49 protein-coding genes and 1 CRISPR repeat array are annotated in these 44,081 nt (G+C 55.4%); of the genes, 26 read left to right on the plus strand and 23 right to left on the minus strand.

The features are described 5' to 3' along the window. Positions 1–504: 504 nt before the first annotated feature. The 9 genes from AC07UY_RS17945 to AC07UY_RS17985 all read left to right on the plus strand — a co-directional run bounded on the left by AC07UY_RS17945 (position 505) and on the right by AC07UY_RS17985 (position 7,645). Positions 505–1,341 carry a flagellin N-terminal helical domain-containing protein gene (locus AC07UY_RS17945; protein WP_203358760.1) on the plus strand — a complete coding sequence of 279 codons (837 nt, stop codon included), beginning with the start codon at positions 505–507 and terminating at the stop codon, positions 1,339–1,341. A gap of 154 nt (positions 1,342–1,495) precedes the next feature. Further along, positions 1,496–2,758 (plus strand): flagellar filament capping protein FliD, encoded by a 1,263-nt coding sequence (fliD, locus tag AC07UY_RS17950; protein ID WP_203358761.1) that lies wholly within the window; start codon positions 1,496–1,498, stop codon positions 2,756–2,758. Between the two features lie 16 nt (positions 2,759–2,774). Further along, positions 2,775–3,155 carry a flagellar export chaperone FliS gene (fliS, locus tag AC07UY_RS17955; RefSeq protein ID WP_192611251.1) on the plus strand — a complete coding sequence of 127 codons (381 nt, stop codon included), beginning with the start codon at positions 2,775–2,777 and terminating at the stop codon, positions 3,153–3,155. Beyond that, positions 3,152–3,463 carry a hypothetical protein gene (locus tag AC07UY_RS17960; RefSeq protein ID WP_494701714.1) on the plus strand — a complete coding sequence of 104 codons (312 nt, stop codon included), beginning with the start codon at positions 3,152–3,154 and terminating at the stop codon, positions 3,461–3,463. Before fliS ends, AC07UY_RS17960 begins: the two co-directional genes overlap by 4 nt. Next, on the plus strand, positions 3,460–4,611 hold the full coding sequence (locus AC07UY_RS17965; RefSeq protein WP_494701713.1) for a flagellar hook-length control protein FliK: 1,152 nt from the start codon (positions 3,460–3,462) through the stop codon (positions 4,609–4,611). Before AC07UY_RS17960 ends, AC07UY_RS17965 begins: the two co-directional genes overlap by 4 nt. A gap of 36 nt (positions 4,612–4,647) precedes the next feature. Further along, positions 4,648–5,103, plus strand: a complete 456-nt coding sequence (locus AC07UY_RS17970; protein ID WP_494661055.1) for a flagellar basal body-associated FliL family protein — start codon at positions 4,648–4,650, stop codon at positions 5,101–5,103. 12 nt (positions 5,104–5,115) lie between these two features. Further along, complete coding sequence (locus tag AC07UY_RS17975) at positions 5,116–5,847, plus strand: FliA/WhiG family RNA polymerase sigma factor (protein ID WP_494701712.1); 732 nt, start codon at positions 5,116–5,118, stop codon at positions 5,845–5,847. After that, positions 5,847–6,704 carry a flagellar motor stator protein MotA gene (gene motA, locus AC07UY_RS17980; RefSeq protein ID WP_494661056.1) on the plus strand — a complete coding sequence of 286 codons (858 nt, stop codon included), beginning with the start codon at positions 5,847–5,849 and terminating at the stop codon, positions 6,702–6,704. Before AC07UY_RS17975 ends, motA begins: the two co-directional genes overlap by 1 nt. Continuing rightward, positions 6,701–7,645, plus strand: coding sequence for a flagellar motor protein MotB (locus tag AC07UY_RS17985; RefSeq protein WP_494701711.1), 945 nt, complete (start codon positions 6,701–6,703; stop codon positions 7,643–7,645). Before motA ends, AC07UY_RS17985 begins: the two co-directional genes overlap by 4 nt. Before the next feature lie 156 nt (positions 7,646–7,801). Here the strand turns inward: AC07UY_RS17985 and AC07UY_RS17990 are convergent, their stop codons facing one another. Genes AC07UY_RS17990 through flgB form a run of 12 tightly spaced genes read right to left on the minus strand, consistent with a single transcriptional unit; the run spans position 7,802 to position 18,004 of the window. Next, a complete protein-coding gene (locus AC07UY_RS17990) occupies positions 7,802–8,881 on the minus strand; it encodes a hypothetical protein (protein ID WP_494701710.1) in 1,080 nt (359 codons plus the stop codon). A 3-nt stretch (positions 8,882–8,884) separates the two neighbouring features. Then, the gene (flgL, locus tag AC07UY_RS17995; RefSeq protein WP_203358769.1) at positions 8,885–9,808 is read right to left on the minus strand and encodes a flagellar hook-associated protein FlgL; all 924 of its coding nucleotides are present in this window, start codon (positions 9,806–9,808) and stop codon (positions 8,885–8,887) included. Positions 9,809–9,867: 59 nt separating this feature from the next. Beyond that, positions 9,868–11,229 (minus strand): flagellar hook-associated protein FlgK, encoded by a 1,362-nt coding sequence (gene flgK / locus AC07UY_RS18000; protein WP_203358770.1) that lies wholly within the window; start codon positions 11,227–11,229, stop codon positions 9,868–9,870. Continuing rightward, positions 11,226–11,717 carry a rod-binding protein gene (locus AC07UY_RS18005; protein WP_494661058.1) on the minus strand — a complete coding sequence of 164 codons (492 nt, stop codon included), beginning with the start codon at positions 11,715–11,717 and terminating at the stop codon, positions 11,226–11,228. Before AC07UY_RS18005 ends, flgK begins: the two co-directional genes overlap by 4 nt. Before the next feature lie 13 nt (positions 11,718–11,730). Beyond that, positions 11,731–12,834 carry a flagellar basal body P-ring protein FlgI gene (locus AC07UY_RS18010; protein WP_494701709.1) on the minus strand — a complete coding sequence of 368 codons (1,104 nt, stop codon included), beginning with the start codon at positions 12,832–12,834 and terminating at the stop codon, positions 11,731–11,733. Positions 12,835–12,836: 2 nt separating this feature from the next. After that, on the minus strand, positions 12,837–13,520 hold the full coding sequence (flgH, locus tag AC07UY_RS18015; protein WP_238929162.1) for a flagellar basal body L-ring protein FlgH: 684 nt from the start codon (positions 13,518–13,520) through the stop codon (positions 12,837–12,839). Between the two features lie 8 nt (positions 13,521–13,528). Then, a complete protein-coding gene (flgG, locus tag AC07UY_RS18020; RefSeq protein ID WP_203358773.1) occupies positions 13,529–14,314 on the minus strand; it encodes a flagellar basal-body rod protein FlgG in 786 nt (261 codons plus the stop codon). Positions 14,315–14,336: 22 nt separating this feature from the next. Continuing rightward, a complete protein-coding gene (locus tag AC07UY_RS18025) occupies positions 14,337–15,074 on the minus strand; it encodes a flagellar basal body rod protein FlgF (protein ID WP_494661059.1) in 738 nt (245 codons plus the stop codon). After that, the gene (gene flgE / locus AC07UY_RS18030) at positions 15,074–16,297 is read right to left on the minus strand and encodes a flagellar hook protein FlgE (RefSeq protein WP_494661060.1); all 1,224 of its coding nucleotides are present in this window, start codon (positions 16,295–16,297) and stop codon (positions 15,074–15,076) included. The genes AC07UY_RS18025 and flgE overlap by 1 nt, the downstream gene beginning before the upstream one ends. Further along, a complete protein-coding gene (locus tag AC07UY_RS18035; protein WP_203358776.1) occupies positions 16,294–17,121 on the minus strand; it encodes a flagellar hook assembly protein FlgD in 828 nt (275 codons plus the stop codon). The genes flgE and AC07UY_RS18035 overlap by 4 nt, the downstream gene beginning before the upstream one ends. Before the next feature lie 23 nt (positions 17,122–17,144). Continuing rightward, the gene (gene flgC / locus AC07UY_RS18040) at positions 17,145–17,576 is read right to left on the minus strand and encodes a flagellar basal body rod protein FlgC (RefSeq protein ID WP_203358777.1); all 432 of its coding nucleotides are present in this window, start codon (positions 17,574–17,576) and stop codon (positions 17,145–17,147) included. A gap of 41 nt (positions 17,577–17,617) precedes the next feature. After that, positions 17,618–18,004 (minus strand): flagellar basal body rod protein FlgB, encoded by a 387-nt coding sequence (gene flgB / locus AC07UY_RS18045; protein ID WP_494701708.1) that lies wholly within the window; start codon positions 18,002–18,004, stop codon positions 17,618–17,620. A gap of 145 nt (positions 18,005–18,149) precedes the next feature. Here flgB and flgA point away from each other — a divergent pair, with 145 nt between their 5' ends. From flgA to AC07UY_RS18120, 15 genes are all read left to right on the plus strand, one after another. Then, the gene (gene flgA, locus AC07UY_RS18050) at positions 18,150–18,920 is read left to right on the plus strand and encodes a flagellar basal body P-ring formation chaperone FlgA (RefSeq protein ID WP_494701707.1); all 771 of its coding nucleotides are present in this window, start codon (positions 18,150–18,152) and stop codon (positions 18,918–18,920) included. A gap of 84 nt (positions 18,921–19,004) precedes the next feature. Then, positions 19,005–20,285, plus strand: a complete 1,281-nt coding sequence (locus AC07UY_RS18055) for a motility associated factor glycosyltransferase family protein (protein WP_494701706.1) — start codon at positions 19,005–19,007, stop codon at positions 20,283–20,285. Further along, a complete protein-coding gene (locus AC07UY_RS18060) occupies positions 20,282–20,548 on the plus strand; it encodes a hypothetical protein (protein WP_494701705.1) in 267 nt (88 codons plus the stop codon). The genes AC07UY_RS18055 and AC07UY_RS18060 overlap by 4 nt, the downstream gene beginning before the upstream one ends. A gap of 148 nt (positions 20,549–20,696) precedes the next feature. Continuing rightward, complete coding sequence (locus AC07UY_RS18065) at positions 20,697–21,098, plus strand: flagellar biosynthesis anti-sigma factor FlgM (protein ID WP_494701704.1); 402 nt, start codon at positions 20,697–20,699, stop codon at positions 21,096–21,098. 6 nt (positions 21,099–21,104) lie between these two features. Next, positions 21,105–21,536, plus strand: a complete 432-nt coding sequence (gene flgN, locus AC07UY_RS18070; RefSeq protein ID WP_494701703.1) for a flagellar export chaperone FlgN — start codon at positions 21,105–21,107, stop codon at positions 21,534–21,536. Positions 21,537–21,841: 305 nt separating this feature from the next. Next, on the plus strand, positions 21,842–23,176 hold the full coding sequence (locus AC07UY_RS18075; RefSeq protein WP_494661065.1) for a sigma 54-interacting transcriptional regulator: 1,335 nt from the start codon (positions 21,842–21,844) through the stop codon (positions 23,174–23,176). 26 nt (positions 23,177–23,202) lie between these two features. Beyond that, on the plus strand, positions 23,203–23,532 hold the full coding sequence (gene fliE / locus AC07UY_RS18080) for a flagellar hook-basal body complex protein FliE (protein ID WP_494661066.1): 330 nt from the start codon (positions 23,203–23,205) through the stop codon (positions 23,530–23,532). A 24-nt stretch (positions 23,533–23,556) separates the two neighbouring features. Continuing rightward, entirely contained in the window at positions 23,557–25,230 is a 1,674-nt protein-coding gene (fliF, locus tag AC07UY_RS18085; protein ID WP_494701702.1) for a flagellar basal-body MS-ring/collar protein FliF, read from the plus strand. A 9-nt stretch (positions 25,231–25,239) separates the two neighbouring features. Beyond that, entirely contained in the window at positions 25,240–26,274 is a 1,035-nt protein-coding gene (locus tag AC07UY_RS18090; RefSeq protein WP_494701701.1) for a FliG C-terminal domain-containing protein, read from the plus strand. 3 nt (positions 26,275–26,277) lie between these two features. Next, complete coding sequence (locus tag AC07UY_RS18095; protein WP_494701700.1) at positions 26,278–27,144, plus strand: FliH/SctL family protein; 867 nt, start codon at positions 26,278–26,280, stop codon at positions 27,142–27,144. A gap of 4 nt (positions 27,145–27,148) precedes the next feature. Further along, complete coding sequence (locus tag AC07UY_RS18100) at positions 27,149–28,480, plus strand: FliI/YscN family ATPase (RefSeq protein ID WP_494661069.1); 1,332 nt, start codon at positions 27,149–27,151, stop codon at positions 28,478–28,480. After that, positions 28,477–28,905 carry a flagellar FliJ family protein gene (locus AC07UY_RS18105; RefSeq protein WP_203358788.1) on the plus strand — a complete coding sequence of 143 codons (429 nt, stop codon included), beginning with the start codon at positions 28,477–28,479 and terminating at the stop codon, positions 28,903–28,905. The genes AC07UY_RS18100 and AC07UY_RS18105 overlap by 4 nt, the downstream gene beginning before the upstream one ends. Before the next feature lie 49 nt (positions 28,906–28,954). After that, positions 28,955–29,998 (plus strand): plasmid segregation protein ParM domain-containing protein, encoded by a 1,044-nt coding sequence (gene parM, locus AC07UY_RS18110; RefSeq protein ID WP_494661070.1) that lies wholly within the window; start codon positions 28,955–28,957, stop codon positions 29,996–29,998. Then, a complete protein-coding gene (locus AC07UY_RS18115) occupies positions 29,991–30,650 on the plus strand; it encodes a hypothetical protein (RefSeq protein ID WP_276292718.1) in 660 nt (219 codons plus the stop codon). Before parM ends, AC07UY_RS18115 begins: the two co-directional genes overlap by 8 nt. Positions 30,651–30,735: 85 nt before the next feature. Continuing rightward, on the plus strand, positions 30,736–31,116 hold the full coding sequence (locus AC07UY_RS18120; protein WP_494701699.1) for a FliO/MopB family protein: 381 nt from the start codon (positions 30,736–30,738) through the stop codon (positions 31,114–31,116). A gap of 11 nt (positions 31,117–31,127) precedes the next feature. Here AC07UY_RS18120 and AC07UY_RS18125 read toward each other — a convergent pair whose 3' ends face one another. The 8 genes from AC07UY_RS18125 to AC07UY_RS18160 form a co-directional block, all read right to left on the minus strand. Further along, on the minus strand, positions 31,128–32,312 hold the full coding sequence (locus AC07UY_RS18125) for a transglycosylase SLT domain-containing protein (RefSeq protein ID WP_494701698.1): 1,185 nt from the start codon (positions 32,310–32,312) through the stop codon (positions 31,128–31,130). Further along, the gene (locus AC07UY_RS18130; RefSeq protein WP_494701717.1) at positions 32,275–34,284 is read right to left on the minus strand and encodes a flagellar biosynthesis protein FlhA; all 2,010 of its coding nucleotides are present in this window, start codon (positions 34,282–34,284) and stop codon (positions 32,275–32,277) included. Before AC07UY_RS18130 ends, AC07UY_RS18125 begins: the two co-directional genes overlap by 38 nt. A gap of 91 nt (positions 34,285–34,375) precedes the next feature. After that, positions 34,376–35,491 (minus strand): flagellar biosynthesis protein FlhB, encoded by a 1,116-nt coding sequence (gene flhB, locus AC07UY_RS18135; protein WP_494661074.1) that lies wholly within the window; start codon positions 35,489–35,491, stop codon positions 34,376–34,378. Next, entirely contained in the window at positions 35,488–36,267 is a 780-nt protein-coding gene (gene fliR, locus AC07UY_RS18140) for a flagellar biosynthetic protein FliR (protein ID WP_494661075.1), read from the minus strand. Before fliR ends, flhB begins: the two co-directional genes overlap by 4 nt. A gap of 2 nt (positions 36,268–36,269) precedes the next feature. Beyond that, positions 36,270–36,539 carry a flagellar biosynthetic protein FliQ gene (locus AC07UY_RS18145; protein ID WP_494661076.1) on the minus strand — a complete coding sequence of 90 codons (270 nt, stop codon included), beginning with the start codon at positions 36,537–36,539 and terminating at the stop codon, positions 36,270–36,272. Further along, the gene (gene fliP / locus AC07UY_RS18150) at positions 36,536–37,270 is read right to left on the minus strand and encodes a flagellar type III secretion system pore protein FliP (protein WP_494701697.1); all 735 of its coding nucleotides are present in this window, start codon (positions 37,268–37,270) and stop codon (positions 36,536–36,538) included. Before fliP ends, AC07UY_RS18145 begins: the two co-directional genes overlap by 4 nt. Positions 37,271–37,274: 4 nt before the next feature. Beyond that, a complete protein-coding gene (locus AC07UY_RS18155; protein ID WP_494661078.1) occupies positions 37,275–37,655 on the minus strand; it encodes a FliM/FliN family flagellar motor switch protein in 381 nt (126 codons plus the stop codon). Positions 37,656–37,675: 20 nt separating this feature from the next. Then, positions 37,676–38,560 (minus strand): FliM/FliN family flagellar motor switch protein, encoded by an 885-nt coding sequence (locus tag AC07UY_RS18160; RefSeq protein WP_494701696.1) that lies wholly within the window; start codon positions 38,558–38,560, stop codon positions 37,676–37,678. Positions 38,561–39,292: 732 nt separating this feature from the next. Here AC07UY_RS18160 and pspE point away from each other — a divergent pair. After that, positions 39,293–39,616 carry a thiosulfate sulfurtransferase PspE gene (pspE, locus tag AC07UY_RS18165; protein WP_494661125.1) on the plus strand — a complete coding sequence of 108 codons (324 nt, stop codon included), beginning with the start codon at positions 39,293–39,295 and terminating at the stop codon, positions 39,614–39,616. 349 nt (positions 39,617–39,965) lie between these two features. Further along, positions 39,966–41,498: an EAL domain-containing protein gene (locus tag AC07UY_RS18170; RefSeq protein ID WP_494661080.1), complete on the plus strand. Its 1,533-nt coding sequence runs from the start codon at positions 39,966–39,968 to the stop codon at positions 41,496–41,498. Positions 41,499–41,557: 59 nt separating this feature from the next. Here AC07UY_RS18170 and AC07UY_RS18175 read toward each other — a convergent pair whose 3' ends face one another. Genes AC07UY_RS18175 through AC07UY_RS18185 form a run of 3 tightly spaced genes read right to left on the minus strand, consistent with a single transcriptional unit; the run spans position 41,558 to position 43,376 of the window. Next, positions 41,558–42,337: an anti-sigma factor family protein gene (locus AC07UY_RS18175; protein ID WP_494701695.1), complete on the minus strand. Its 780-nt coding sequence runs from the start codon at positions 42,335–42,337 to the stop codon at positions 41,558–41,560. Beyond that, positions 42,334–42,864 carry a sigma-70 family RNA polymerase sigma factor gene (locus AC07UY_RS18180; RefSeq protein ID WP_494701716.1) on the minus strand — a complete coding sequence of 177 codons (531 nt, stop codon included), beginning with the start codon at positions 42,862–42,864 and terminating at the stop codon, positions 42,334–42,336. Before AC07UY_RS18180 ends, AC07UY_RS18175 begins: the two co-directional genes overlap by 4 nt. Positions 42,865–42,866: 2 nt before the next feature. Then, entirely contained in the window at positions 42,867–43,376 is a 510-nt protein-coding gene (locus AC07UY_RS18185) for a tetratricopeptide repeat protein (protein ID WP_494701715.1), read from the minus strand. A 204-nt stretch (positions 43,377–43,580) separates the two neighbouring features. After that, a CRISPR array of direct repeats spans positions 43,581–44,036; the repeat unit is 29 nt; unit sequence CGGTTTATCCCCGCTGGCGCGGGGAACAC. Positions 44,037–44,081 lie beyond the last annotated feature (45 nt).

Here is a 44,081-nt window from a genome sequence, read left to right on the forward strand (position 1 = left end):
GCGTGAATTCATTTTTCACCTCATCAGTTATGTAATATATAACCTCTGAGCGTGTCTAAAACTATTAAACCACTTCAACCCCGACCCGAAAGGCAGACGGAATAAGGCGAATATATCGCGAAGCGACGATTTTCCCGCCGGGAGCCAGGGTTGCAAGGGAGGCGGCGGCGAGCCTCCCTTGCACGTTCACGGGTAGGGTGGTTTCAGAAAAGCAGTAGACATAAGGTGAACGGAACCCTTCGCAAAATCAGCATGTTGTCCGTTCCGGGTAAATGCCACATGGCTTTTTAGTTTGCCAGTGCTGAACTAATCAGCCTTACTCCATCTCCCCTCTTTTTCGTCGTTATCGACCTACCCAAATAAAAAAATCGATCGTCATTTAAGTTACTGCCCCAACCTGCCGTTTTTTCACTAGATGGACAGGTAGCCCGGCCAGCCGGGACCTTCTTCGATATGCGTAATGTCGTATTACGTTTCAGCTAGCACTTTATAAGGAATATTGTCATGGCTATTTCTATTCAAACTAACTACGCCTCCCTGGTGGCTCAGAACTCCCTGGCCAAGTCCACCGAATCCCTGAACACCTCCATGGAGCGTCTGGGTACGGGTTACCGCATCAACAGCGCCAAGGATGACGCCGCAGGCCTGACCATCGCCAACCGCATGAACACCGATATGGTCGGTATGAACGCCGGTATCGGTAACATTGAAAAGACCCAGGACATGCTGCAAACCGCTGACCAGGCGATGGCCGAACTGACCAGCATCACCGACCGTATGACCGAACTGGCAACCCAGGCATCGAACGGCACGAACTCCACCGCCGACCTCGAAGCTATGGACTCCGAGTTCCAGAAACTGGCTGATGAAGCGAACCGTATCGTTACCGACACCCAGTACGCGGGCAACAACCTGTTCGATAAGCTGGCTGCCGGTTCTATCAACGTACAGATTGGCCGTAACGGCTCTGCAGACTCCATCAGCGTTGATGTTTCCACAGAAATTACCGACATGCGTACTGCAATCGGCAGCATGGGTACCATGACCCTGACCGGCAGCGGTAGCGCCCAGGCGGTACTGAGCGGCCTGAGCTCAACCTCCGACACCATCTCGGCTGCCCGTTCTTCCACCGGTGCTTATATCAACTCCCTGGAACACACCAAGAGCAACCTGATGAACGTGGAGATGAACACGGAGGTGGCGAAAGGGCGAATCATGGATGCCGACTTCGCGGAAGAAGGGGCCAACATGTCCAAGCAGATGATGCTGCAGCAGTCCGGCACCATGGTCATGGCCAACGCCAAATCAATGAGCGGCCTGGCCCTGAACCTGATCGGCTAATTATCCGGCTTACCGTCTCACTAAATGGACTGCCCCGGCAGTCCATTTTTTTGTGATGGTCCTGAATGTGCTACGTCTGCATATCGTTAAATGAAAATCGGCACGATTCTTGCTTTTACGATGTTCAGCGCTCACTGAGAGGCATACACACACTATGATCAACCCCTCCTATCTGGCCAGCTACTTCACCGCCCTTGAGCGGGCGCCTTACGATGAGCGCTATCAGGCCCAGATGGCCGATGTGGACGCACAGATCGCCGCCTGGGGAGAAATTGAAACCGCCATTACCAGCGTACAGACGGCAGCGAAAGCGCTCTATGCGGACAACGACGGTTTCAATACCACCAAAGCGTCAGTATTACCGGAGAACTCCGGTGCGACCGTATCAACCGGTGCGGGCGCCATCCCGGGTCACCATGAACTCTATGTCGAGCAGGTCGCCAAGGCGCAGCAGGAGTCGCTCAACTTCGGTACCAGCGGCAATGTGCCCGCCGGCACCCTGACGATTGATGGCACTGATGCCGATGGCAACCCGATAAGTCTGGTCATTGATACCAGCACTCTCAACCCGCCTACGGTCGAGTCACTCTCTAATGCCATCAATGCCCAGGGCGATGATCTGGGGATCTCAGCCTCGGTACTGAAGGACGATACCGGCAACTACAACCTGGTAGTGACCAGTGACGATACCGGCGTTGATAACGGGTTTACCATCAGCTTCTCCGACCCTTCCGTCACCCAGAAAACACTGAGCCAGGCGCAAAACGCCATCGTCTGGTACGGCGGTCAGAATACCGGTATCCGCTACGAGTCCCAGAGCAATACCATCAGCGACATGATCCCCGGTGTCACTATCAACGTCACCCAACCGGGTCAATTGACGATTGATGTCATACCGGACACCGAAGCGATCACCACGGACGTACAAGCCTTTGTCGACAGCTACAACGCGATGCTCGACGTGTTCACCACCCATGTGAACACCCCGGAAGGCGCGCTGTATGCCAACGGCTCGGCACGCGGCATCCAGAACAGTCTCAAGCAGACGTTCTATACCGTCAGCCCGGACGGCATGATGATGGCCAACTACGGCATCACCTCCGATCCCTACACCGGTAAGCTGACGCTGGATACGGAAGAGCTGCAAACCGCGCTCACCGAGAACCCCGAGGACGTAGCCGCCCTGTTCAAAGACGTCGCCACGCAAATCGACGATCTCGTTTACAACTACACCTCCACCAGCGGCACCATCTACAACGCCCAGCAAAGTCTGGATAAAGAAAAAGCCAGCATCCAGTCCGATATGGACGCGCTCGATCGCCGTATGGATAAGGTCTACCAGCAATACCTGAAAGAATTCAGCGAGATGGCCGAGTACATCAACATCATGAACGCCACCTCGGCCATGTTCCAATAACCCGGCAGGAGTCGCCATGTTTGACAATGACAACCCGCTAATCGCCTATCGGCAGAATGCCGGGGCCGCCCGTATCGCCGCCGCCAGCCCACAGCAACTGGTCGTCATCCTGCTCGATCACCTGCTCGACGAACTGGATTATATCGAAAACTATATCGCCACCATGCAGCTCAACCGCAAGGGCGACAGTATCAGCAAGTGCCTGGAGATCCTGCATGTTCTGGATGCCAGTCTGGATATCCAGAACGGTGGGAAACTGGCTGAAACCCTGCACCAGCTCTACGACTTCTGCAGTCGCCGCCTTCTGACCGTCAACCTGCGCAATCAGCCAGAGCCTCTGCAAGAGGTACGCCGGGTGATTATTCCGCTCAAGGAAGGCTGGGAAGGTACCACGTGATAGACCGTATCAGAGAGCTGGGCGAGCAGTTGCTCGCCGCCATGGAAGCGAGGGCGGCAAAGCGTGAGTGGAAGGCATTAATTCAGCTGGATGGTCAGCTTGCCGATCTGTTACGCCGTCTCGGGCATCAGCCAGCCCTTAAAAACCAATTGCCAATGACCGAATGGCAGGCCCGTCATCGGCAGATAATCACCCAACTGGAAGCCCGCCAGGCATGGCTGGGCGAGCGCCTGCGCGGCGACAGTGAATTGCGGGAAGGCAAACGCACTTATCGTGAAGTTCAGTTGTACGGAGGAGAAAAGCAGTGATTCAATCCACACCAGGTTTGCCCTACGGAAGCCAGGCTTCCCCTGCACCCGGAAGTTTCGTTGCCTTGTCCCAGGCAAAGCCAGGGTCCCCTTTCCGCTTTGAGAACAACATGGGTTCCCCTGCGGTGGACGAGCTGATGGTGGAGATCGAACAACTGCGCAAAATCGCAGCGAATGAACCGGACCTGCTGACCCGTCTGGATGACATGCTGGAAGCACTCCGCGCCCATGATCAGGGGAACAAAGATGCGCCCGCCAGGCTGATGGAGACGGTAAGCCAGATGTGGCAGCGCCCTCTTCAGGATCCCGCTGTCGTGGCGCAGTTACAGCAGGTTGTCTCCACACTGGAAAGGGCGCTGGCGGCAGAACCCAAGAGCGAATCCCTGATTGCGCAGCTACGAGGTATGCAGGCGATGCATCCCGCGCGCCTGAAGCAAGGCACAGAGCTGACCGTGGGCGAGCTCCAGAAACAGGCGCCGCATCAGACTGGCAAGCTCGCCAATGGCGCCCCCCTGGCCCCTCTACAGACGCAGGCGCTTCTGACACAGCCAAAACCAGACTCTCAGTTGCTCTCTTTGCTGAGTACGATGGCGCTGAATAGCGAACAGCTGAGTGAGCTGACAAGCCAGGTCCAGTTGCGCCAGACGCAGCCGTTGCTCCCCGTCGCGGCAAACACGATGAGTCGGCCAATGCCAGGCTCTGTCGGGCATGAGTTTTCTCCGCTGACCCTGGACAGACAACCTTCCCTGTGGGCCGAGCAGATGCTGGCGCCGCTGGTGGACCGCCTGCGGGTACAGAACCACCTGGGGGTAAAACAGGCAACCCTGCGACTCGATCCGCCCGATCTGGGCAAACTCAATCTCCAGGTACGAACCGAGGATGACAGAGTCTTTATCCAGATTTCGGCCACTAACCCGGCGGTCAGGGATCAACTGCTGCAATTAAGCGACAGGCTGCGGCAGGATCTGCTGTCCGGACAGTCGTACAGCCAGGTCGATGTCGAAATCGGCCAGCACGGCGAGCAAACCGACGACCGGCAGACCCGCGACGATGATCAACATATTGCCCTCGCCGCCGAAGGGCACGATGAACCCGAGGCTCGCTCGCTTGCGACGACCTCCGATTATCATCTGGACACCTATGTCTGATTATCCTCTTTTCCTTTTATAACGAGACAGTTATCCATGGCAAAAAATATTATTATCGGCCTTCTTCTGGTGTTGCTGGCTGGCGGTGGTGGTTATTTCTATCTCGGTGGGATGGAAGGAATACAGAAATGGCGGGAGGCGTCTGCCACCAGCCAAAGTGAAGGCCAACCTGAACTGCAGCTCTATACCATCGAAAAGGTACTGCTAACCCTGCCGGAGGCAGGTCAACCCCGGCTGCATCACGCCCAGCTTGATGTTGTGCTGACCAGCTTCGACCCCAAAACCGTCGCGACCCTGAAAAAACTGGATCCTCTGCTGCGCAATATCATCGTCGAGACGTTCTCCGACAAGACATTCGACCAGCTCAGAGAAATGAAAAATTTCAACACGCTGCAAAAGGAACTTCAGAGTGCGTTCGTGGTGGCGCTGGCCAGGTACAAGATCAACCTCGAACTGGTGGATGTGAAACTCAGTAAGATGGTCTTGCAATAACAGGTGGCCGTGATGTCGATGTTTGCCACCCACGATTCCGCGCTCTTCGAACAGTTCCAGGAGCGCAAACATATTGAAAGCGATCTGCTTCGGCAGTATCTCCCGCTCGTCCACAAGCTCGTCAACCAATTGCACAGCCATGCGGGTCCCATTATGGGACGAGAAGACATGATCCAGCTTGGGTTAATGGCGCTGCTGGACGCGCTGCGCCGCTATCCAGGACAACTGGATGCCGGATTTATCAGCTATTGCAAACAGAAAATCAGAGGCTCCATCCTCGATGAGCTAAGAAGACTCGACTGGCGTTCGCGCGGCGCTCGCCAGGAAGCCCATCGTCTCAATGATGCGACCCGCCTGCTGACCCAACAGCTCGGCCGCTCTCCCAAACCGGATGAACTGGCCGCAGAGATGGGTATCACCCTTGACGAATTGCGAACGCTGGAACAGGAGTCCCACGCGAATGTCTTGCAGAGTCTGGAGACGCTGCTTGAACAGGGTGAGCATTGCCATCCCGCTGGCAGTGACACCACAGAACCCATGGAGAGGCAACGTTGGCTGGCACAGGCCCTTGGGCAACTGCCTGAGCCCGATCGACTGGTGCTGAGCCTCTACTATCAGCATGAGCTGAACATGAAAGAAATTGCCGTCGTCATGCAAAGAACCGAGGCCCGCGTGTGCCAGTTGCATAAGCAGGCTATCTCGCGTCTGCAGGCGGTATTACAAAATGAAATGGAGTCGTACTGATGTTAAAAATTGTAGGCATCCTCGTGGTGCTGATCGCCGTCATCGGTGGTTATATCTTTGCGGGTGGCGCGATCCGCATGCTCTGGCAGCCCGCCGAATACATTATCATTCTGGGGGCGGCTGGGGGCGCTATGCTGCTGGCCAACGACAAGGAAGTGCTGAAAAGCATCTGCACCCAATGCAAGCGCGCCTTCGTGAAACATGATGATGGCGACCTGTATCAACAGTTTATCCTGCTGACTATGGAGGTGCTGGAAAACACCAAGCGCCAGGGGCTTAAGTACCTGGACGAACACATTGAGAACCCGCAGGAAAGTACGCTCTTCGCCAAATATCCGCTGATTCTCGATGAGATCCAGTTGGTGACTTTTCTCACCGACAACCTGCGACTGCTCTCAATGGGCAGAATAGAAGGATATGAGCTGGAAGCCATCCTCGACAAAGAGATCGGCGCAATCGCCGAAAAACGGCTCTCCGCCTCTCAGGCCGTCGGCACAATTGCCGAAGCCATGCCGGGCTTTGGTATCCTGGCGGCGGTACTGGGGATTGTGATCACCATGGGCAACATTGATGCCGGTATTGTCATCGTCGGTCTCAAAGTTGCGGGCGCGCTGATCGGCACCTTCTTCGGTATCTTCATGTGCTACGGCGTACTCAGCCCGCTGTCTGAAGCTATGAAAGCGACGGTCGAGCGCGATATGACGCTGCTCTACGCCTGCCGCGAGGTCCTGATCAACTTTGCTGCCGGTAAATCCCCATTGATGTCCATTGACGCCGGTCGCCGCATGATCCCAGAAAAATACAAACCCACCTTCGCCGTCATGGAAAGCTGGATTGAAGAGGCCAAGGCGCAATGACCGAAAAAAGCGATTCCGATAAGAGACGCAAAGGGTCGGTCATCATCAAACGGGTGACCAAAGTGAGCAGTGGTCAGCATACCGGGGCCTGGAAGGTCGCCTTTGCCGACTTCGCCATCTCCATGATGGCGCTGTTCCTGGTGCTCTGGATCATGGGGGCGACGACGGAAAAAGAGCGCAAGCAGATGGCGGAAGCCGTGGCCAGCAACAAGATAGTGGAACTGGACGGCGCCTCTGCGTTTCTGGAGGGGGCTGGCGGTAACTCTGTGCTGGAGGAGACAGTGACCTCATCATTGCCCTCGACGGAAGAGGAAGAAGAGACGCCAGAGAAGGCAAACGAGAACAAGATTAAGGAGGCTCTCGCCAGACAAGCGTCCTGGTACGAATCTCAGGCTCAGCTTGGCCAGTTGGCTGAAGATCTGTCCAGCACGATCCAGGCGATGAAAGTCAGCGACAGCGTCGTTATCGAAGTGGTTGAGCAAGGGGTGAGAGTCCGTTTTCAGGATCAGGCCAAAAAGCCACTGTTCGCCAGCGGAAGCCGGGAACTTAGCGGCTATTTTGTCAAGATATTGCGCTCTCTCGCGCCGGTCTTCGCGAAGATCAACAATCGGGTGATGATCACGGGCCACTCCGATGCCACGCCGCTCAACAATGCCTTTTATTCCAACTGGGAACTGTCCACAGAGCGCGCTATCACGGCACGTCACGTACTGGCACAAAACGGCATGAAACCGGAGCAAGTGATCCAACTGGCGGGCTATGCCGATACCATGCCTATCCAGGACAAAGATCCGTTAGATCCGGTCAACCGCCGCATTGAGATATTGATCCTGACCGAAAAAGGGGAAAAAGAGCTGAAGAAGATGTTCAGAAACAGCGCGGCCCCGATTTCCTCCGGGACTCCCTCTTCTGTGCCAGCCACACCACAGGTTAAACAGTGAAAACCGGGTTATGCGCAGCAAATGAAAATGTACCCTGAACCCGCATCCCAGCGGGTTCTTCCGGTCTTACGGAAACACTTCAGTTGGACTCTTCCCACACCTGGCCTATCGTGCGATTAGTGCCCCTTTAAACAGCCAAACGGAAATCCCTGAAAGTCAGGGTTCTTCTCGCCAGCGCTCGCCGACGGCCAGGATGTTCTGTACGGTTCCTCGCTGGACATTGGCCTGGGTCGTGAACAGCACCAGCGGATGGGATGACTCCTTATCAAAGCAGGACGTCACATGGCTCATCAGGGCATCAAGTTCATCCGTTCCCAAATCGTTGGGCTGTGCCTGCAATTGCCCCATCCATTGACTCTGCATCTGCTGCAACAGGAAGAAGTGCGACTCTATCTCACGGCCCAGACGACCGATTCGCCCCTGGGCCAGGGTGAGATCCTCTTCATTGCCTAACTTCCAGAGGCCGATTTCTCGCCAGGAGATATCGGGTTCCAGTTGCAATTTAATCGGCTCCCCCGTTGGAATACGGACGCCCCCACCCCGGACGTAGAGCTGTCCGTTGACCGCCTTCCACTGCTCGATCGGCACACTAAACACCAGCCCACCCTCTTCACCGGGTCGCGAGCGGATCCCCAGTCGCGCAAATGCGCGGCCAATCTGGCGGATGCGGACATCCAGCAATGAATCTCCCTTAATGCTAAGTCCGGCACGCACCGGACGCCCCCCCAGTAATATCAGCTCAAGGTGCTCATCACGCCCCGCAGGCGTCAGCAGGTTCAGGCCTGGAATGGAAAACTCCCGGATATCCTGATAACCGAGTAGTGCCGGGCGAATCCCCTGCGTCAACAGACGCAGGCCGCGATAGTGAGTCTGGAACGGGATCCGGGCCACTAACCGTTTCTGCTCCTGCAACTGGTTAGTCCAGCCCTTGAAGGAGCCCGCCTCTCTGATGGCAGTAAAGAGCTGCAACATATCGCGCAGCCCCTGTCTGACCAGCAACAGCGCGCGCAGGGTTATCTGCACCGCCGTTGCCTGCTGCTGGAGGGAACCCACCTGTGCCCAAAAGCGGTGTAAATCATAGCGTCCCGGCAGAGGGCGTAATAGCGGAGCAGGCAGTTGCTCCAGCTCCGGGCCTTTTCGTGATTCTGTAACAGGGGAGCCCAGAGGCGTCGTAAAACGGCGCCTCTGAAGCCCGTCAAGCTGACCGGTGCGTGGGGTAGTATTAGCAACCTTCATGCATTACATCATCTGGAATAAATTCATCTGAGACATATCCAGATAGGTTTTCTGTACCGCCTGCAGGGCGACCATCGATTCGGTGAGGTCCATCGCTGCCTTTGCGTAATCCAGGTCGCCAAACTGCCCCTGTAACTGTTGGTTGAACATTAAAACATCGGTGTGAGAGAGCTGCATGTCGTCGACCATGTTCATGCGTCCCCCCAGCTCGGCAAGCTGCATGTTAATCGCATCCTGAAAATCACCGACGGCAGTCAGCAGGTCATCAGACGCCTGGGCAACCTGCTCCGGAGTGGCGTTAGGATCGCGCAGCACCTCTACCGTATCGTCAATGGTGTTGAAGATGTCATTACCGCTGCCGAAAAGCTGATCAAACGGGCTGAAGGCCGCGTCGATACTGGTACCTTCACCCACAGGCACCGGACGCGTGCCGTTATCGCCCTTATAGACCCAGGTGGTTTCACCGGTCACCGGATCGGTCTCTTCAACCAGAGGGGGTTGATCGGTCACATTACCGCCAAACATATAGAAACCGGTCGGCGAGGTGCCATTGAACTGCATCGCCAGCGCCTCGTTGAGCTCTTCCAGTTCGGCAGCATACGCCTCCAGTTCTTCCGGCGAGGCCGTACCAGAACCAATATTGATCGCTATCTCCGTGACCCGATCGCAGATAGAGTTCATCTGGGTCAGATAGCTGTCGGCCGACATGAAAATGGACTCAAGATTATTGAGGTTGTCCATATAGGTGTTGATCTGGTTTTCACTGTGGCGCAGATCCTGAATGGCGCGTGCCGCCAGAGGATCATCAGAAGGGCGCAGCATGCGGTTGCCGGTGGCCATCTTCGCCGCTGTCTCATAGTAACTGACATTTGATTTGACCATCGCACTGTACATGGTCGTGTTCATCATGTTGGTACTGACACGCATAGGAGTTTCTCACAAGAGAGTTCTACGCTTCCCCCGCCGTCAGGCCGGAGAAGACGCCATTAGAACATGTTCAGAATAGTGGAAAATAACTCATCGCTGGTGGCTATCACCTGGGCATTGGCGACATAGTTCTGCTGATACGTCATCAGGTTCATCGCCTCCTCATCCATACTGACCCCGCTGACCGATGACCAGGAATAATAGGCTTGCTCCATGGTGGTCAGCGCCATCTCGTAGGCTTCACGCGCACTGGACGCGGCGCTGGCGACATGACTGTAGACCGCGTTATAGCTGTCGTTGAAGGTGTAAGAACCTCCCCCGAGTGAGTCAAACACAAAGGCCTGACTCTGTACGTTAAGCATGTTTTGCAGGTTGCTGTTGTCACCGGCACCGCTGGTCGGCGAAGAGGCAAAGGCCAGATCCGCATTGGTAAATCCCTCGGCCAGAGCGATGGTGCCTGCCGGATCCGCCGGATCATAAGTGAACATCGGTTTACCCGGATTGCCGTTGAGATCGTAGCCGACCACTTGCCAGCTATTGATGGCGTCCGCAAACTCTTGAGCAAATTCGTCGACATAAGCCTGCGCGGGAATCAACTCTTCCTGATAGTACTCGTAGGTCGCGCCCAGCGCGCCGCCGATGTCCGGATTGAGATAATAGACATCTTCACCAAAACGCAGCTCCAGCTTTCCATCGGAAGGCTGAGTGCCGGAGGTAAAACCGAGGGTCGCGGCCTCTCCCTGACTGACCAGCGGCTGTCCCTGGGGCAATGTGACCTGGATGGTACCGTCACCACAGTCAATCACGCTGATATCGAGCATTTCGGAGAGCTGCAGCACCGCGACATCGCGCTTATCCTGTAAGGCACTGACATCCTGTCCCGATGCCATCCCCTCCTGAATCTGCATGTTTAAATCGGCAATCTGTTGGGTGAGCGAGTTAACTTCCTTCACCATCGACTGCATCGACTTGTTAACCTGTTCGAGCTGGTTTTCCAGGTTGCCGTTAATGTTGTGCATCTGGTTGCACAGCTCGCGGGACGTATTCAGTACATCCTCGCGCAGGGCCGTGTTACCGGGGTCCGCCATACAGGCGCTGAGCGCGGCGAAATAGCCGTCTAATCCCATCCCCAGATTTCCACCGTCGGTCGCGAAGGTGTTCTCCAGGGCCAGCATATAGCCCGCATAAGCGCCGCTGTAACCCACTTCAGTACCGGCATCCCAGGCCTGCGCCACCAGATACTGATCGGAGATCCGCTGTACGCCATCGATACTCACTGTACCGTCGGCATTGGAGGTCAGCGCCAGGGTATGCCGGCTGTAGCCCGGTGTACTGGCATTGGCGATATTACCGGCAGTGACGTTCAGCCAGGCCTGGGATGCCTGCAAGCCGGACATCCCGATCTGCGTCATGTTGCTCATGATGTTTTACTCTCGCTACCCACTCGGTTAATAAAGGGATGGTCCTGACTGGCATCCATGAGAGGCACGCTGGCATAGTCATTCAAACCTTCTTCTACCACTCTGCCCGATGCGTCCTCTTCCCCTTTAAGGGCGACATTATTCTCTGCCGACTTAAATGCCGTCGTCAGTTCGCCCTGCTGCTGGGTCTGGCTGAACTGCCTGACGAGCATTTCAGCCAGACCAAACTGCCCCTGGGCACCCAGTTGCTGAGCGAGTTGTTCATCACCCAGTTCACGATAAAAACGCTGGGTGTCGCTTGAAAACGGCGAATCCTCTGCCGCCAGGGCATCGGTGGCATCGCGCATATGCTTGAGTACCGTCTTAAGAAAATGCGTCTCAAACAAGGAAGCCGCCTGCTCCAGAGCCTCCTGCGGATTCTCCTGCTTAATCTGGTTGAGGGATTGCAGGTCGTAGTAGGCTTTCTCGGATTGCTCGATAGACTTCATGTTATTCACCTTGTTATATGACGATAAGGTCAGCATCTAACGCGCCAGCTTTATCAAGCGCTTGCAATATGGACATCAAATCGCTGGCGGTGGCACCCAGTTCATTCAACGATTTGACAATCTTGTCCAGCGACGTCCCCTCGGGCATCACGGTTATCCGTGATTGTCCTTCGGTCATGTTCACCGTTGAGCGGCGCACCCTCTCCGTGGTTCCCCCTGCCAGCGCATTCGGTTGACTGACCCGGGTGTCTTCACTTATCGCCACCGTCAGGTTGCCATGCGTGACCGCCGCCTTTTTCACATAGACGGTATCGCTCATCACCACGGTACCGGTCCGACTGTTCAGGACAATGCGGGGGCGCTGGCGCCCTTCCTTAACCTGAATTTCTTCCAGCATCGCCAGGAAACTCACCCGGGCACTGGGGTCGCTCGGCGCCTTGACCCGCACCGAACCGGCGTTGTAGGCCGAGGCAATCCCACCACCAAACCGGGCGGTGATGGCCCCTTCGATATTGCGGGCCAGATTGAAGCTCGGCGTCTTCAGGTTCAGGCTGACATAAGCATTTCCGGTTGGGCTGGTAGGCACTGCTTTTTCCACCACCGCACCACCTGGAACCCTGCCGACGGTCGGCACATTCACCGTGACGCTGGAGCCATCGCTGCCTTCTGCAGAGGCGCCCCCAACGACCAGGTTGCCCTGCGCGAAGGCGTAGACTTCACCGTCCACACCGTAGAGGGGGGTCAGCAGCAGCGTGCCTCCCCGCAGGCTCTTGGCATCCCCCACCGAGGAGACGGTGATGTCGATGACCTGACCGGGCGAGGTCACATTGCTGATCTCAGCATGGATCGACACCGCCGCGACGTTTTTTGTTTTGGCCTGGTCCTCTTCCTGGATCCCAAACTGGCGCAGCATGTTGCTCATGGATTGCGCCGTGAAGGTCACCTGGTTGCGATCTCCTGAACCGTCCAGGCCGACGACCAGCCCGTAACCCACCAGCTGGTTTTTCCGCTCCCCGCCGATTTCAACCAGATTAAGCAGCGGTGTGGATTTGGTCTGCGCAAACGTGGGCAACAGGGCCAGCCAACATAACAACACTATGCGTATGCTCTGTCTCATTTTCAGAATGGACTCAAAGGACTATAGAAAAACTTGGTCAGCCAACCCGGATTGTTGCTGTCGGACATGGTGCCCTCACCGGAATAGCTGATACGGGCATCCGCCAGACGCTGGGAGGAGACACGGTTCAGGCCATCGATGTCCTCAACGCGCACCAGGCCACTCAGACGGATATACTCATCGCCCTGATTAAGCTTGAGCCACTTCTCGCCCCGCACATGCAGATTGCCGTTAGGTAATACGCTGGCAACGACCACGGTGATTGCACCCTGCAACGAGTTCTTCTGGGAACTCTGCGCGCTGCCATCGAAGTCGCGATTCGCGTTGATACTCCCCTTGAAATTTTTAGGGCTAAACGAACTGCTGCTCGCATCGGCCCCCACAGAGACATCGCTGTTTTTGCCATAACTGGTGTCGGCCTGCTTGCTGGACGATGTTTTTTCATCCAGGGTGACCGTCAGCATATCGCCGACCCGGTAGGCGCGCCTGTCCTGAAACAGCGTCATCACGTAGCTACGGTTGTACAGGGTGCCCTGGCTCGCATAAGTGACCGGTTGAGGCGTCAGTTGAGGAGGCGCATAATTCTCCTCTTCCACCTGTTTTTTCGAGTCAAGGGAGGGCATAGTGCACCCCTGTATCAACAGCCCCATCATCACCACGGCGCACCATTTTGGCCAATTGCTCATGTTATTCCTTACAGCATCCGGTTGAGGGTTTGCAGCATCTCATCGGCGGCTGTCATCACCTTGGCATTCATCTCATAGGCTCGCTGAGTGGCGATCATGTCGACCATTTCCTGCGCCACGTTAACGTTGGCGCCTTCCAGCGTCCCCTGCTTGATGATCCCAAAATAATCTTCGCCCGGAACACCTTCGTTGGGCGCGCCCGAGCCCTGAGTCTCGATGTAGAGGTTCCCACCGATAGGCTCCAGTCCGCCTGGGTTGATGAAACTGGCCAGCATAATGTTCCCCAACTCTTCCGGCTCGGCAGAACCCGCAACGACTGCTGACACGGTCCCGTCGGTGCCGATACTGATCCCCGTCGCATTCTCAGGGATCGTGATCTGTGGAATCAGGGGCAAGCCAGAGGCATTCACCAACATGCCATCGCTGTTGATATGGAACTGACCATCACGCGAGTAAGCCGTGGTGCCGTCCGGCATCTCTATCTGAAAGAAACCCTTGCCGATAATGGACGCATCGGTTTCCGCCCCTGTGGTGAGGGCCGTCCCCTGCAAAAACATCTTTTGGGTGCCGATGACCTGAACACCGGTACCAATCTGCAAACCGTTCGGACGCTGGTTCTGAGAATCCATCTGCGCGCCCGCCTGGAACTGCTTCTGATAGAAGAGATCGTTGAATACCATTCGATCCTTCTTAAAGGCGATGGTGTTCACGTTGGCCAGGTTGTTGGAAATCGCCGTCATTTTGGCGTCCTGGGCCGTCAGACCTGTTTGACTGACAAAAAGAGTACCTTGCATTACTTTCTCACTTAATTAGTTATCAGGCGGGTCTGATGAGACGGGTCGACGCCTGGCTGAGCTCTTCTGCGGTTTTCATCATCTTCACCTGCAGTTCAAACTGCCGACTGGTGGTGAGGATGGCGACCATCTCTTCAACCGGATTGACGTTACTGGCCTCGAGGAAACCGCTCGCGACCGCCACCGTATCATCCGCAGGCAGGACGGCGGCGGCAGTCCGGGGACGGAAGAACCCTTCCGTGTCCTTGACCAGATTCGTCACTTCCGGCTTCACGCGTTTGAGCGTCGCCACTTCCAGCAACACTTCGCCCCCGGAATCGGGAACCACGCTGACCCGTCCCTGCTCGGTGATGCTGATCGACCGGTAATCGGGGATCTCAATTTGCTGGCCATCCATATCGAGTACCGGGAATTGCCCCAGCATCAGGATGCCCTGCTCATCGATATGCATGCTGCCAGCCCGGGTGTAGCGCTCCTGACCATTGACCTGCACGGCCAGCAGTCCCTCACCACGAATGCCGACATCCAGTTCATTGCCCGTGTGCTCAAGCACCCCGGGTGAAAACTTGCTCCCCACCCCCATCGGAACCGCGATATGGCGAGTGGAAAAGCCGTCGCCGCCCACGGCGTAGCTGTGGGCCCGCTCATAATCGGCGCGAAACCCGGTGGTATTGACGTTGGCAAGGTTATTGGCGTGCACCTGCTGAGAGAGCATGCTGCGATTCGCCCCGCTCATGGCGGTGTAGATCAGCTTATCCATCAGATGGCCTGCATCAGCACTTGATCAAGCTGGCTCTGTACCGCGATGGCCTTGGTGTTAGCCTGATAGTTACGCTGCACTTCCATCATGTAGACCATTTCACCCGTGACGTTGGTGGAGGAGTTCTGCAACGACTGGGACTCAATGCCACCGTATACGCCCGTGCCTGGCGTGCCGTACAGCGGCATACCGGAGGTCGAGGTCTGGGTCCAACTGGTATTGTCTGCCACGGCGAGCGCTTCAGGATTCGGGAACGTCGCCAGCACGATTTGCCCCTGCAGCATCGTTTCACCGTTAGAGTAGGTCGCATAAATATTGCCGTACTCATCGACCGTCACACCGGTCTGCTCGCCCGACGGATAACCGTTAGAGGAGTTCAATTGGTTACTGAACGGCACCGCATACTGAGTGGTTTGGGTCAGATCAACCTCAATGCTCATGGCGCCAGCGCCCTGAAGCAGAGGATCATTTAGCGGAATGTCCAGGGTAAAATTGCCGCCGGAAACTAAGTTGCCGTCAGTGTCAAACTGCAAAGTCTGCGGACCCGGAGGGGTGCAATAACCGTTTGCAGGCTGACCATCCATATAAACCTGTACTTCCCAGGAACCATCCGCCGTTTTGGTGTAGTACTGGGAAACGGTGTGCTGGTTGCCCATAGAGTCATAGACCACAGTCGAGTTAGTGCTGTGATAGCTGTTTGGGTCAGATGGATCAAAAGTCGTGGTTGTGCGGTCAATAATCTCTGCGTTCTGATCGAGGTTCATTCCCAGATCCACGTCGCTGGTTGACTGGGGAGGCATTGAGCCGTTATCCAGCTGCAGATCGTCCAACTGACCGGTCATCACGTTGCCGTTTTCATCAACCGGGTAGCCCTGTACCCGGTTGCCGTTGCTGTCGACGATGTAGCCGTCTTCATCCTGATGGAAGTTACCCGCGCGGGTGTAATAGACCTGACCGTCGCTCCCCTGGGTGATGAAGAATCCATCCCCGGTAATCGCCATGTCGAGGTCGCGCCCGGTGAAGGTCGTGGTCCCCAGTGCGGAAAAGTTTTGGGTGGTATAGCCCGACGATACCCCCGCAGCCTGACCGCCCGCGTAAAGTGCCGAGAAGGTGGTGGTGGATTCCATGTACCCCACGGTTGCGGCGTTGGCGATATCCATGCTGATGGTGTTCAGGCTCTGGCTGGCGGCATTCAGACCGCTTACCGAGATTGCATAACTCATAGTCTTTTACCCTCTGTCGTTTCGTCTCCACCTTGCGTGGGAGGAGCGCTAATCTTCGAAATATCAAACAACGGCACCATGCCGACACCCTCAACATCCAGCATTAAGCCTTCCTGACCCTTGAGGGTCACGGAGTTCACGACGCCACTGAAATAGGTCGGTGTAGTGCTAATTTCATCGCCGATCACCGTCTCGGCTTCGATACGGTACTCACCTTCGGGCAGGCCCAGAACGTTGCCATCCAGCACAAATGCTTTCTCGCCAGCCGTCTGTGGCCCCAACGTGACGGTGCCGACTTCCGCGTCAAACTCGTCATAAATTCGGATGCTAACGTTGTCGTAATCCTTATCCAGCACCAGTTCCCCTTCCAGCAGGGTATCGGGACCGAGGGTCACGGTGTCATCAGGCGCCGTGACCGTGTTACCGATCAACTGCTCAGTCGAGACCACCAGGTTGTTTTCTGCCACCGCGTAGAGCGCGTTCATCGTCATTCGCATGTATTCCATGCTGGTCACCTGGGCGAACATCGCCATCTGGGTAACGAACTCGGTACTGTCGACGGGGTTAGTGGGGTCCTGATAGGTCAACTGCGCCAGCATCAGGTCGACGAAGACGTTCGCCACCTGAGGCGGTTGGGTCGCCTCCTCCGAGCCAGAACCCTCCGTTGGTTGCTCAGGATCTTCTGGGGTGGATTCCGTTACGGCGGCGGTCGGCGGTGTTGTGGCGGCCTGGGCACCAGGCGCGCTCATGGGGGCAACCATGCCGTTGACCTGCGACAGCATGTTCTGAGCGCCCGGCAAGCGATTACCCGGATATGTATTCACAGGGTTGAAACCCGCCAGATTCATCAGACCCTATCTCCCAGACGCAGCAGGCTTTGTTGCATGCTCTTAGCCTGATTCAGCATCTCCACATTGGCTTCGTAGTTACGCGAGGCGGCAAGCATGTCGGCCATCTCCTCCACCACATTGACGTTGGAGTAGTAGACATAGCCCTCGGCGTCAGCCAGCGGATTATCCGGCTCGTGACGCTTTTGTACGGGTTGATCCGTCTGGACTATTCCCTGAACCCCGACGCCGGCGGAGGCGGCGCGCTCGGTGACATTCAACGTGGGATCGTTGTAAATCGTGCTAAACACGGGCTTCAGGGAGCGATAAGCCCCGGCTTCGCTGCCGCTGACTGAGTCGGCATTGGCCAGGTTGCTCGAAATGGTATTGAGCCTCAGGCTGTTCGCGTTGATGGCCGTACCCGCAATATCGTAAATTTTTCCGAAGGACATGGCGTGTTTCTGTCTCGTCTTATCTGTTTAATGTTGAATGATTATTTGCCGTCGATGGCCGTCGCGAGCCCGTTAAACTTGCTGTTGAGGAACTCCAGACTGGTCTGGAAATCCATCGCATTCTCGGCAACCCTCGCCTGTTCGATACCCGCTTCTACCGTATTGCCATCACGGCTCACCTGATAAGGCTGGCGGTATTTCAGGTTCATTCCGGTCTGAGTCATGCTCATTGCCGGGATAGGGGCGGCGATGTCATCCGGGGAGGAACCCTGTCCCTCGGGGACGGCGAGTCGAAACTCGAGATCCCGTGCCGCGTAGTTGGGGGTATCAGCATTGGCTAGATTACTGGCCAGGACCCTGCTACGCTCGACGCGAAAATCGAGCGCCTCGGGATGAATGCCAAGCGCTTTTTCGAAGCTAATTCCCATCCATCCTCCTCCTTACAGTTCAGTAGAGATGAAACGACATACGCACTTAGCAATAATCGGGCCAACATTTAATTTTTGTCGCATCCATCGTCGGGTTGCACAATTTTCCCCACGGCTGACGGGACTTTTTCTCGCCGGTGCGTTATTGCTGATCGGAGGGAAGAGCCTTGCTTCGACAGCATTGCCAGCACACCCCGCGCCTGTCGATTCGACCGCCCGGAAGACCGCGCCGACGCCCGGTGTCGATCCCAATGCCCTGAAGCAATTTGTTCGCGATTACTGGCAACAGCGCTTTACCCAGCATGCACAGCGCGTCAACTGGCGTGATTACCAGTGGCAAAGCGAGATCAGTATCCCGGAGGCGGTCAGTAAACTTCCTCCCTGTCGTCAGCCATACCGGGTCGAAGACTCTCAGGTGAAGTTCCCCGTTGGCCGACACTCCCTGCGTTTGCGCTGCCCGGACTCCCCTGGCTGGGTCATTACGACCCGCAGCCAAATCTCCGTCCTGATGCCCGTCGTCGTTGCCCGGGTGGCGACTGGTCAAGAACACTATCTGCAGGAAAGCGACCTGGCCGTTACCCAGGTTCTGCTCACGCCCCAGATGGACGATGTGTTGACCGACCCGGCCCAGGCCATTGGACGTCGCCCCCAGCGATCGCTTCGGGCAGGCCAGCCCGTGCGTAACCGGATGCTTGAAGCGGCGCTGTTGGTACGCAAAGGCGACAAGGTAAGTCTGACGCTGGCAGAAGGTGAGATGTCCATTTCCATGCAGGGTACTGCCCTGCAGGACGGACAGAAGGGGGAAACCATCAGCATTAAAAACGAAAAAAGCGGAAAGGTTATTTCCGCTTCGGTCTCTGGTCCTAGTCAGTTGCTGATCGTCAATGAAACACCGAAGGTGATCCCTCAAGAATAAAACGGCATGTTTATTGCTTGTCTCAACGCCCACTCGTCGGGTGAGTCCCCACGGGGAGCGCTGTTTTAAAGAGAGCAATAAACGATGTCTGACGCATGCCTGACCCAACATCTCGCCATCATCGCCAGCCGCTGGCCCGCGCTGGCCACAATACTTAGCCAGACGCCGCCACTGTCCTCGGCAAGCATAATGGAAGGGCATTGCGGAACCCTGCTGGTCGACGGCATCCAACTGACCAGTCGCCACGACCGGATAAGCGAAGCGCAGCAGCAGGCGAATAGCCTGCCCGTAAAGCCGCATCTCAACGTCTATGGCATTGGGCTTGGCTGCCTGCCGAGCATTCTGCTGCAACGTCACACGTTGACACAGCTCAATGTCTTCATCATGAACCGCGCGCTGTTCCTGCTGACCCTGACACTGCTGGACCAACAAGACTGGCTTGAGGATCCCAGAGTCTGCCTTGCATTGGCCGCCGACGAAGACGAGATTCGCCTGCCCTTCTTTGCCTTACCTGGCGAGCTACGCCTGGCGGAAGACGCGGCAAGCGGAATACGTGACCGCCTGATCAGGGAAATTACACTTCCCCATACTAATCGTCGTTACGAGCAACATCTCCCTGCGCTGCGGCAACGGCTTGCCGACAACCGTCACCTGCTCAAGCGAGACGGTGATGCGGCCTCGCTCTTCGCCAGCGCGCCGGGTCGCCAGGCGTTCGTTATCGGGGCAGGCCCCACCCTGAAGTCACATCTGCCCCGCTTACAGGCGCTGCAATGCCTGCCGGAACGACCGCTGCTGATTGCCGTCGACACCGCCTGCCGCGCCCTGTTTGCACACGGCATCCAACCGGACTGGGTGGTCTCCATCGACCACCTGATTGATGAAGAGAAACTTCCGCCCGCTGACTGCGGGCTGGTGTACTTCCCGCTGCTGCCCACCGGAACGTTGACGGCCTGGCGCGGAAAACGCCTGGCCGCCTATTCCAGCAGCCCCCTTTATCAACCGCTGCGTAAAGCGCTGCCAAAGGCGCTGCTCTATTCGGGAGGAAGCGTCATTCATCCCGCCGTCGATCTCGCAGTGCAGATGGGCTGTCTGGACGTTATCCTGCTCGGTGCAGACTTTGCCTTTCCAGGCGGAGAAACCCATACGGGCTGGGCAGTCGGCACTCTGAATACCACTATTGAACAGGCAAAACACTGGGTGCTGAATGGGCATGATCAGCGCATCCGTACCAACATCAGCTTTACCGGCTATCGTATTCAGCTTGAACGCTATATTGCCGCGCATCCCGGGGTTTGCTTCTGGAACGGCAGTCGGGAAGGCGCCAGGATTGCGGATTGCCGTTATCATCCGGAGTTCACCTCATGACGATCGCCTCACAGCTCACGCATCTTGCGCAGCAGTTCCGCCTGGGGATGTCTCTGGATGCGGCAATGGCGCTTCCGCCCCTGATGAAATCGTTACTTCCTCTGCTCCCTTCGCTTTCGCCAACGGCGCAGCGCCAGTTACCGCAGATAATGTCAGCGATCCTCGCCTGTCAGGAACGCGAAGACTGGCTGGGTCTTGCCGACTGGCTGGAATATGAATTACTCCACGTGCTGTCTGACCTAACGCCGCGCCATGGCGAATGAGACATTGAATATTTTTCGTAAAAAATGCGATCATGGCTAAAGTCTGGCCGTAAAACGGTCGCTTATCTGTCTTAACCAGAGTGCTATGTTGGTTCTGTCGAGGCCAACCAGCATACCGTTTCGTCAGCTTGTTCAGAGTGGCTTGATTATGAACATTACATCACCAAACGGGAGCTTTCCCGAGAACTCACTTCAGAATGCCTACGCTAAACAAACGCAGGTAGCGTCGGAAATCGCGGCAAGTGAAAAGAACGTTCCTCAGCAGGTCAACGCGCCGACAAACGTCGCGAAAGATCAAAAGCTCGGAACAAAGGGACCGAATGACGCGCCGTTCACCCTACCGCCAACGGAGTGTCCTGCCGAGGTGCCGGTGAATGCCCCCGTGTCCGCAGCACTAGCCCGGGCGCTTGCCGATGAGCTACGCCAGTTTCCCGATATTGATCATGCCAAAGTGGCTGGCGTCATGGAGCAGCTCAACAGCGATAAGTTCGCCGTGAGCAACGATGCCCTCGCAGACGCAATGATGAACTTCTATCAAAGTGGGAGATAAGTTGACGTGAGCAACGCAACCGAGCGCCTTCGTCAGTTGATTGTGGACATCAATCAGGATGTCGTCTCCTGGCAGCAGATGGAGCTGTTGCTCAAGGAGCAACACAGCAACCTGATTCGCCGTAATAATCCGGCTATCCATCAGAACAATGAACAACAGGTGCAACTGTTGGATACCCTGCGTAGCCGGGCTGAACGGCGTGTGAAACTGCTGCACGCTTTCGGATTACAGGCCAGCACGCGCGATCTGCAACGGCTGGCCAACAAATTGCCAGCGGCGATTTCAGAGAAGTTGGTAGACCAGTGGCAAACCCTGGAAACCAGCGTCGTTCGCTGCAAAAAACTTAATGACCACAATGGCCGACTGCTGGCGAATCAACAACTGTTGATCCGTAAACTGCTCAACACGCAAGAAGATTTCTACCAACCCGCAATCTGATGACGCCCGTCACTGCGACAGAGGATTCTCGCCTGTTTCTGTCGCCCCCTCCCCTGAATTGCGTGCTTGCGTGAGTTGCGAAACAGCACAACTGACTCCCTGAAACTGTTTATCCTTTATGAATATTGCTCAAAAATAGCCCCCTGCCGTAGATATGCTCAGGTAAGTTCTTCGGCTGGGCATCATGTCTCTCGTATGTACAGCTTCAGTTAAGTTAACTCTGCTTTAATTTCTCGTAAATTTTATTGTGATCCCGTCTCGTCACTCACGTTTTTATTCGCTCATTACAGGTATTTATTCGTTCAATGATCTTGCTGCTTGAATCAGATAAAGTGTGCGCAGACGAAATTCTCACTCATCTCAGTGAAGAATATGCTCGTCGCGTAGTCTGGCAGCCAGGTTTGCTGGATATAGCCTCTCTAAGCGCCACTATTCCTAGCCTGGTCATTCTGGGCCGGGGTCTGTCTCAGGTGCAGGCCCTTAGCTATATTCGCCAGTTGCATACGTTACCTATCCTGTTGATTAGCCCTATGGATCAGGCCGAATGGGCCAGCACGGCCTTGGGCAACGGCGTCAGTGATTATTTGCTCTATCCCTTTAGTCTCCAGCAACTGAATCAACAGATAACCAGCCTGCTCAATGCAAACTCGCTGCAGACCCGTGGCATGATCATGAGTTCACCGGCCTCCCGCCGTCTGTTGACGATGGCGCATCGGGTTGCTCTGGCCGAAGCGCCAGTGCTCATCAGAGGCGAAACGGGGACGGGCAAGGAGATGTTGGCCCAATTTATCCACACCAACTCCAGCCGGAAAGAAGGCCCTTTTGTGGCCGTCAACTGCGCCGCGATTCCCGAGAACATGCTGGAAGCCATCCTGTTTGGTTACGTTAAAGGGGCGTTCACCGGCGCTTACACCGGACAAGCCGGTAAGTTTGAACTGGCCAACAACGGCACCCTCTTTCTGGATGAGATAGCAGAGATGCCACCCCCTCTGCAGGCTAAGCTGCTGCGCGTGTTGCAGGAGTGGGAAGTCGAACGTCTGGGAAGCAACAAGGTCATTCCACTCAATGTCCGACTCATCACGGCGACCAATCAGAATCTGCGGGAAGCGGTGAGTCAGGGGCGTTTTCGCGAGGATCTTCTCTATCGTCTGGATATTTTGCCGCTCGTTATTCCTCCCCTGCGCCAGCGCCGGGAAGAACTGGACCGATTGATCGCTCACTTCGTGCAAAAACACGGGGATCAGGCGTTTGCTCACGCCATTAAATTAAGCCCGTGCGCGCAGAAAGCCTTATTAGCGCACAACTGGCCGGGCAATATTCGGGAACTGGAGAACCGCGTACAACGTGCGCTGGTGATGTGCCGCAGCACGGTGCTGCTCGCTGCTGATTTCGATTTACCTTCTGTTCCACCTACGCAGGAAATTATTGTTGCCGCCCCACAAACTCAGGTTGAACTGAACCCTTCGGCCTCCCTACAGGAGAGCCGCAAACACGGTGAGTTCCAACACATTTTAGACACGCTACGCCATTGCCGCGGACACCGGAATATGACCGCCAAAGCCCTTGGCATTACCCCCAGAGCTCTGCGCTACAAACTCGCCGAGATGCGGCAAAGAGGCATCATCACTGATGATGCGTAACCCGTTTTTTATTATTTGGCCACACTATGAACACGATTAATGACTCACAGCAGGCAATGATGCAGCGGATGACGACGATGCAAACGGCTGCCCAGCAACCGCTGTTTGCCTCCCAACAGCAAAACAGCACGCAAAACACGTCCTTTGAGAGTGTCTTTCATGCGGCCCTGAATGGGGTGGATAGCCACCAGCAAAATGCAGCAAACCTGGCGACGCAAATCGAAACGGGTGCCAGCGACGACCTGACTGGCGCGATGATCGCCAGTCAGAAAGCCAGCCTCAGTTTTTCGGCCCTTACCCAGGTCCGCAACAAACTGATGACGGCCTATGACGAAGTCATGAAGATGCCTTTGTAAGGCCGGGGAAGTAGCGAGTAACGAATGAGGCAAAAATTCAAAACGATTTGGGACAATATCAGCAAGCCGCTGCCCGCAATCACCCTATTACGGAATAAAGTACCCCAGCTCATGCTATTGGGCATGTTGACCTGTCTGATAGCGGTACTCGTCGTACTGTTTCTCTGGTCATCGCAGGGTAATTATCGGCCCCTCTATGGTCAGCAGGAGCGCTTCGACAGTGCTCAAATCATGGCCATTCTCGATCAGGAGCGCATTGCTTATCGTCTGTTGGATACGACAGGACAGGTGCTGGTTGAAGAAGATAAATTATCGCAGGCGCGAATGTTGCTGGCGGCAAAAGGCGTACAGGCCAAACTGCCGGTAGGGCTGGAATCGCTGGAGCAAGAGTCAACCCTGGGAACCAGTCAGTTCGTTGAAAATGCCCGTTACCGTCGTGGGTTAGAGGGAGAACTGGCGCGTACCATCATGGGCATGCAGGGGATTGACTATGCCAGGGTCCATCTGGCTATCCCGGACAAAATGATCTTCCTGCGTGGCAATGAGGAGAAACCGTCGGCCTCCGTGATGCTTGAGCTTTCCGCTGCAAACTCCCGGATGGAGCCAGGGCAAGTGCTGGCTATCGTGAACCTGGTCAAAGGCAGCGTCTCCAATCTCACCACCGAAAACATCTCTGTCGTCGATCAGTATGGTCATCTGTTGACACAGGATCTCAACGATGAACTTTCCGGAACCCGGTTGACCAGCCATCAACTCGACTATCAGAAGCAGGTTGAGCGCAGTTATGAACGTCGCGTCAGCGAGATGCTGCAACCCGTGCTCGGTGCCAACAATTACAAGGTGCAGGTCACGGCGCACCTGATCTTCGACAACGTGGAAGAGACCCGGGAATCCCTCGACAAGAGTCCTGTCGTACGCGAAGAACGTCTGCAGAAAGACGCCTCACAGGGAGGCCAACTGAGCGGAATCCCAGGCGCCCTGAGCAACCGTCCGCCGGTCACGGATCCACAGCAACAGGGCAATCAGGCGCAAACGCCACCCGCCACGGCTGAGCGTCTGGTTAATGAGAAAGATGAGCAGCAGCGTCGCTATGATGTGGGACGCACGATCACCCACACCAAATACCAGCAGGGGCGTCTGAATAATCTCAGTGTCTCAGTGGTACTGAATCAGACCGTGTCACCGGAAAAAGGCTGGAGCGCTGAGCAACTGACCAATATCCGGCAGATGGCACTGGATGCGGTGGGCTTCGATCAGGCGCGGGGCGACCAGCTCAGCCTGAATGTGTTCCCTTTCTCGGAAGATGGCATTAATCCTGCGCTGGATAGCCAATGGTGGCAGGAGCCGGTTTTACTGATCTACGCCCGTTATCTGGTCGCCACCATTCTTGGTCTGTGCCTCATCTTCTTTGTGATTCGCAAGTTGATGCAGCACCTGATCCAACGCTCCCCGGCGAATGGCGACGATAACGCAGATAACGCCTCTGCCACACGGGTGACGTCCGACAAGAGAGAAAGCGAAGAGAGCGAATACTTCAGAAAACACAACCGCAATCTGGCGTTTGATAAAGTTCGCTTAAATGAACTTCCTGACACGAATTCGCCTTTGCGGGATAAATTGGCCCACTTGCAGCTGCTGGCGGACCATGACCCCAAACGCGTCGCCGAAGTATTAGAACAGTGGATGAATAGCAGGTGATTACCAGCCATGAATGAAGAGTACGAGCAACAACCGCTCAAAAGTGCCGAACAGGCAGGTCTACTGCTGTTAACACTGAGCGAGCACCAGGCTGGCAACATTCTGCGCAGCCTGAGTCGGGAACATGTGCAGGATATCGTCCGGGCCATGGCAGAAGTCGGCCATGTCAAGAATCAGCATCTGGACATGGCATTGCAGCGGATGTTCATCGACTATCGCGAACTTAGCGGCATCTCTCGTGCCTCCCGTGGCTTTCTTGAGAGAACGCTCGATGTCGCCCTTGGGCCAGAACTGGCCAAAGGGGTGATCAACGACGTTTACGGAGAACAGATTCGGGAGACCATGCATCAGTTACAGTGGATCTCCCCCACCCTGATCGCCGCCAATCTGCAACATGAAATGCTGCCGTTGCAGGCAACTTTCCTCGCGTTGCTGCCGCAGGACGTCTCTGCCGAGGTGATGAAGCTCCTGCCGCAAGCGCAGCATGACCGGCTGATTCTGAACATGGCTAACCTGCGGGAAATCAACCAGAACATGGTGGCGGAGCTGGAGAAAATCATTCAGCAGTGCCTGACCATGGTCCAGCAAGGCGTTCAAACGTCGGTGAGCGGTGTCGAACAAGCGGCGGGCCTGATTTCCCGTTACCCAGGCAACAGCGCCAAATTGCTTGAGACCGTGCGCGAACATGACCAGGGACTGGCCGAAGAAATTGAGAACAGCATGTATCGCTTCTCCATTCTGGAACGCCAGCCAGAGGCCACCATCGTCAGACTCTGTCAGGAAGTGGAGCCAGAGGTGTGGGCCAGAGCCTTCAAAGGGGCGTCGCCATCTCTGCGCCAGGCCATATTGCGCTGCCTGCCGAAACGCCAGGCCAATGCGATTCAGGAACAGATGCAGGTCATGGGCGGCCTCCCCGCCAGCGTGGTCAGAGGTGCGGAAGCGGAGATCATGGCCAAAGTGCGTGAGCTCATCGCAGACGATGAAAATGCAGAAGGAGGCGAGCCTTTCGAGTTTCGCCTCTTTGAAGAGAAAGTGTTGGAGTAACCCATGTCACAGCCTGGCAAAAAAGACGGACCCCCACGCAGTGTCCATCGCTACCATTTTCCACCGTTATCCCAGCAGGAGCCCCTGCCGGAGGAGCAACCTTATGCCTCCCCACAACAGATCGCGGCCAAATATCAGGCCCTGATGGAAGAGGGTCGCGATGCCGGTTTTGCTGAAGGGCTGCGCCAGGGGCTGGAGCAAGGCCATCCTCTGGGCCAGGAGCGAGGATTTCAGGTGGGCATGCAGGAAGGGCGAGAAGCCGGGAGCCAGCAAGCTTATGAAGAGAGCAAACCTAAACTGGATGACGCGTTTCATCAGGTCGGCCAGCTCTATGATTCCCTTGAGGCCACACTGCAAGAGACGCTGACCGGGCAAAGGGAAACCCTCTGCCACCTGATTTCACAGATCTGCCGACAGGTACTGCGCGCCGAACTCGCGCTCAATCCGACGCAGATCCTTGGGCTTATCGAAGAGACCCTGGCGATGTTACCGAAGCCGCAGGGCGCGATTTCTATCCGCCTGGACCCAGGCACCCACACACTGCTCAAGGCATGTGCACCGGAAGCACTGAAAAACTGGGATCTGCAATCCGATCCCCTGCTCTCCGCCGGTAGCTTCCATATTCAGACGGGACTCGCTGAAGCGGAAAGCCAACTGGATGCACGCATCGATCTGTGTGTCGATCAGTTGCGTCGACAGCTGGTCGATACCCCAGAGCTGAACGCACTGGAGGCGCCCGCCATCACCGCGGAAAGCCAGACGATATCCTCCACAATCACGCCGCATAACTTGCCCTGGCGCCAGGAGGAGACCTTCTCTTCTCTTTCGCTGCCCGCAGACAAGTTCAGCGACGAAGACTTAAAAGCTTAACCCCATGCGCGCCCTGAAAACGTTGCTTAATCAACTTGAAAAGGACGAGTATCAGGTGCCTCCCGCCCAGATTTACGGGCGGCTGGTGCGCGTCACGGGCCTGCTGCTGGAGGTTACAGGGTGCCCCCTTTCTATTGGGCAACGCGCGCTCGTTGAAACCAGCAATGGCACCTGGATCGAGAGCGAAGTGGTGGGTTTTAATCAGGATCGCACCTTTCTGATGCCCGTCGAGCAGGTTACCGGCCTGTTCCCTGGTGCCCGCGTCTCACCGCTGCAAGAAGACAGCGAACTGGTGGTCGGGCCCGCGCTGCTCGGTCGCATCCTGGATGGTCTGGGTCGCCCTCTGGACGGTCTCGGCCCTCTGACGGGAGAACGCATTTCTTTGCATCAACCGCCGCTGAATCCGCTCGCACGCCAGCCCATCACCACCCCTCTGGATGTCGGCGTGAAGGCCATCAACGGCATATTGCCGCTGGGTCGCGGCCAACGAATCGGACTGTTTGCGGGCAGCGGCGTGGGCAAGAGCGTGCTGCTCAGCATGATGACCCGTTATACCGATGCCGACGTGGTCGTGGTCGGTCTGATCGGGGAACGCGGACGCGAAGTTGCCGAATTCCTGCAACATACGCTCGGGGAAGCGGGACGCCGTAAGGCGGTTGTCGTGGTTGCCCCTGCTGATGTCTCTCCCCTGCTCAGACTCAGAGCCTCCCAGGTCTGTCACCGGATTGCCGAAAGCTTTCGCGATCAGGGCAAGCACGTGCTGCTGTTGATGGACTCACTGACCCGTTATGCCATCGCTCAGCGCGAAATCGCCCTGTCGTTGGGTGAACCGCCAGCCACCAAAGGATATCCCCCCTCCGTCTTCACCCAGTTGCCGCAACTGGTGGAGCGGGCAGGCAACGGCTATCACCCGGAAGGCAGCCTCAGCGCCATCTACACCGTGTTGGTCGAAGGGGATGACCACAACGATCCGATCGCGGACGCCGCGCGGGCGATCCTCGACGGTCACATTGTCCTGCGTCGTGATATCGCCGAACAGGGGATTTATCCGGCCATTGATGTCGCCGCGTCGGCCAGTCGCGTCATTCCGTTAATCTGCTCCACCGCCCAGGTTCAGCAAATCCAACGATTTCGCCGCTATTACAGCCTGTATCAACAGGTGCGCGAACTGATCCCGTTGGGCGGTTATCAGGCCGGTCACGACGAGGAAATGGACAAAGCCGTGACCCTGTTCCCGCAGATGCTGGAGTATTTACAGCAGCCTGCCCAACAGGGGGTAAACCTGCAACAGACCCAGACGTTGCTACAGGCGCTAATGGAGGAAGATAAACGATGAAATCCTTGAGTACATTGCACCGCCTGCAGAGCCACAAGCTGGACAATGAGAGCAAGGCGCTGACGACGCTGGAAACGCGCAACGTCGAACTCCAGCGTTCCCTCGACGTCCTCGGGCAGTATCGCCGCGAGATGTCGCGACTGCCCACCTACGGCTCGGCCTTTGCTCTGCATAACCGCAACATCATGCACCGCCAGTTGGGCGACCTCATTGATAAGCAGCACGAAGAAAAAGTCGCGCTCAAACTCTCCATCGCGCAACAGAAGAAAGTCGTGCTGGACGCCTTCGTCGCCAGAAAAAGCAGCGAGATCATCCTCGAACGACAGCGGGTCCGGCAGTCCTTTGAAACACAAAGGCAAGAACAAAAGATCCTGGATGAGCTGGCGCTCAACCAGGTGCGGCTCGCAGCGCGGGATAAGCGCTAAGCCGTAAACCCATCACAACCCTTTTTGAACCCTATTGAGACACACAACCATGCGTAAGCCACTTAAGATCGCCATCGATGACGGTTCGACCAACGTCAAGGTTAGCTGGATAGCCAACAAAACCCTGAAAAGCATCATCTCGCCTAACTCATTTCGCAAAGACTGGAAGAGCGCCGCCCTGCTCAAAGGCAAGATGGTCTACAACTACGAAATAGGGATCAACAAATACACCTACGATCCGACGTCAGAGAAGTCCCTCTCCACCACGCACATCGACTATCAGTATGGCGATCTCAACCTGTTGGCGGTGCATCACGCCCTGCTCCAGACCGGTCTTCCTCCCTGTGATGTCGCGATCACCGTGACGCTGCCCATTACCGAGTACTATCAGCAAGATGACTGTCAGCGTAACGAAGCGAACATTGAGCGCAAAAAGCAGAACCTGATGCGTCCCATCAGTCTGAATAAAGGGGAGCTGTTCAACATCGTCAGCGTTGATGTAATGCCCGAAAGCCTGCCCGCCATCCTTACCCGACTGGTCAATTCAGGGGTCAACCCGTACACCAAAACGCTGGTTATCGACTGTGGCGGAACGACCCTGGATATGGGGCTGATCGTGGGTGAATTTGACGAAGTTTCCGAGGTCTACGGCAACCGCGCGCTCGGTGTCTCCCTGATCACGGATGCCGCCCGCACCGCGCTGGCCGCCGCCGACAGCGACTCCAGCTATCTGGTGGCAAACGAACTGATCAAGCACCGCCACGATGATGTTTTTGTGCGTGAAGTGATCAACGATGAGTCGCAGATCCCCCGGATTCTGGAGAAACTTGAGCGCAAAATTGAGGAATTGGGGCACTTCGTTGCAGAAGAGGCGAAAAAGTTTGCCCGTAACCCTAACCGGGTCTACCTGGTCGGCGGTGGCGCAAACCTTATCTACCCCACCATTCAGGCCAGTTATCCCACCCTGGGCAAACGCGTGATCCTGGTCGAAGAGTCCCAATTCGCACTCTCTCGCGAAATCTGCCTCTACATCAGCGATGAAGATAAAGTGTTCAGCGAAACGCCGGTCACGTCAGAGGCAAGCAATGACTAATTCAGTCAGAGAAGTCCAGGTAACCCTCACGCTGGATCCACAGCAGGCGAGTGATAATCTGGCGCTGGCGACATTACAGCGCTGGTATCAGCGCGCTGAAATCCTGAACAAAGAGACGGACAATTTTGATTTCTTCAGTCTGCCGTTGCACAAAGACATCTATCTGTCAGGGTTGCTGCTGTGCCTGCTTGACCCCAATCTGGTCAAATTTCTCTCCCGAAATCTGCAAGTTAACAATCTGAACAGCGAGTTTCTCCAGCACAGTCTGGAGGAACACCGGCTCATCGCCGGTCGCGAGGCGTCAACGGCGGAACCGTCCGGACAGTTGACGCCGGACGAGCTGGCCACCCAGATTGCCGATAAGCTCAACCCGTTGCTCAGCGCGCTGGGTAAAGCGACGGGTCAACGTAAGCTGCGAGATGCGTTGCAAGCCAGCGTCGATATGCTGGCGCAGCAGTTGCAGGAACAAAACGGGCTTTTACAACAGCAGGCACATCTCCTCGACAAACTGACGCATGTGGGTGGGCAGGTTCAGTCAGCCCCGGCACCGGGTCATTCCCCGGCTCCCCAGGTTTCCGGAGAGGTCCAGCGGCATGATCTTTCGGAAACGGCAGCCAAAGTGCGCAAAGTCAGGGCAAAAGGCATCTTCTGATGCCCCCATCCCCGGCGTTACCGGCAGACCGCGTATTCCTCGCGACGTCTGCCGTACCCACCTTTATTTGATCCGGAGTTCTATTATGTATCTACTCTGTCTGTTGCTGTTACCGCTGCCCGCGCTGGCGGCGCCGCTGAACCAGGACATTAGCGCCTTCAAGCCGTGGTTTATCACCTGCCTGGCCGTTCTGCTGATCGGTGCCGTGGTATTTCTGCTGGCGAGGAAGAGAGCGCGCACGAACTGGCGAAGCGGAGGAGAGATGCGGATCCAGTCGGTACTTTCATTGGGCATGAAAGAGAAACTGGTGCTGGTACAGGTGGAAGACCAACGTTTACTGCTGGGAATCACCCAACAGCAGATCACCCTAATCAGCAACCTGACCCGGGAAGATCCTCAGCCGCCGCCTGCGGAGTTTGCGCAAGTCTTTGAAACCCTCGGCGCATCCGACAGCGATAAAAAATAGTCCTGGACGGCTCAGGGCGACGTCGTCTGTGGTGTGACGGGATTCTCCGTCTTCACCCGATTCCACTGACTCAGTGGCTCAATGCTGGAACGCCAACCGAGAGACGTTGTCTGCGGCAACGCCGTTTTCTTCGCCCCCTCATCCTGGGTGCTCTTTTTGTCGTTCGCCGGACGCGCTGAATAGAGATCCACCGCCCCTGGCGTTCTCTGCCACAGCCCAACACCCCATCCCAGGGATTCCAGATCCTTGTCGGGGAGCGCTCGCCGCTTTGCAATCTGGGGAGGTGCTTTCTCTTGCGGCTGGGGGAGATTGTCACTGCGAGTCCCCAGCACCTGACGCGCCCGTACACCCCATCCCGCTGGTAGCAACAAGGCAACGCGGCTGCCCCGGGGCGCTACCGCATTTTCCAGACCCGCATTGTAAAAACCCAACTCTTCCGTACTGCGCCCGAGTTTTCTGGCCAGCCAGGCCAGACTGATGCCATCTTCAACATGCAGAGCGACCAGACGGGACGCCTCGGGTACTGCGGGTAACTGAAGATGGCCGGTCCGGTATAAGCGCACCAACGCCAGTAACCTGGGCACATACTGTCTGGTTTCGTCTGGTAAAGACAGGGACCAAAAATCGGTCTGTCTGCCCTTCGCTTTGTTTTGTTCGATAGCATTCTGAACCGTCCCTTCCCCGGCATTGTATGCAGCCAGTGCCAGTAACCAGTCACGTCCGAACAAGTTATACAGATAACTCAGATAATTGAGCGCCCCACGGGTGGAGGAGATCAAATCCTTGCGCCCGTCGTACCAGTCATAGCGGATCACACCATACTGCTTCGCCGTTTTGGGCATCAACTGCCAGGGGCCGACCGCCCCCGCAGGCGATTCGGCATACGGGTCGTAGCCGCTCTCGACAAGCGGCACAAACAGCAGTTCCAGCGGCAATTTGCGCCGCTGGAGTTGGGTAACGATGAAGCGGATGGAGGGGGCTGAGCGCGTCATCAGCCCCTGGATCCTGACCGCTTCTTTGCGATAAAGACCCTCATATAACGCCACGTTCGGGTGACGCGACTGCCAGTTCATGGCCTTCCCTTCCCCCTGTCGGGGGGGGACTTCCTGCGACATGAGCGGGAGCGACAGGGTCAACAGTCCCCCGGCCAGCATCGCCTTAACCCAGGATCCCTTTGACTTCAATGTGGAGTTCATCGGGAACCTCGTTAAATGACAGAACGTGCAGCCCTTTGGCAAAGGTGCGGGCATAACGGGCGAGCAGAGGACGTAATTGTGGTAGCACCAGCAAGATCGGCGACCACCCCTGCAACGACATCTGCTCCTTCACACTGGGCATACGGTTTTGCAACTGCGCCAGTAACTGAGGCTCGATAGGGAAGCTGTCAGCCGGTACACCGCCGTTGCGTTGCGCCTGCGTCGCGGCATTGAGCAGAATGTTCTCCAGCTCGTCAGAAAGGGTGAAGACTTGCACCGTCGTCGTCGTCCCGATCAACCCATGCAGGATCGTGTGGCGCAGGGCGCAGCGAACTTCCGCCGCCAGTAACATGGGGTCTTTGGTGATTTCGGCCCCATCCACCATGCTCTGGGCGATCGTCCGCACGTCCATCAGGGAAACCTGATCGGTCAATAAATTGCGGTAGACCTTCAACTGCTGGTTTGCCGTCAACTTAGCGGTAAGATCCTCGGCCAGTTTGGGCGCCATCTGGCTGAGTCTCTGCTGGAGATGGTGTACATCGTCAAGCTGCAACAGGACGCCGATATTGCTGCGGATGATCTTACTGATGTGAGTACCAATGATGGTCGCAACATCGACAACGGAATAGCCTAAGTTGAGCGCTCTGGCTTTGTCGGCAGGCTGGATCCAGACCGCATCCATGCCATAAACCGGCTCCTTGGCCAGATAGCCTGGGATCTCCCCCAGCAACTCCCCCGAGTTAATCGCCAGCAGTCTGTCCAGCATGACGTCCGCCACGGCGACCTTAACCCCATTAAGATAGATGGCGTACTGGTTTGGTTTGAGCCCCATGTTGTCCCTGACCCGGACTTCGGGGAGCAGAAAACCGGCTTGTTCGGAAAGCGTCTGGCGCACGCCACGCAAGCGTTGCAGTAATTCAGCCCCCTTGTCCCGGTCGACGAGGTAGATCAGTTGATAACCCAACTCCAGCCTGAGCAGATCGGTATACGGGATGTCCCCCCACCCCAGCTCATTCTCGATGGGGCGGGTAAAGCGCTCCATCTGATCCTGATCGGCAGGTGCGACTTTTTCTGCTTTTTGTTTTCGGCTGCGCCAGGCGGCATAACCCAGGATACCGGCAAACAGCAGGAAGACCAGGGTCGGCATTCCCGGCACCAGCCCCATCACCAGCATAACGGCGGCGGCGGTCATGATCACCGCTGGAGAAGCCAGCAACTGCTCACCGAACTGGACGGTGATATCTTCGTCAGAATCGGAGACGCGGGTGACCACGATAGCCGCAGACACCGCCAGCATCAGCGAAGGAATCTGCGCCACCAGGCCATCACCGATGGAGAGCAGGCTATAGACGCTCATGGCCTCAGAGAAGCTGAGCCCATGCTGAAAGACCCCGATAGCGACCCCACCGAAGAGGTTGATAAACAGGATCAGAAGACCGGCGATCGCATCCCCTTTGACAAACTTGGAGGCACCGTCCATCGAGCCATAGAAGTCGGCTTCCCTGGCAATCTCGTCCCGTCGTTCCTTGGCCTGGCGCTGATCGATCATTCCGGCATTCAGGTCGGCATCGATAGCCATCTGCTTACCGGGTAAAGCGTCGAGGGTGAAGCGGGCAGCGACTTCCGAGATACGCTCGCTGCCCTTGGTGATGACAATAAAGTTAATGATCATCAGGATGAAGAACACCACCATCCCCACCACATAGTTGCCGCCAATCACCACCTTACCGAACGACTCGACGACCTTACCGGCGGCATCAGGAGACTCATGACCAAACTGCAGCACCACGCGGGTTGACGCCACGTTCAGACACAGGCGTAGCAACGTGGCAATCAGCAATACGGTCGGGAAGATCGAGAAATCAAGTGGCCGCCGGACAGACAGGGCGACCAGCAGCACGATGATGGAGAGCACGATGTTGAAGGTGAAAAAACCATCCAGCAAAAACGCAGGCAATGGCAGCACGATCATCGCCAGGAGCGACAGGATAAGCAAAGGTATCGCAATAAAACTGCGCGATGTACCGGAAAAAAGAGTGGTCAAACGTTTCACGGGGTCACCATCAATATCTTAATGAGTCTGGGATCTCGACTGACGAGAGTGGCGCTGGCTGGTCGCCCTTGCCCTGACGAAAGGCCTTCAGACGCAGCACATGGTGCAGCAATTGCGCCATGATGACGTACAGGCCGGGGGGGATCTGTTGGTTCACACGGGTCGTGTGATAGACGGAACGGGCCAGAGCGGGGATCTCCAGAACCTCCACGCCCAATGACTGCGCCAGAGATCGCATCTGCAGCGCCATATAGTCTTCCCCCTTGGCAATCACAAAGGGAGCATCGCAGCGCGCCGGATCGTATTTGATAGCAACCGCATAGTGAGTCGGGTTCATCAGCAGCAGATCGGCATCCGGTAAGGTACGACGCATTGAACGCATCGCCATCGACATCTGGATCCGCCGGATACGCCCTTTTATTTCCGGGTTACCCTGCAGATTTTTGTGCTCCTCTTTCAGCTCCTGTTTGCTCATCCGAAGCCCGCGCAAATGGTTCCATTGCTGGTAAGGAGCATCAAGAATACCGATCGCCAACATCGCCAGCGCCATATAAAAAATGCCATCGACCAGGATGGCCATTCCCATTCTGACGGAATCCTTCAACCCGATATAATAGAGGGCGGCAATAGTGTCTGATTCAGTCCTGACGTACAGCAGAACGGTGGCGGAAATCACGACTATTTTCAGTACCGACTTGGTAAATTCAGCCAACGACTGCATGCCAAAGATCCGTTTAAATCCCTTCATTGGACTTACCCTGGAGAATTGGGGAAGCAGGGGTTCCAGGGAAAAATTCCATCCGCCCATCACGATGTGCGCCAGTACGCCGACGGCAATAATGAGCCCCGCCAGCGGTAACAGCGCCAGCAGTGTCTCAATGAGACTCTGACCCAGGTGGCTGAGCATCTGAGCGGGATCGTGAACCTCCTCATGGGTCAGGGACAAATTAAACGTCAGTATCTGACTCAACGCGTTACCCAACCGGGCAAAAAGCGGCAGCGCCAGAGATGCGATGACGACCAGGATGATCGCCATGCCCAAATCTTTGGAGCGTGGAATTTGCCCCTTGTCGCGCGCTTTGCCAAGCCGGTGCGACGAGGGCTTCTCGGTTTTTTCCGAACTCATCCCTCACCCCCGTAATAGCCGCGCACGCTGAGGAATATGCTGTGCGCCAGATCGGAAAATCGATCCGGTAATCCACTGATAATTAGCAAAATACAAAATAACCCGCATAACAGGGCCATAGGAAAACCCAGGACAAAGATATTGAGGGACGGAGCGACCCTTGAGAGCACCCCAAAGGTGAAGTTGACCAGATACATCGCAACCATCGCCGGCAACGACAGCATCAGCGCAGCCGCCAGCAGCCAGGAAAACAGCTGGATCACGCTGGAAGAATCCACGTTGAACGGACCAGAACCTACCGTCCAGACCCTGAAACTCTCAACCAGCACCTCCAGCATTACCAGGTGGCCATTCATACTGGCGTAGAGCAACAATCCCATATTGCTGAAGAAACTTCCCAGCACCGGAATGGCAAGGCCATTAACGGGGTCATTCATACGCGCCATGCTCAGGCCCATCTGCATGGAAAGCAGCTCGCCAGCCATGACCAGCACCTGAATCAGACACACCGGAAATAGCGCCATCATCGCCCCGAGAAAGATCTGCTCCAGGCTCAGCAAAACGGCATTCAACGACATAGGATCGACAGCAGGCATGGCGGGCAACAGGGGGGCCGCCAGTACGGCAATCAGAAACGCCAGCAAGACGCGAACCTGGATGGGAATCAGCGGGTATCCCAGCAACGGCAGGACGGCAAAGGCGCTGCCAATCCGTAAGAATGGCCACCAGACACGCCCCCATGCCTGCAATAATTCCGCAGCAGATATCTCAAGCATGGTCAGCGCAGGGATAAAAGAATGTACTGATTGATGCTGGAGAAGAGCTCCAGCACTTGTCTGACCATCCACTGTCCCGCGAAGACGATCATCAGCATCGTCACGACAAAGCGGGGCAGGAAACTCAGGGTCTGCTCCTGGATTTGGGTCACCGCCTGAATAATGCTCACCAGCAACCCCACCAGCATGCCCGGCAGAACAATGATGCAGACCAGCATGATGATGGTGTAAGTCGCCTCCACCATCATCGCCATCAGGTTATCGGGCGTCACTGAATCCCCCCGAAGCTCATCGAGAGGGTGTTGACCACCATACTCCAGCCATCTGCCAGGACAAACACCATCAATTTGATCGGCAATGAGATGATGATGGGGGAAAGCATCATCATCCCCATCGACATCAGTACCGTGGCCACCACCATGTCAATGACCACAAACGGAATGAACAGCATGAATCCTATCTGAAATGCCGTCTTCAATTCGCTCAGTACGAATGCGGGCATCAGAATAAAGAAATTGACCTCCTGCGCCGAGGTCGTACGCGCCTCTCCCGCCACCCTCAGCATCAAATCCAGATCGGTCTTTCTCGTCTGCGCCAGCATAAATTTACGCAGCGGTTGCTCAGCCCTGGATACCGCCTGCATCAGCGTCATCTTGTCTTCGTCGTAGGGGACGAAAGCATTTTGATAAATGTCCTGCCAGACGGGTTTCATCAGCAACAGGGTCATACTGAGCGCGATAGAGATCAGCAGACGATTCGGGGGAGAACTCTGCAAACCTATCGCCTGGCGCAATATCCCCAAAACAATAATGATTCGGGTGAAACAGGTCATCAACAACAGCATGGAGGGAAGCAGCCCCAGCACGGTCATCAACAGCAGGACCTGTAACTTGACCGAAAAGTCCTGCTGACCCTCGCCACCGGTAATGGTCAGGAGAGGGACGTCGCTGGCAAAGGCGGATGCTGGCACCAGGGTGAACAACAGGAGAAGCGCTGTTTTCATTACATCACGCCAGCTTTGACCAGTTGATGTCATCAAACAACTCGGTCATCCGCAATCCGTAGTGACCCTCGACGATGACCACTTCGGCGGCACCGATCAACACCCCATTGACCTTCACATCCAGCGGCTGGTGGCTCAGCTTATTCATTTGAACGACAGCCCCTTCGGCCAGCGTCATCAACTCTTCCAGCGGGATCTCAACGCTTGCGACTTCGAGGGAAAGCGTCACCGGTAAGCGATGGAAGAAAGATAAAGGACGCTTTTCAACGACTCTCTCTTCTGGCGCGCTCTCGTTAAGTGCGTCGCCCTCGCTGGCAAACAGATCGTCAAATCCCTCAACATCCAATCCGGCCATATCCAGATCCATTTTCGATTCTTTAGCCATTCAAAACCTCCAGAGGGTATTTAAGGTGTCTGTTGAGACACGTCATGCAGTTGAAATGCCAGGTGCCCATTGCGATCATAGAGTTGACCGACACCGATTGAGAAACTCCCACAGCCCAGCGTCACCCGCTCCAGCGGTGCAACGGGAAGCACTTCCCCTCGCAGAAATTGCTCCAGCTCGACCATCGTCAGTTTGGTACTGAACAAGGTCGTCTTGAGCTGGACAGGAATTTTTCGCAATGATGCTTCCAGCTGTGGCCGGGTAATGGGCGATGCCACCGGCTTCGGGTCAGTCACCTTCTCCAGAAGTTCAGAAAACGCCATGTGCCAGTAGAGGGTAAGCGGCCAAGATTGATCCTGAAAAACCAGCCGCAACGTCAGGCATAACCCTTTTTTTTCCGGGGAATCAGTAGGTTGCTGCTGCCAGTCCAGATCGTGCAAAGCGGGATATTCCGTTCTGACCCCCTGGGTCAGGGTCTGTCCCATCCGATTCAGAAAACGTCGCTCAGTTTCACTTGGCGGCTGATCGCCGTTCGCCTCAATCTGCGCCCCTGGCTTGAGGCCCAGCGCCGTTTCCGTCATCGCGGTCACCGCCGCCCGATGTACGCCAAAACGAAACATTTTTCTGGCACGACCGCCGTGCGGCGCGAGTGCGGCGCACCACACCCACTGTTCTCGTTCGACGGGGGATAATTCACGAAATGTCAGTTCAAGCGGCTCAACGCGAAGACAGCCAACGGAACGCAAAAATTGCTCCAGTATCCTCGAGATCCTCTCCATCGCACCGTCCACAGAGGCGTGCAATAAGCGGAATTCCTGTACCTGCCCTAATTCTATCGTGGGGAAAAGATTGCCTTGCTCAGGTGCAATGACTTGACCTTTATTCTTTTGTGTCTTGTTAGCCATGAAATTTACTTATCATTAACAATGAGTATGCAATACCAATAATTCAGGAGGATAACCGGCGAGTTTTCGCTGTTTTAGAGGTGAATACACTCACTCTCTCCCATTCCTCTTTTACGTTGAGACCTCATAAACAAGCGCATCACAATGCAACCAGAGGCTCTTGAGTTCGTACGGGAACGGTTTTAAACAACCAAACTTGCCTTTTGAACCTCATTCGGCAGGGCTTTTCTATCTTTTAAGAAATGTTGTATTGCTAAAGGTCCTGTACATGAACAATGCCAGGTGATTGAACTGCGAAAAAACCACATCAAAATACATACCACCACGCAGCACGTTGGGTGCAACTTACAATATTTAGATCGATAAATTCTGAATTACACATGCCTAACAGAAGCTGTACGGAGGGTGATTTTTTTAGAAATCGCTATCGATTTAAGGGGTTGCATTGATGCAATCCCCCTTTTATACATTAACCCCTGACGGGCGGGAGTTCGGAGGGCACGAAAAGGCCTCGCGGGGTGGCGGAAAATATGTCTGCTGTCGTGGATCAATCCAGGCCAGAAAAGCGTTTAAAAACCCGCGTGTCTGCAATGTTTTTTCTCTTTTGTTCCTGTACTGTTTTCATCGTCAGAATCGAGCCCGTTAATTGTCATGACATCACAATTGAATTTGATGGCAATATTTCACCTAAACCATATAAGGAAACCCATTAAGATGGTTCACCAAACCCGAATGATGAAAAAACTACTCCTTGCCAGCAGCCTGCTGATTGCGTCTACCTCTTTGTTCGCGGCTGAGCACTGGATTGATGTTCGTGATGACAGCCAGTTTCAGGAAAACCATGTCAGTGGCGCCGTGAATATTCCCCTTTCCCAGATTGACCAACGCATCAGTGAAGTCACTCAGGATAAAAACGACACCCTGCATCTGTATTGCAATACGGGCAATAAGTCCGGTAAAGCCCAGGCCTTACTCAAAGATATGGGCTATACCAATGCCGTGAATGAAGGTGGTCTGAAGGAAGTTGAAAAAACGCAGACGATGGTCAAAAAGTAATGCCGGAAATTGGCTGAACATTCCCTATTCTGGTGGTTTTTGAAGTTTGTCGCTTCATAATGGCCACCACTCTACTCGCCTAAAAACCCACGTTAATTTGCCCTTTTCACGCATTAAACGCCGCCTGTCCCCGGCCCCTTATCGCTGAATTTAAGAAAGAGATGACTCGTCAGGTTATTTCGTTTCTGAGCCACGAAGCGTTTCACAGACAGTCTGTACTCGTGGCTGCGACCTTACCACTGAATAGTCACACTAATAATGTTTTTTAAACAATAACAGATTCGGTCACCCTCTTTTGATGGCAAGATGGTAAAACGATAAAGTTAACTTGCGGTACAGAGACAATGTTATGCCGTTTGGTCTGCTAAAGAAGCGTCGATTCAAATACCGACTGGTTCGCGCCATTCTGGTGGGGTTATTTTGTATCCTGTTAGGGTTAGTCAGCACCTTCTGGCAGACGGCATCAAATCTCAAGCGAACCACCACCCTGCGGATGACCCACGCCCGACAACTGGTCGAAGGGACGCTGGACAGCGCCAAATATGCGTCGCTCGCCGTAAAAGATAATCTCGGCAAACCCTGTCTTGAGTCAGTGGAATTCCAGCTCAGGATGCAGGTGGCATACTCACAGGACGTGCGTAGCGTCAATCTGGCTCAGGGAAACAAAATTTACTGCTCATCTCTGTACGGTAACAATTTAGAAAATATCAACGTTGATAATTATACCAACGGGATGCTCTATCTGATGAGCGACACCCGGGTCAGAAAAGGCCAGCCGCTGATTATCTATCGGATGGTCCTCGGCAATGACAGTATTGTGGTCAGACTCTATGGCGATCACATTCTTTCCGAACTCAATGTGATGAGCATCAATTTGCCGCTGGGCCTGGCCGTCGGTCAACAGCAGTGGCAGACATCTACGGTTCCTCAGTTCTCATCCAGCATGTCGGGGTATCTGGAGCAGGCCTCGACCCGATATCCTTTCCGGATAGTGACCGTTATTTCCCCGGCGAATTATGTCCATTACTTCTGGATCTTCTCCCGGTTCACGCTTTTCGCCTGGCTGTTACTGGCCGTTATTGTGGGTTTTGGTGTATTTCGTTGGTCAGGTCGATATATCACGCCAGAACATGAATTGCGGCAGGCACTGGAACTCCAGGAGTTTATTCCCTATTTCCAGCCGGTGGTCTCCGGAGAGCATACGCACTGGATCGGTTGCGAGATTTTAATGCGCTGGTCACATCCTACACTCGGCATTATCCCACCGGACCGTTTCATCCCGTTGGCGGAAAGCTGTAACCTCATTATGCCGATGACCCAGATGTTGATGACCCAGGTGCGTAAACAGTTTGTACCGCTGGTTCATTTGCTGCCGAAGGATTTCCATTTCGCATTCAATATCAGCGCCAGTCAATTAAAAGACTTCAATCTGGTGGAGGACTGCCGGGCCTTCATCCAGGCATTCAGTGACAATCCGGTTAAGCTGGTTCTGGAGCTCACCGAGCGGGAATTACTGGTCACGGATAGCGCAACGGAAAGACTGGTGGCGGAACTGCACAAGCTGGGAGTACTGATCGCCATTGATGATTTCGGCATGGGGAATTCCAGCCTCAAGTATTTGCAAAGCTTCAACGTGGATGTCCTGAAAATCGACAAAAGCTTTGTCAGCAATATTGGCATTGATTCGCACTCTGTTCATATCATCGACAATATCATCGATCTGGCCTCCCGATTACACCTGCAAACCGTGGCGGAAGGGGTAGAAAATGAAGTTCAGGCCGCGTATCTGAAAGCGCGTAACGTGACGTTTTTGCAGGGGTATTTATACGGTAAGCCCATCCCCATGGAAGATTTCGCCAGACAATTTTACGCGTCTGTTTAAGGCATTCTGGTGAACACGGGGCAACGAATGACACGCGACTCAGCCGCGTTTTAAAAGCCTCATTGAGAAAGCGCAGCGTACAGTTGGCGCGCGCTTTTCTGTAGGTGTGACACCGGGTTACGGCCAATCAGGACAAACTGATATCCCCTTCTGCTCCACCAGGCAATATTCATGCTGTGGCGCTGCTCACTGCGAATCTCCGTCGAATTTCCGCCTTCCTGTGGCGAAATGCACAGCGCCATCGGGCCGTAATCGACGTGCACCCAGGCAATCTGGGCGATAGGCATCTTGTCGTAGCGCAGCATCCGCACCATTTTCAGCTCCGCGCCATGAAGTTCGAGCTGCTGCTCACGCAGTTGTAGCCCGACATCCTGAGCGGCGCGAGCAAGCCCGCGCTGCAAAACCGGCGCTGAACTGTCCATATCCAGCAACGTCTCAACACTGTAAAGCGCCATATATTGCGCCTCGAGATCGCGAATATGTTCGTTTTCGCTTCGTGCGCTGTTCAGCGGGCGCACCAGATAGCCAACCCCCGCCCCCATCACCAGAAAACCGATCGAGGCGGCCACCAGCGTGCGTCGACGGATACCTGACGCTGGCGCAGGGGTTTTATTCAGATACCTCTCCAGGTTTTCCTGCATCCGCGCGAGCGGAGCTTCATCGAGCAAGGGGGCAAACGCGCGTTTAAAGTCCTGATTGCTTTTCATCAGTTCCGCGGTCCGTTCGGAAAGTTGCTCATCACTTCGCAACTGCGCCTCAAACGTACGCGCATCGTCCTGGCTCATCTCTCCGTCAAGCCACGCAACAATGGCATCGTCGTTATACGGAGGATATTTCATGGATGTCTCTCCCTTTTTGGAGGCTGCGCATCAGCGGATTTAGCCAGCGTTGCCCGTGCCGTCGCCAGTCGGCTCATTATCGTGCCAATCGGAACCGCTAACGTCTGGGCCGCCTCCTGATAGGTAAACCCTTCAACATAGACTAAAAATACCGTATTGCGCTGCGCTTCCGGCAGCGCATTTACCCGCTGCATGATGGCCTGGTAATGCAGGCAGGCGTCATCCTGCTCACGGTAATCCGGGGCAATTAAATCTTCGCTGGCGACGAACCCCTGCCCCATTCGCACATGCCGCGAGCGCAGCTCAGAGATCCAGATGGAATGCAGGATGGAGAATAGCCATCTGTCGATGCGCGTACCAGACGTGTACTGCGCGCCCCTCTCGAGCGCGCGTACACAGGTGGACTGAACCAGTTCTTCAGCAAGATCCCGGTCGCGCGACAATACCAGTCCATAACGCCAAAGACGCGTCAGATGAGCGGCAAGCTGCTGGCGAACGTCGCTGGTGGTAATGATTTTGCCCTCAATGATCAGGATTCTGGATGACCGTCGATCGCGGCCTGAAGATCGCGATATTCCTCGCAGCTCTGCCCGCAAATCCCGGCAATGATCTTAAGCTGCTCTTTTGCCAGGTCCGGACGCCCTTTCACCATCCAGGCCTCGCCGAGATATTCCCTCGCTTTAGCATAGTTGGGTTCAAGCGCCAGCGAGCGCTGATAATAGCCAATGCCTTCATCCGTGCGGCCAAGCTTACGCGTGGCGTAACCGCGATAGTTCCAGGCCTCAGCCGTATTGCTATTTTTGAGCGTATCCAGCAGGTTTAACGCCGCCTGATACTCGCCTTTTTTCGCCAGGTGATAAGCATAATTCGTTTTATCCTCGTCACTCAGGCTACCGGTTTTTTCAGGCACGCACTTCTTGCTGACACTGTCATAGACCTGCCCTGACGGGCAGTCAGGCGTTTTGCTATTGCTATCATTATTCCCCATAGCCAACACCTGTGGCATTTGCAGACAAATGAGCAGCAGGGGAAGAACCATAAAGGGGGCAGTACGACGAGGATAAGCGTTAGCGTTCATTTTCGACTCCTGGATGAGTGTGGCAGGTGAACAATGAGTAAACGCCTGAGCACCGCTTTCTATTCGTGGGAATGGCTTCTTTCTTTGCGCGTTGCATAATTCACCTGACATTCCCGGCAGGTGCGGGGAACACGTCCTCCAGGTTGAGGCGCGACAGCCGGTCGACGGTTTATCCCCGCTGGCGCGGGGAACACATGGATGGAAAAGTCAAAACAGGACGTGAAGCCGGTTTATCCCCGCTGGCGCGGGGAACACGGGTAAGGAATGCCTTTAATCTCAACTTCATTCGGTTTATCCCCGCTGGCGCGGGGAACACAAAAAAATGATGCTGTATTTCATTTTGAATTCCGGTTTATCCCCGCTGGCGCGGGGAACACGGTCGGCATTAGCACCTGCGCCGCCGCAAATCCGGTTTATCCCCGCTGGCGCGGGGAACACGGGCGCGGCTGCGTGAATGAATTAGACAAGCGCGGTTTATCCCCGCTGGCGCGGGGAACACTTCGCCTGGAACGTTCTGTTTTTTGCTACATCCGGTTTATCCCCGCTGGCGCGGGGAACACCCAAATCCCATCGAGATATAAACTTTGACACCCGGTTTATCCCCGCTGGCGCGGGGAACACATGATAACCAGAAAAAAGCCATCATTCCGTGACGGTTTATCCCCG

The organism is Citrobacter sp. GW821-FHT02E08 (genome assembly GCF_059421685.1).

What these genes read in the sequence shown, in the direction of transcription:
- AC07UY_RS17945 (WP_203358760.1), top strand. Translation starts at nt 505, where the DNA reads ATGGCTATTTCTATTCAAACTAACTACGCCTCCCTGGTGGCTCAGAAC.
- fliE (WP_494661066.1), top strand. Translation starts at nt 23,203, where the DNA reads ATGAACACGATTAATGACTCACAGCAGGCAATGATGCAGCGGATGACG.
- flgH (WP_238929162.1), bottom strand. Translation starts at nt 13,520, where the DNA reads ATGAGCAATTGGCCAAAATGGTGCGCCGTGGTGATGATGGGGCTGTTG.
- motA (WP_494661056.1), top strand. Translation starts at nt 5,847, where the DNA reads ATGTTAAAAATTGTAGGCATCCTCGTGGTGCTGATCGCCGTCATCGGT.
- AC07UY_RS18095 (WP_494701700.1), top strand. Translation starts at nt 26,278, where the DNA reads ATGTCACAGCCTGGCAAAAAAGACGGACCCCCACGCAGTGTCCATCGC.
- AC07UY_RS18065 (WP_494701704.1), top strand. Translation starts at nt 20,697, where the DNA reads ATGAACATTACATCACCAAACGGGAGCTTTCCCGAGAACTCACTTCAG.
- AC07UY_RS18025 (WP_494661059.1), bottom strand. Translation starts at nt 15,074, where the DNA reads ATGGATAAGCTGATCTACACCGCCATGAGCGGGGCGAATCGCAGCATG.
- AC07UY_RS17985 (WP_494701711.1), top strand. Translation starts at nt 6,701, where the DNA reads ATGACCGAAAAAAGCGATTCCGATAAGAGACGCAAAGGGTCGGTCATC.
- AC07UY_RS18005 (WP_494661058.1), bottom strand. Translation starts at nt 11,717, where the DNA reads ATGAAGTCTATCGAGCAATCCGAGAAAGCCTACTACGACCTGCAATCC.
- AC07UY_RS18125 (WP_494701698.1), bottom strand. Translation starts at nt 32,312, where the DNA reads ATGAACTCCACATTGAAGTCAAAGGGATCCTGGGTTAAGGCGATGCTG.
- AC07UY_RS18075 (WP_494661065.1), top strand. Translation starts at nt 21,842, where the DNA reads ATGATCTTGCTGCTTGAATCAGATAAAGTGTGCGCAGACGAAATTCTC.
- pspE (WP_494661125.1), top strand. Translation starts at nt 39,293, where the DNA reads ATGATGAAAAAACTACTCCTTGCCAGCAGCCTGCTGATTGCGTCTACC.
- flgC (WP_203358777.1), bottom strand. Translation starts at nt 17,576, where the DNA reads ATGTCCTTCGGAAAAATTTACGATATTGCGGGTACGGCCATCAACGCG.
- AC07UY_RS18120 (WP_494701699.1), top strand. Translation starts at nt 30,736, where the DNA reads ATGTATCTACTCTGTCTGTTGCTGTTACCGCTGCCCGCGCTGGCGGCG.
- AC07UY_RS18130 (WP_494701717.1), bottom strand. Translation starts at nt 34,284, where the DNA reads ATGATCGTGCTGCCATTGCCTGCGTTTTTGCTGGATGGTTTTTTCACC.
- fliR (WP_494661075.1), bottom strand. Translation starts at nt 36,267, where the DNA reads ATGCTTGAGATATCTGCTGCGGAATTATTGCAGGCATGGGGGCGTGTC.
- AC07UY_RS18175 (WP_494701695.1), bottom strand. Translation starts at nt 42,337, where the DNA reads ATGAAATATCCTCCGTATAACGACGATGCCATTGTTGCGTGGCTTGAC.
- AC07UY_RS18100 (WP_494661069.1), top strand. Translation starts at nt 27,149, where the DNA reads ATGCGCGCCCTGAAAACGTTGCTTAATCAACTTGAAAAGGACGAGTAT.
- flgE (WP_494661060.1), bottom strand. Translation starts at nt 16,297, where the DNA reads ATGAGTTATGCAATCTCGGTAAGCGGTCTGAATGCCGCCAGCCAGAGC.
- parM (WP_494661070.1), top strand. Translation starts at nt 28,955, where the DNA reads ATGCGTAAGCCACTTAAGATCGCCATCGATGACGGTTCGACCAACGTC.
- fliS (WP_192611251.1), top strand. Translation starts at nt 2,775, where the DNA reads ATGTTTGACAATGACAACCCGCTAATCGCCTATCGGCAGAATGCCGGG.
- flgB (WP_494701708.1), bottom strand. Translation starts at nt 18,004, where the DNA reads ATGGGAATTAGCTTCGAAAAAGCGCTTGGCATTCATCCCGAGGCGCTC.
- AC07UY_RS18090 (WP_494701701.1), top strand. Translation starts at nt 25,240, where the DNA reads ATGAATGAAGAGTACGAGCAACAACCGCTCAAAAGTGCCGAACAGGCA.
- fliD (WP_203358761.1), top strand. Translation starts at nt 1,496, where the DNA reads ATGATCAACCCCTCCTATCTGGCCAGCTACTTCACCGCCCTTGAGCGG.
- AC07UY_RS18060 (WP_494701705.1), top strand. Translation starts at nt 20,282, where the DNA reads ATGACGATCGCCTCACAGCTCACGCATCTTGCGCAGCAGTTCCGCCTG.
- AC07UY_RS18115 (WP_276292718.1), top strand. Translation starts at nt 29,991, where the DNA reads ATGACTAATTCAGTCAGAGAAGTCCAGGTAACCCTCACGCTGGATCCA.
- fliF (WP_494701702.1), top strand. Translation starts at nt 23,557, where the DNA reads ATGAGGCAAAAATTCAAAACGATTTGGGACAATATCAGCAAGCCGCTG.
- AC07UY_RS18155 (WP_494661078.1), bottom strand. Translation starts at nt 37,655, where the DNA reads ATGGCTAAAGAATCGAAAATGGATCTGGATATGGCCGGATTGGATGTT.
- flhB (WP_494661074.1), bottom strand. Translation starts at nt 35,491, where the DNA reads ATGAGTTCGGAAAAAACCGAGAAGCCCTCGTCGCACCGGCTTGGCAAA.
- AC07UY_RS17970 (WP_494661055.1), top strand. Translation starts at nt 4,648, where the DNA reads ATGGCAAAAAATATTATTATCGGCCTTCTTCTGGTGTTGCTGGCTGGC.
- AC07UY_RS18170 (WP_494661080.1), top strand. Translation starts at nt 39,966, where the DNA reads ATGCCGTTTGGTCTGCTAAAGAAGCGTCGATTCAAATACCGACTGGTT.
- AC07UY_RS18010 (WP_494701709.1), bottom strand. Translation starts at nt 12,834, where the DNA reads ATGAGACAGAGCATACGCATAGTGTTGTTATGTTGGCTGGCCCTGTTG.
- fliP (WP_494701697.1), bottom strand. Translation starts at nt 37,270, where the DNA reads ATGAAAACAGCGCTTCTCCTGTTGTTCACCCTGGTGCCAGCATCCGCC.
- AC07UY_RS18055 (WP_494701706.1), top strand. Translation starts at nt 19,005, where the DNA reads ATGTCTGACGCATGCCTGACCCAACATCTCGCCATCATCGCCAGCCGC.
- AC07UY_RS18160 (WP_494701696.1), bottom strand. Translation starts at nt 38,560, where the DNA reads ATGGCTAACAAGACACAAAAGAATAAAGGTCAAGTCATTGCACCTGAG.
- AC07UY_RS17975 (WP_494701712.1), top strand. Translation starts at nt 5,116, where the DNA reads ATGTCGATGTTTGCCACCCACGATTCCGCGCTCTTCGAACAGTTCCAG.
- AC07UY_RS18105 (WP_203358788.1), top strand. Translation starts at nt 28,477, where the DNA reads ATGAAATCCTTGAGTACATTGCACCGCCTGCAGAGCCACAAGCTGGAC.
- flgG (WP_203358773.1), bottom strand. Translation starts at nt 14,314, where the DNA reads ATGCAAGGTACTCTTTTTGTCAGTCAAACAGGTCTGACGGCCCAGGAC.
- AC07UY_RS17990 (WP_494701710.1), bottom strand. Translation starts at nt 8,881, where the DNA reads ATGAAGGTTGCTAATACTACCCCACGCACCGGTCAGCTTGACGGGCTT.
- flgK (WP_203358770.1), bottom strand. Translation starts at nt 11,229, where the DNA reads ATGAGCAACATGACGCAGATCGGGATGTCCGGCTTGCAGGCATCCCAG.
- AC07UY_RS18185 (WP_494701715.1), bottom strand. Translation starts at nt 43,376, where the DNA reads ATGGTTCTTCCCCTGCTGCTCATTTGTCTGCAAATGCCACAGGTGTTG.
- flgL (WP_203358769.1), bottom strand. Translation starts at nt 9,808, where the DNA reads ATGCGTGTCAGTACCAACATGATGAACACGACCATGTACAGTGCGATG.